Below are 42,588 nucleotides of genomic sequence, written 5' to 3'. Positions count from 1 at the left end.
AAAACTAGACCAATCCGATCACTTAGCGTAAAAAGAGGGTTATGAAAAAGAACGGCTAACAGGTGATCGGATAACTCCGGAATCGCTGTTCGGAATCACCGAAATACGCAAGTACGCTAAAATCAAAAAGTGTTGTTATTAAACCACCAGTTAATACTGCAGATAACACTATTTGCCAAAACTTAATTTTTTTGAGCTTGTCGACCAATATATCTGCACATTTCTCGTGAGTTTTGTGGGAGTAAACAACTCGGCCGTAACACTCCCTTAGCTGACCTTCTAAAACTCTGTTTGATTCATTCATAATCACTTCCATCCGCTACTATGGGTACATGAATTCGATCCTTAGCGACAACAACATTGTTTTGAACTAAATAACATTCCACAATGTGTTTTCCCAGAAAATCGCTTTTTTCTTCTTTCACTCTCCGCCCGCCGTCAGGCACTATTTGTCCTCTTATACAATTTCGTTTTTTGGCTACATCGCCCCTGTTGAGTACTTTCCAGTAGACTTGACTAGCCCCTTGGATAAATGGAAACTCTTTTACCCAAAATCTAAGTTTCTTATCAGCCTTCAAAGGTATTTTTCGGCCAAGCATTTCTCTAAGTTGAAACTTTCGAAAGCCTCTTTGCATGACCTCGCAGTCGATTCGAAGTTGGTAGCGGATATCAACCGAAAACTTATCCTCGATAAACTCTTCGGTATTGGTCCAAGACTTTTCCTGATTAGCCTCAAGCGCTTCCGTAGACAGCTTCTCAGCAGCGGGAAAAGGACGACCATAGAGCTTTTTCCATTTATTATTTTCAGATTGTGTACCTGAAGACTCGATCGCGTCTTTAGCTAGCTTATAAGCTTTCTGAGCTTTCTTTTGAAACTTCTTCTTCACCTTTACGCGTTGTCGGCTACCGGGGGCTGCGTATTCATTTTGTTCGGGTAGCTCAGACAGATATTTGAAGAAATCACGACTCATCCAGTCATAGAAGCTATAACTTCTGGTATCGTATTCATTGGTTGAGTTTAGAAAGTTATAAGCTAGCGTGTCTATTAATAACCCACCCATAGCCATTCCGTGCTGGTTTCTCCACGCCCTTACCATTTTGCAAAGTCTTTTGAGGTTGGAGTTCTTTTGAGTATCCATGTCATTCACAGCATCCATTTCGTCTCTAGGCTTCGTTATTTTCCAGGACCCGCTGTTTTTTGTGTCTGGATATTTGTAGCTGCAATCATCTTGTTCGAATACGGGCTGAACCTCGACCTGGAAGTTGGTGTAAGTTACCGTCACAACTAGACGGTCAACTCGAACATTTGTGGATGGGTACCGCTTTAAAATGGCATTTTTTGTATCTTTTAGCAGCTTCGACTGGCCGCCAGATGTGTTATAGGTTTCCCATTTTGATTTGGGCATTATATAAAGCATGTCCAAATCAGAAATTCCGTTTATACCGGTTTTTCTTCCAAATGAACCCACCTGAAGGGTATTGTTTGTTTTTGACTCAGAGTCACGAAACTTTTTATTAAGTGCTGAAGTTATTTCCCCGTACCTCAGACTTATCGTTGAAGTATTACTGATTGCAAGGTTGCCGACAAAATCTGAAAACATCTCTGAAGTGCTCATTTTAATCAGTTTCCACTTCGTTGTTGTGGGCTTGCAAACTTCCCGACAACAGCTTGGGGAGCAAAGAGTCTCGAATGAGTCCTAGTGAGTGAGACTCCCTGATATTAATTTCGATTTTTGAATATAAAGGTCGAACTTGCTTGGAAAAGGCATCAATAATTTCCTTTTTTGGCACAATCACGGGAATCACCTTAAAATTCTTTTTACTGATTTCAGCGAACGTCGTGCCACTAGCTCGATTTTTTATTTCGTCCATATGCTCGCTGCACCATTGAAGAGTGAATTCAGGAGATAATACTTTTTCACACTTCATGGCAATGTAACCCTGATTAACTGCTACAGGTAATTTCGTTAAAGCTAAATAGCCGACTGGTGCCCTAGATGACATCAAAACAGTATTAATTGGGAGAAGTCCTGAGCTTATTTTTGCTAATCCAGCTTCCGTAACCTTACGTTGGGTATCAACCAGAACCTTGTCAGTCAGGTTTGACAGGTCTCTAGGTGATGTCCAAGCTATATCTCCACCATCCCAAAATTCAGGGTTCTTAGTCGAGGGTGTTGCCCCACCCACAACGGTCACTTCCTTTCCAATGTCGCTTGAGCTCCACCCCTCCGGAATCTCGCCCAATTCGGTGTCTTGCATGGCGGAGGGGAAGAGTTCGGCGGTGGTGCGGAGTTGGTTGTAGTGCTCCGGGTCTTCGGTTTGGAGCTGGGTTAGTTGCGCTTTGTTTTTGCCGGATATGGCTTGCATGGCGGCGAGCAGGGCGTCTTCTTCGCTGCCGCCGGCTTCTAGTGCGTTTATTTTGGCTTTTACCGGCTCGAAATCGACAAACCAGCTTTTGAAGATGGCTTGGGCGATTTGTTCTAGGGTTTGGTTGAGTTGTTGATTAATAGAAATTTTTTCGTCTAGCGACTTAAGAACCAGTGCTATTTTTCTTTGTGTTTCAAGAGTAGGTAAGGGGATTGATAACCCCTTAATGGTAGGAATGTTCGTATAACCTTGCACTGAACCGCTATTGTGCGATGAGTGCTGAAGTTTAAAAGATTGACTAGATACAACGTAATACAAAAACTCCGGTAGAAGTTTCTCCTGATTTGGTCTTAAAATCGCAACCGAACTAGAAAAGCCAAAATTATCGGACTCTTTGTATAAATATGCATTGCCAAAAGTACCAATGATGCCCATCAGTATATCTCCGGCTTGTGGCCGTCTGGTTGATCGGCTATTGGCAGGAAATAGACGTTCAAAATCATCTTTTGAAATATAGTCAACTTTATCTAGCTGAATAAGCTTACCGTTACCAATATTTTTGGAAGTGAGGTAAAGGACACCTCTCTTTAAACGTTTTACTTTGCTATGAGCGCCATCACCAACGTTGCATACATCACCAATCGCTACTTTTTGAAGATCAGAGCTCATACCCAAGCCCCCCAAGGTTACGCTTAATCTCAGCTTCTAGTCGCTCGCTCTCAGCAAACTGCTCGCTTAATTGTGCGGTTAGACGTGCCATTTTCTCATTGAAGGGCTCGCCGTCGTCTTCTTGTTCTTTTGCGCCTACGTAGCGGCCTGGGGTAAGCACAAAATCGTGCTTTTTAATGTCGTCTAAGTTAACGGATTTACAGAAGCCGGCGATGTCTTCGTAGCCTTCACCTTGCTGCCACGCATGAAAAGTGTCGGCAACTTTGGCGATGTCGTCATTGGTAAAGTCGCGTAATACGCGGTCTTTCATGTAGCCGAGTTCGCGTGCGTCAATAAACAAAAATTCGCCGCGGCGGTCGCGTTTTTTCTCGTTTCGAACCATGCCGTTGGCTTTGTCCTTGGTTAAAAACCAGATACACGCCGGTATTTGGGTATTGGTAAATAGTTGGCCGGGCAGGGCAACCATGCATTCCACTAAGTCTTCTTCAATGAGCCGCTTACGAATTTCGCCTTCGTTGTTGGTGTTCGAGCTCATTGAGCCATTGGCCAGCAAAATACCCATGCTGCCGGTTGGTGCCAGGTGATGTAGCATATGTTGTACCCAGGCAAAGTTGGCGTTACCTTTTGGTGGAGTGCCATATTTCCAGCGCACATCATCGGCCAACGATTCGTTCCACCAGTCTTTTACGTTGAACGGTGGGTTCGCCATGACAAAGTCGGCGCGAAGATCAGCGTGTTGATCGTTTAAAAAGCTGTCGGCGTTTTTCTTACCAAAATTAAAGTCGATACCTCGTATGGCCATGTTCATAGCCGCTAAGCGCCAAGTGGTCGGGTTGGACTCCTGGCCGTACACTGAAATGTGCTTTCGCTGCTCGGAGGCGTCGTAGTGCTGCTCTTTAGCGTGCTCTTCAATGAACTTATCGCTGGATACAAAAAAACCGCCAGAGCCCATAGCAGGGTCATACACACGACCGGAATAGGGCTGCAACATTTCGACAATCAGCGTAACGATGCTTTTCGGCGTATAGTACTGGCCGCCTTGCTTGCCTTCAGCGAGTGCGAACTGACCCAGGAAATATTCGTAAACGTGACCGAGAATATCCTTGCTTTGTAAGTTAAGGCGCTCACCACCGAGCTCTGGTTTGGTGAATGAGGTGTCCGAGAAGGTGTTAATAAGACCAATGAGCTTCTCGTTTTCTAACTGATATTGGCTGATGCGGTTAAGAATGCCTTTGAGCTTACTGTTACTTTTCTCGATTTCTTCCAAGGCGTTGTCGATAAGCCATGACACAGAGCGCAATTTCACGTCGTTACCGGCATCGTCCTGCCACAAAACACTACCAATAGGCAGTACGGCTTTTTCTTTTAATGTGCTCCAGCGGGCCGCTTTGGGCACCCAAAACACGTTGGCTTCACGGTAATAATCGAGCACTTCCAGCTCTTCGGTTAAGGCCTCCTGGTACTCTTCGTCACTGTCGAAGTCATCGCGCGGCAGGTAGTAAAGGTTGTCTTCGTCGTCGGTTTTGAAAAGCTCAAGTAATTGCTCCTGACGCTCTTCAAAGGCGTCTGATACGTACTTTAAGAAGATAAGCCCCAGCACGACGTGTTTATAGTTGGCGGCATCTAAATTAGCACGCAGTTTATCGGCGGCTTTCCAGAGTTTGTCATCGAGTTGCTTTAAAAATTTTTGCTCGGTGTTGTCCATGTTTTATGACGTCCTTTTAAATAAATTTTAGCGGGCGGGCGAATTGTTTTCGTAGCCCGGCGCTATCGCTAAATTACTGGTGTTCATTAAACTTGCACGGTTACGCAACCACAACTGATATTCGGGACCTTTTAATGTGGCCTCTTCGGTGCAATCGACATTCCAACGACGTAATAAATAGCCGGCCATGGCAGCACGAACATCAATGGTTAGTAAACCATTTTTCATGGCGTAGTCCATCTCAATAGCTTTGGGAAATTTAACGTTGTTGGGGTGCGGTGTTAATTGCAGGGAAATCATCCGTTGCCATTCGGTATCGGAATTGCTGTCTTCACCAAATTCGAAATTGCCAATGAGTTTCACATTACTAATTCGGGTTAATACGAAATCGCGAAAACTTTCGGTTTTTCGATCAAACGCGCGAACATGCCAGCGCATGCCGTTATCAACAATTGAGTGCGGTACGATTTCTCGTTTGCCGGAGCCACTGCTAAGCGATGTGTAATTAATTTCGAGTGCGCGTTCATTAAGTATGGCTTGCACTGTTTTAGCAACAACAAAAATGTCCGGAACGTTCAAACTAGAAGGTGCTTCAACCGGAAAATGTAAATCGCCAATGGCGTCAAAACCATCGGAAATATCATTCGCCAATTTAATTAAACTGCGTTTGGCGTCATGGTCGAAAAGCGGTTTAAATTCACTGGTCTGGAAGTAACGTTTTTGCTTAACGTCGTATTCAAGATTTTGCGGTGCTAATTCTTTGTAGAGGTTAAAGTCGCGAGAGCCTGCCGATAACCCAACTTCGAATCGTTTAATTAAGTCCTGGCGGTAAATCGAGCCTTTAAATAGCAAACAAAAATCAATATACGCTAAGCGCTGTTTTTGCGAAAAGGCGAGTTTCTCCAGCATCATCCATGGCCACTTTTTATCGTTATTTTCGTCTTAGTGTGGTTCATTTTGGTGTGCATGTAAAGTGGTTGGGTGGTGGAGCGTAAAAATGTATCAGGGCGGGGATTTGTACAACAGAGTGGTGACAGAAGCTGGATTTCGAGCACTTCCTCTGGCATCAATGTGTCCAAAAACAGGATCAGTCACCACTTTGTTGTACAGAAGGTCGCTTTGGCAATTTGCGGTAACCAGGTGTTTTGCCACCACATACTAGGTTCCGTACAACAGATAGTATTTATTACTAAACATAGTCACTGAAACCGACTAGCGGAGGAATGCTAGGTAGGACTATCAACTGCAACTAGCCTTTCTGCCTTTGTTAAATTAAGGTCGCGAAGCTATTCCTCTTTGATTATTTTCCCCCAAACAACGATTTCCCCTTTACCTCCACTATTAATCTCGCTTATGCTTAATAGCCGTTTAGACGTCTAAACGGCTTATTTGTTTATTTTGTGAGGTATTTAATGAAATCAAAGTTCTTTACGTTATCAGCTGTTGCCGCTGGGCTTATCGCTGCATCGGCATCCCCAGCTCTGTTAGCCAATGATGCTAGCTCCGAGTTGGAACGCATTAGTGTTACGGGCTCCTACATTAAACGGACCCAAAATGAAGACGCCACGCCGTTGCAGATTATTGATGCCAGTGACATATCGGCCAGTGGTGAAATTACGCTTACGGACTTGCTGCGCGACTTAACGGTGAATACCGGCAACAGTTACGACGAGCAATACACCAGCAGTTTTTCGGCGGGCTCGGCTTCGGTTGGTTTACGCGGCTTAAGCCCCAAAAACACGCTTATTTTGGTGAATGGTCAGCGGGTCTCAAACTACGGTTTTTCGCTGGGCACTCAGGACACCTTCGTTGACTTAAACGCGCTACCGTTAGGCGCGGTGGAGCGCATAGAGGTATTGAAAGACGGCGCTTCTGCAGTGTATGGCTCAGACGCTATTGCCGGAGTTATCAACATTATTTTGCGTAACAACGTACAAAGCTCCCAGTTCCGCGCGGGTGTCGGCGGTGCCAGCGAAGGTTCATTAACACAATACAGTGCAGGCGTTATCAGTGGGTTAGGCGACATAGCAGACGACGGCTATAACCTGACATTCAGCTACGATTATCTGACCCGCGAGCGTTTAAACGCCGATGACCGCGACTTTACCCGTTCCGGAGACTTTCGCGACAAGTCCGGCGGGCGTTTGTCTGACTGGTCATCGCAGGGCGGTAACTATTTAAGTGATCCGCAGAACCCTCAGGCTTTTGAGAACTGCCCTGGCCATTCTGAGAAAAGAGACCGAAGCGATTTTACCCCCGGCGCAGACGGTCAGGTGTGTGCCTTTAACGCTCAGCCATACAACACGCTTCAGCCAGAAGTTGAGCGACATCAGTTCTCACTGCAGGGCACTTTGCAACTCACCGACGACATACAGGCGTATAGTGACTTTCTGTACAGCAATAACCGTTCAAGCCACGTGTTTGGCGCGCCGTTAAGTGTCGGTGCCGGACTGCGGGCTTATAATCAGGAAACCGGCAGTTTAGTGGATATTCCGGTGGAGTTACCGATCGGGCATCCGAACAACCCGGGTTCAGAGGCTTTACCTTTTGAATACACGTTTTTTGATGTAGGCGAGCGCGTAAAAGCCAATAAACAAGACTTTCACCGCTTTCTGGCCGGTGTTAATTACCGAGGCTTAGACTGGGACTGGTCGGTCAATGTGCTGAACTCACAAAGCCGCCAGCGCGAGTACGTTGATAACTTTATTAACCGCTACACTTTTGAAGATGTGCTGGCCAGCGCCGAGTATGACTTCTTTAACGGCAATAACGACGCAGAAACCATTGAGGCACTGCGCATTGATACGCGTCGCCCGGGGTTTTACGAGCTAAACAGTATTAACGCCAATGCCAGCACCATTTTAAAAGAGCTGGATAACGGACCACTCAGCATTGCCTTTGGGGTCGACTGGCGTGAAGAGGAAATGGATGCAGGAACCTCGCCGGAAGTGTTATCAGGCACCGAGCTGCGCCCAGCTATCAACCTAATTAAAGGGAAACGACAAGTTGCCGCTGGCTTTGTCGAGCTGGACGTTCCTGTTGTCGAAAACCTGAACGTAAACCTGGCCGGCCGTTATGACCATTATGATGATTTTGGTTCGGCCTGGTCACCTAAAGTGGCGTTTCACTATGTATTAGGCGACGACTGGTTGCTGCGCGGTTCCTGGTCACGTGGCTTCCGTGCGCCATCGCTTCCGGAAATTGCAGAAAGTAACACCATCAGCTATGGCTCGGTTATTGACCCAAGTGACCCCATTGATCCGGGTGTACGCCGTGGTTTTACGCAAGTGCGCACGGGTAACTCTGAGCTTGATGCCGAACGCTCAACCAACCTCAATGCCGGTATTATCTGGTCTCCGCAAAAAGGTGCCAGCATAGCTGTGGATGTATTCGAAATTGAGCAGGACGACATTATTGCGCCCGACAACGCGCAGTTCATTATCAATAATGAAGACCAGTACGCAGACCGCATTCAGCGCGACGACGCCGGGCGACTGCAAATTATCAGCAACCAGTACCGCAACCAGGGCACCCGCTCTACCCGCGGCTTTGATATTGATGCGAACTACCAATTGCAGCTAAGCAATTCTACACTTCAGTTTCAGAGCACCTGGTCACGGCTTTTAGAGTACGAGCAGGCATTAGTTGCCGGTCAGGAACCTACTGATGGCGCTGGCAGTAATATATTAGGCGCACTGCCCAAATGGAAAGGCAATAACCAACTGCGTTGGCTGGTTAGTGACTGGCAATGGGGTGTTAGCCTTAACTACACCAGCAGCTACAAGCAGCAGATAGCCACGCAAAGCAGTAATCCGGGGTTACACAAAAAGGTTGATAGCTACTGGCAAGTGGATTCACAGCTGGTTTATCAGGGTTTTGGTAATACTCAGCTGACCTTGAATATCAGTAATCTGTTCGACGAGCAGCCGCCGTTTGATCCGGCAGGCGGAGCCTACGGATACGATATGACCCAATACAATCTGCGCGGTCGTACAGCTAATATATCTGTTGTTCATAACTTTTAACTTACCCTAACAGCAGGGCCTGGAAATTTTCTTCGGGCTCTGTTTTGTAAACCAATCCTGAATTCAGATAATAACTGTAGTGGCAAACTAAATTTGGCCACCTAATTAGAGGTCTATCATGCACCAAGAGACAACTAGGCTGACATAGTGGGGGGTTAAGGCTTGGTATGTCGATGATATCGACCTAAAAATAATTCATGTCGAAAAAATAAGAAAAAATCGACACATTAAATTGATATGTCGATCGGAACGACATAAACTGAACTCATCGTTTATTTATGTCGATTTAAGCTGGAAATTTAAACATGACTTGGCAAGCAGATCAGCCGTACAATCAATTACCGACATTACCACCCAACCTAGATGTCATAGAAACTAGGGCTGTGCTGAAGGCCTGTATTTCTGCACGTGCTGCTGTAGCGGAGTTAAAAAAGGCTGGAGAGCTCATTCCCAACCAAAGCATGTTAATTAACCTGCTGCCTTTGCTTGAAGCAAAAGATAGTTCAGAAATTGAAAATATTGTTACCACGACCGATAAGCTTTTTCAGTATGCGCAAGGGGGTAAAGGTGCTGATCATGCAACCAAGGAAGCATTACGTTACCGAACCGCGTTATACCAAGGCTTTATACAACTTGAGAAAAAGCCGCTATGCACAGCGACGGCTATTGAGGTATGCAGTACCTTAAAGCACTCCGAGATGGATATTCGTAAAGTACCGGGGACTTTTATAGGGAACCGAACGACAGGCGAAATTATCTATACGCCGCCAACCGGAGAAGATGTGATTCGGGACTTGTTAACCAACTGGGAGCGATTTCTTCATAATGACGACGATCTGGATCCGCTGATAAAGATGGCGATTAGCCATTATCAATTTGAAGCTATACACCCCTTCTATGACGGGAATGGCAGAACAGGTCGTATTTTAAACGTTTTATACCTTATTGAATCGGGTCTTCTAACACTGCCTATTTTGTATTTGAGTCGCTTCATCGTTCATAATAAGCAAGACTATTATCGCCTCTTGAACCAAGTCACTAAAGATCAGAGCTGGGAAGAGTGGTTGTTATTTATGCTAAAAGGTGTCGAGCAAACCGCAATATGGACCGGTGAAAAAATTACAGCGATTAGAACGCTCATGGAAAGTACAACCGATTATGTAAAGGCGCAGCTACCGAAAATATACAGCTACGAGCTTGTTCAGCTTATTTTTGAACAGCCTTATTGCCGTATTAGCAATCTGGTTGAGCGTGATATTGCAAAACGTCAGACCGCTTCAACCTATTTAAAGCAGTTAGCCGATATTGGCGTGCTGCAAGAGGTCGATTCAGGAAAGGAAAAATTATTTGTGCATCCGCGATTGATGACGCTAATGACAAAAGACAGTAATCGTATTAAACCTTTTTGAAGCAAACTAATCTCAAGCGGTAGTTACAGCGGAAGTTAAGATCAAAATCGTCAAAACCGGCGTCGGATCAAAAACATCCAGTTAATACATAACCATCTGAAAAACCGAATATTTTTAACCGAAGCTAAGTGTTAGAAAACCCACCAATGCAGGACTCATAATCGGTAGGTCCCCAGTTCAAGTCTGGGAGGGGCCACCATTTTTAAGTAAAAAAAGCACCCCGAAGGGTGCTCAAAAATGTCATGTCATTTTTGACACCAGGGAGTCTGTCCTCATACCATTGCAAACCAGCAGCCGAAAGCGGGCAAAGTCAGGATTGAACCTTGCAAGGATGCGTTATGGTGGCTGATCTCATCAGCAAATTGATGAGTGGGTTGCAGCGTTAAATCCAGTGTTGCTGGTGCGTCAGCCAGATTAAAGCAGCACAAAATCGATTCTCCATCGTGTTCGCGATAGAAGGCCAGCACCGGCTCATCGGTTTCGATAAAACGAATACTTCCCTCAACTAACGCCGGCTGAGTGCGACGCCAGGCCATGAATTCGCTGAACGCATTCAGTGTCGACTCAGGATCTTGTTTCTGTTTAGCGACGTTCTGGGCACGGTGCTCGGCATAAACCGGAAGCCATGGTTTACCTTCGCTGAAACCGGCATTCTCCTCGTCACGCCACGGCATCGGCGTACGGCAACCGTCACGGCCTTTAAAGTTAGGCCAAAACGTGACCCCGTAAGGATCCTGAAGATCATTGAATGCCACCTCGGCTTCGCCCAACGCCAATTCCTCGCCTTGATACATACAAACACTGCCACGCAAAGAGCCTAGCAACGCTGTCAGCATTTTTACTTGATTGGCGTTTACCTGGCCATTACGAGCCCAGCGGCTGGCTACACGTTCGACGTCATGATTACTGAAAGCCCAGCAAGGCCAGCCCTCACGCATGTTTGCTTCAAGTGTTTCTACTGTTTTGCGAATATAGCGGCTGCTGTAGTCATCCGTGAGCAACTCAAAACTATACCCCATATGTAGCTTGTCGCCGCCACTGGTATATTCCGCCATGGTCGCCAGTGAATCTTCAGAGGATATTTCACCTAACGCTACTGTGCCGGGGTACTTGTTAAGCAATGCGCGGATGTCGCGAATAAAATCAAGGTTCTCGGGCTGGGTATTATTGTAATAGTGGTATTGGAATGCGTAAGGGTTATCAGTACTAAACCCACGCCCTTGTCGTTTTTCCTTAGGCTTGGCCGGGTTATCCCGCAACTGTGCATCGTGATAGCAAAAGTTGATGGCATCCAAACGGAAGCCGTCGACACCTTTTTTAAGCCAGAACTCAACGTTGTCGAGTACCGCCTGACGGACTTTCGGGTTATAAAAGTTCAGATCCGGCTGTTCGGTTAAAAAGTTGTGCAAATAATATTGTTCGCGGCGCGGCTCCCACTGCCAGGCCGGGCCACCAAATAATGACAACCAGTTATTGGGCTGAGTGCCATCCTCTCTCGCATCTGCCCATACATACCAATCTGCATAATCATTATTCTTTGATTCGCGACTTTCTAAAAACCACGGATGCTGATCAGACGTGTGGCTTAAAACCTGGTCGATGATAACTTTGATGTCGCGCTTATGTGCCTCTTCGATTAGCTCATCGAAATCATCGAGGTTACCAAATATCGGGTCGATGTCGCGATAATCACTGATATCGTAGCCGAAGTCCTTCATTGGTGATTTAAAAAACGGCGATATCCATACCGCGTCAACACCCAGGCTTTTGATATAATCAAGTCGACTAACAATACCAGGTATGTCGCCGATCCCATCACCATTTGTATCTTGAAAGCTGCGTGGGTATATCTGATAAATTACCGCACCTTTCCACCAAAGAGGGTTAGCCATTTGTTGCTCCAGAACATCGGTTATTTTTATTGTCGGGCAAAGAATAAGTAAGCCACGAAGCCTTGTAAAAAATCTGCATACGTATGCACTTTGCGTGGATTTGCGGGATAACGGCTACATCGCGGTTGCGTTATGGGCTACAGCGCTCGAGAGTCGTCGCAAATTATTTTTCATTGCAAGTTTACGTTTACGTAAACTGATGAGCTGTAAATTTCTTATTGTCCAGCTATTGCTCGCGTGGTGCGGGGCTGATGCACAATAGTGGGGCAAACGCGCAACTGAATACGTATGCATAAATTTGTTAATAATTTATTACGAGCGCTAGTATTTCGCCGACAACAACAAGAACCACAGTGGATAGCGGCTAAAAATAAGAGTCTGCACCAACTTGGTGATAAGCATGAACAACCAGGATTAATTATTATGTCTACGTTCAAACCCAGTATGCTAACGCTTGCCCTTATTAGCGCCGGCCTCATCGGTCAGACCGCTTATGCACAAGAGGCAGATGCTCAAAATAACGCCACACAAAAAGGCGAACAGCAGCAACAGCAGCAACAAAAAGATGTTGAACGAATTGAAGTAACCAGCACGTTCCGTCGCAGCGTGGTTGAATCGATCAACACCAAGCGTTTTTCAACGTCGGTTGTTGAATCTATTTCTGCAGAAGACATTGGTAAGCTCCCTGACTCATCGATTGCTGAGTCAATCGCACGACTGCCGGGCATCACTGCACAACGGCTGGATGGGCGAGCTTCGCGAGTCAGTGTTCGTGGTTTTAGTGAAAACGAAAGCACCACAACCTTTAATGGTCGTCAGCAGGTATCCATAAGCGATAACCGGGGTGTGGAATTTGATCTGTATCCATCTGAAATCATGAGTGGTGTGACGGTTTATAAAACACCGAGCGCGTCACTGAGCGGCGAAGGTATTGCCGGCGTTATTGACATGCAAACGGTTCGCCCACTGACTAAAGGCGAACAGGTATTTCAGGTCAATGGCCAGTTTGAACAATCCAGTTTTGATAAATTAAACCCGGACGGTGATGACCAAGGTTATCGCGGCACCGTCTCTTACATTGATCAATTTGCGGATGACACCTTCGGTGTGGCATTTGCGTACACTACCATGAGCTCTCCGAATCAAGAAAAGCGCTGGAACTCATGGGGATACCCGGAGTTTACGACAGAATCGGGCGACACTGAGTCTATTCTGGGCGGTGCTAAACCGTATGTGCGTTCGTCAACTTTGGAGCGTGATTCGGCTATGTTGGTGCTGGAATTCACTCCAACCGATAAGGTCAATATGACCTTTGATGCTCTTTATGTTGACTTCGTTGATGAAAAAATCTTGCGTGGTACTGAAGTGCCGTTTGCCTGGGGGCAGGGCTCGATTGATCCGGAGAGTGCGACGGTAGACCCGGAAACCGGCTTTGTCACCAGTGCGGTTACTCAAGGTCAGCGTGTAGTGTTGCGCAACGACTATGAAGAACGAGCAGCTGAGCTGACGCAATTCGGTTATAACGTCGAATACTTCCTGGACCATAACTGGACATTAGAATTTGATGCCAGTCGTTCTGAAGTTGAACGCCAGGTATGGAGTGTCGAAAGCTACGCCGGGACCGGTCGAGGCGATAATAATGGTATTGCCGATGACATTGGTTATGTGTTTGATTCCGGTAACACAGGTGCACAGTTCAGTCATCAGCTAGATTACAGCGACTTTAACCTGATGCAGCTAGGTGGCCCGTTATCTTGGGGGGCCAGTGCAGCGTTAAACGATAACTACGGACTGGTCGGCACACCATATGAGAACACCGCTCAGGATGGCTTTATTAATGCTCCGGCGGTTGAGGACGAGCTAACCACCTTAAAGCTAGCTGCCAGCCGAGTTTTAAACAATGAGTTCTTTAAAGGTATTGAATTCGGTGTGACCTATCGGGATCGTGAGAAAAGTAAGGATTCCGAGGGGTACTATATGACACTGGCCGACTTCTCCTACCCTGATAACGTCGGCATGATGTCAGTACCTGAACAATACCGTTTGGGTACCGCAGATTTAAGCTTTATCGGTATGGGTCCGATGATTGCTTATGACACACAGGGTCTCATCGATGACGGCTATTATGAGCTGTTGCGCGAAAGTCTAACCGATCCGAAGCACTTAACACGCTCATGGACGGTACAAGAAGACGTCACCGCAGCATTCGTACAGGGTAATATTGATACTCAGTTTGCTGGTATTCCTGTTACCGGTAATGTTGGTTTACGCTATGTTCACACCAAACAATCATCACAAGGTAACGCATTTAACGTTGTTGATGGTCTGGTGGTAGCTCAGCCAACCGACGTGAGCCACGATTACGGTCATGTTTTACCTAGCTTAAACCTGATCTTTGCCATCGACGAGCAACAAATGCTGCGTTTTGGTGCTGCAAAAACGATTTCGCGCGCTCGCCTGGACGAGATGAATGCGTCAATTAGCGCAACTTACAGCGCACAGCAGCCTGATGAGAATGGCAACTACTGGTCAGTATCAGGTGGTAACCCAAACCTGGAGCCTAAAGAGGCTACTGGCTTAGATTTAAGTTATGAAAATTACTTTACTGCCGAGGGTTACTTCTCTGCGGCGTTGTTCTACAAAGATTTGAATGACTGGATCTTTAACGGTAATTACGAGCTTGATTTAAGTGGTGTTCCTGACCCTGCTACCGGCGAAATTCCGGAGACCAGCTCGGCGACAGGTTCAGGCAAAGTCAATGGTGGTGGCGGCCAACTTTGGGGTTATGAGTTAGCTATCGCGCTGCCGCTGAGCGAATTCTCTGAGGCACTAGAAGGCTTCGGTATTTTGGCTAGCCATACCGGTGTCGAACAGGATATTCAGGACCAGAACGGTAACGATTATGAGCTACCCGGCTTGTCTGACAGCATTCAGAGCGTAACCTTCTACTACGAGCGTTATGGCTTTAGTGCCCGCACCAGCATGCGTAAACGCAGTGACTTCAAAGGCGATGTGTACGGCTTGGGCTTTGAGACGCAGCAAGTTGATATTCAGGGTGAAACCATCTGGGATGCGCAATTTGGCTATGACTTCGCAGACTCTGGCATCAGCGGACTTGAGAACTTGGAAGTCACTTTCCAGGTGCAGAACATCACCGAAGAACCGTTTATCTCGTTACAAGGTGACAATGCGTTGCAGGTTCGCGATTACCAGGATTACGGTCGCAACTACTTGCTGGGCTTTAGCTACGAGTTCTAACGTTTTTGTTAGGTAATTGGTTTAACAAAGCCCCTAACCAGAGGGGCTTTTCGCGCATGGCGTCAGCATGATGCCGTCGCATAATCAATTTATACAAAGGAGCCTTACATAATGCGTTTAGCTCTGTTGTTGAGTGCTTTGGTAGTATTGCCGGGCATTAACGTGCAAGCGGCTGAGCAAGATACCGCTCAAAAGCCGGTCGTTTATCAGGTATTCACGCGTTTATTTGGCAACACGCAAACGACAAATAAGCCCTGGGGTACATTAGAGGAAAACGGCGTCGGCAAGTTTGCGGATTTTGATAGCAAAGCCCTTGAGGGTATAAAAGAGCTGGGTGTTACCCACATTTGGTATACCGGCGTTTTACATCATGCCACCGTGACTGATTACAGCGAGTTTGGCTTGCCCGCCGATGATCCTGATGTCGTTAAAGGCCGCGCGGGATCGCCGTATGCGGTCAAAGACTACTATAACGTCAACCCTGACTTAGCGGTTGACCCCGGCGAACGGCTACAAGAATTTGAGGCGTTAATAGAGCGTACTCACCAGCACGATATGAAGGTCGTCATCGATATTGTGCCTAATCACGTTGCCCGCGATTACCATTCGGTTTCTAAACCTGACGGTGTCGAAGACTTTGGTGCCAATGACGACACCACGGTGACCTACCAGCGCGACAACAATTTTTATTACGTGGTAGGCGAGGACTTCCGGGTACCACAAAGTGACGACTATGAGCCATTAGGCGGCATGGAGCACCCTAAAGCGGATGGTCAGTTTACTGAAAGCCCGGCGAAGTGGACGGGTAATGGCGCCCGTACCGCCCAACCCGACATTAACGATTGGTACGAAACCGTAAAAATTAATTATGGCGTTAAACCTGATGGCAGTTACGACTTTCCACGCTTGCCTCAGCAGTATGCCAACAAAGATTACCGAGCTCACTACGCGTTTTGGCAGGACAAGGACTTGCCGGACAGTTGGTATAAGTTCCGTGATATCACGCAATACTGGCTGGACAAGGGCGTTGATGGTTTTCGCTACGATATGGCGGAAATGGTGCCGGTGGAGTTCTGGAGTTTTTTAAATGCGTCCATAAAAATGCAAAACCCGGATGCATTTTTACTGGCCGAAGTCTATAACCCGGAGCTTTACCGGCCTTATCTTGAGCAAGGTAAAATGGACTACCTTTACGATAAAGTCGGGTTTTACGACACATTAAAAGCCATTATTCAGGGGCGCGAAGACGCGGCTGCACTGCTTGCGAAGCACAATGAAGTTGCTGATATCGAACAGCACATGCTGCACTTTTTAGAGAACCATGACGAACAGCGCATTGCCAGCCCTGACTTTGCCGGTGACATGAACTGGGGTAAACCGGCGATGACTGTATCAACGCTGGTAAGCCGCGCACCGACGATGATTTACTTCGGCCAGACGGTTGGCGAAGATGGTTCCGAAGAGCCGGGGTTTGGTGACCCGACCCGCACCAGTATTTTTGACTACATCGGTGTGCCTGCGCATCAGCAGTGGATGAATGATGGCGAGTTTGATGGTGCTGATCTTAGCGCAGAACAACGCCAGCTGCGGCGGTTTTATGTCGAGCTGATGGCGCTTAATCAGCTACCAGCGATAGCTCAAGGCAACTTGCTGGAAGTCAGTAACTCGCAGCCGCAGCACGTTGTCAGTTTTATCCGACAAGCGGGTCATCAGCGCGTTTTGGTGGTGGCAAACTTTGCTAAACAGAAGCAGCAGGTGAGTGTTGACGTGAAAGAGTCACAAGCTCAGGCATTACTCGGTGCGCCGCCACAATTTACCGATGGCACTTTGTCCCTAACGCTGCCCTATCAGGGCGTTAGCGTGATCCAATTAGGAAGTAATCGTTAATGCAAGATCAAGCCCAACATAATAACGAAAGGCCGACACTGAGCTTTTGGCAGATCTGGAACATGTGCCTTGGTTTTATGGGCATTCAGTTTGGCTTTGCGCTACAAAATGCCAACGTCAGCCGTATTTTCCAAACCCTCGGAGCCGAAATTGATGATATCCCGATTCTATGGGTTGCAGCACCTCTGACCGGGCTAATTGTACAGCCAATTATTGGTTACCTCAGCGATAAAACCTGGGGACGTCTCGGTCGTCGGCGACCCTACTTCTTTTATGGTGCGATTGTCACGACTGCCGCCTTGTTGGTTATGCCAAACTCTCCGACGCTGTGGGTTGCCGCCGGCATGTTGTGGATTATGGATGCATCAATCAACGTGACGATGGAGCCCTTCCGGGCGCTGGTTGGCGATAACCTCCCTAACAAACAACGGGCTTTAGGCTATTCATTACAAAGCTTTTTTATTGGCGTGGGTGCGGTCGTTGCGTCGAGTTTACCGTGGGTTTTGACCAATTGGTTTGACGTCAGTAATACCGCGGCTGCGGGTGTTATTCCGCCATCGGTGCAGTACGCGTTTTACATTGGCGGTGCGTTTTTATTGGTTTGCGTTATGTGGACCGTGTTTACGACCAAAGAATACAGTCCTGAGCAGCTTGCGTCTTTTAGCGAAGATGGGGATAGCAGCCAGGCAGGACAGGAAAAAGCACGCATCAACTTCGCCCGCACGCTGTCGGTTAGTGGTGCTGTCGGTGTCATTATTATTGCTGCCGTTGGCCTGATGGATCTGGAAAAGGAGTTGTATTTATTAGGTGGGTTATTAGTCGCTTTTGCTTTATTACAGGCGCTGGCTGCCTGGCAACAGCAACAGGGCCATACCCAAAACGGCTTCTTTACCGTGGTCCATGATGTTTTCAACATGCCCCGGGCAATGCGTCAATTAGCCTGGGTGCAATTCTTTAGCTGGTTCTCGCTGTTTGCCATGTGGATATACACCACGGGGGCTGTCACCAGTTACCACTTTGGCACGGCGGATGTCACTTCTAAGGCCTATAACGACGGTGCTGATTGGGTCGGCGTATTATTTGCGGCCTACAATGGTTTTGCCGCCTTAGCTGCCCTGGTTATTCCGGTTATGGTCAAACAGTGGGGTATTCGGCTTGCACATGCGGTTAATTTGCTGGTTGGCGCGTTGTCGTTAGTCAGCTTTTTATTGATCAAAGACCCGAACTGGCTGATGCTGCCGATGGTCGGTATTGGTTTTGCCTGGGCGTCTATTCTATCGCTACCTTACGCCATGCTCGCCAGCGCATTACCCAGCGCCAAAATGGGCGTTTACATGGGTATCTTTAATTTCTTTATCGTTATTCCGCAGTTACTCGCGGCCAGTATTCTGGGTCTCATATTAAAGCACGGCTTTGCAAACGAGCCTATTTACGCACTGGTTATTGGTGGGGCTTCGTTTGTCTTGGCTGCCTTGTCGCTGACTCGGGTAAAACTCAATAACAAAAATATAGGGTGATACAGTGAAAGTTGTGAACACAATTGCCAGCGCCATGTTGCTGGCGGGATTAGCCGGCTGCAACACTAGCGCCACAACATCGGGCGTTAACGAAGTGGCGCCGGGAGCGCCCGGCGAAACGCCGTATTGGGCGTACTCGGGGAAAACCGGCATTGGCACCTCTTATGAGGCGTATCAAAACGGCCAATATGACGAGTCGAGCATGACAGGTACGGTCTCGAAGGTTTGGTTTTCACTCGCCAAAGGCATGATTACCGAAACCATGTTTGGGCTGATTCATCAGGCACAAATTCGCGACATGCAATTTATGGTCAGCGGCGACGACTTTGTGATTAGCGAAGCCGACGGCCTGAAAAATACCGTCGAATATCTGCACGTTGATGAGCAGGGACGTCCGTTATCGTTAGCATACCGTGTGACCAGTGAAGACAACCAAGGTCGCTTTCGTATTATTAAAGATGTGTTCACTGACCCTGATGCGCAGTCATTGATGGTGCGTGTGCGCTTTGAGGCGGAAGAGCCAGGTTTGACGGCTCACGTTCAGGTTAACCCTTATGTGAACAACGATGGTGTTGATGACAGCGCCAAGGTGGCTGACGATGCGTTGGTAGCCTACTCGGGTGAACACTATCTGACGTTGCAAAGCACGAGTGGTTTAAACCAAGGCTCGGTGGGTTTTGTCGGCACCTCAGACCGGCATTCACAATTAAAAACAACGGGTTACTTTAAGCGCTACCAAACGACCGGTGAGCAGTCAGGCAATGTATCGATGAGTGCCACGCTGGGCGAAATCACCGACAGCGCAGAATTTGATTTAGTGCTGAGCTATGGTAACAGCGAACAGAGCGCACTTGAGCAGGGCCGGAAGACCTTAACCAGCGGCTACGACAAGGTACTGGCGAATTACAATGGCGAAGGCGATGCTATTGGCTGGCAGGACTACCTGCAGAGCTTAAAGCTTGAAGAAATGTATGACGCTACGACCGATGGTGGCAAGCTACTGCATACCAGCGCGTTGGTGTTGAAGGCGCAAGAAGACAAAACCTACGCTGGCGCGTTGATCGCTTCATTGTCTAACCCCTGGGGCGACACTGTCTCCGCCGAAGAGGGCAAGACGGGCTATAAAGCCGTTTGGGTACGCGACTTCTATCAAGTTGCTATGGCGTTTTTGGCTATGGGTGACACGCAAACCGCAAAAGCCGCCTTTAGCTATTTACCCAAGGTGCAAGTGACCGAAAATACACCGGGCAATAAAGGCGACACGGGTTGGTTCCTGCAAAAAACACACGTCAATGGCGATTTAGAATGGGTTGCGGTGCAGCTGGATCAAACCTCTATGCCCATTATGCTGGCCTGGAAGCTCTATAAACAGGATGTACTGACACAAAGTGAATTGAGTGATTGGTACCAATCGATGCTCAAGCCGGCAGCGGACTTTCTGGTAGACGGCGGGCGAGCTAAAGTGTTGTGGAACGATACGCAAATTGATCCACCGTACACCCAACAAGAGCGTTGGGAAGAGCAGGCGGGCTATTCACCGTCGAGTATTGCAGCCACTGTAGCCGGGCTTATCAGTGCCAGTGAGATTGCAAAACTCAGTGGCGATGAGGCTAATGCTAAACGCTACCTGGATACGGCCAAGCAATACGAGCAGGATATCGAAGCCTTGATGTTTACCACCGAAGGCACGCTGGAAGGCGATGCAGCCGATGGTAACTATTTTGTGCGCATTGCTCAGGACAAAAACGTTAATGCAGATACCAAACTGGGTGACAACAATGGTCGTCCGGGAATGGATAAAAAGCTGATTCTGGATGGTGGCTTTTTAGAGTTAGTGCGCTATGGCGTGCGCCCTGCAGATAGCCCGTCGGTAACTGCGTCGTTACCGGAATATGACGATGAAAGCCTGGAACATAAGCTTCGGGTAAAATACACCTTTACCAACGAGCAAGGGCAGGAGTATCCGGGCTGGCGTCGTTATGGTAACGATGGCTATGGGGAAGACAAAAAGCTTGGCAAAAATTACGCCGAAGGTGGCGAGCAAACGCCGGGTCAACGTGGTCGTGTCTGGCCTTTCTTTACCGGTGAACGGGGCCACTACGAGATTGCGGCGGCAACCGAGGCCGATGGTGAGCTGAGCGAGGACGAGTATCAGCGTATTAAAAACACCTATGTGCTGGGCATGGAAGAATTTGCCAACAAAGGCATGATGCTGCCAGAGCAGGCTTGGGATGGCGTTGGTGTTAACCCGTTTGACTACGAGCTGGGTGAAGGCACCAATTCAGCAACGCCGCTGGCCTGGACCCATGCTGAGTACGTTAAACTGTTACGTTCACTGAGTAATGAATCCGTCTGGGATCATTATCCGCTTGTGGAACAACAGTTGGCGCAGTAGCAACGTTAGGGTTAATGTGCGCCAGTAATTCACTGACTGGACTGGCGCACAATAAGTTTTGGCGGCAGGATGCTGTTGGGTAAATCGACAGCTTGCTCAGCGATTAAGTTAAGCAGGTTGGCGACTAACATTTGTCCGGCGAGTGTTGTGTTTTGTTGGACCGTCGACAACGGCGGGCTGCAAAAGCGGGCGATGGCAATATCATCAAAGCCGACCACTGACACGTCTTGCGGCACGCGTAAGCCAACTTCCTGCAGCGCCCGGATAGCGCCAATAGCGATCAAATCGCTGGCGCCAAACAGCGCGTTAAACGGAATATCGTTAGCGAGTAACGATTTAGTGGCTTGATAACCCGATTCTTCGGTAGAAATTGCGGTAGCTACCTTGCGCTCGCTGACGTGTTTACCACTTTCCTGCAGGCGCTCCTCAAAGCCGTTAAAGCGGGCGCTAAACTCCGGGCTGTGATGCGATGCATCGCCAATAAAAGCACAGTTAGTACGACCCTGCTCAATAAAGTGCTCAGCAACGAGCCGGCCGCCGAGGTGGTTATCACAGCTGACGGTAAGCTCCGGACGGCCATCAACACTGGCTCCCCAGCAAACAAATTTGGTGTCCGTATCCAGCAAACGGGCAAATTTACTCTGGTAGTCAATATAATCGCCGTAACCCAGTAAAATAATCCCGTCAGCGCGGTGCGTCTCGGCGTAATCGGCATGCCAGTCATTACTGCTGGACTGGAAAGAAACTAATAAGTCATAACCCTCTTTAGCGCAGGCCCGCGTTATCGAACCTAACATCGACAGAAAGAACGGGTTAATTTGTGAATCGTCAGAGGTCGGGTCTTCAAACAGCAGTACCGCTAAAGTTGAGCTCTGTTGAGCACGCAGGTTACTGGCGTTTTTATCCACTTTATAATTAAGCTCGCGGGCAATTTCGATAACCCGGCGCCGTGTCTCTTCATTAACCAGAGGACTACCCCGCAATGCGCGGGAAACCGTCGATTGAGAAACCCCGGCATGATGAGCTATATCGAAAGAAGTGGCTTTACCTTTCATTTGTTTCCTTGCAGTGCGCTCGCGATAATGCAAAACCATACAGCCAAGCAGTCCTAAAGAGAACCCCTAACAAAGTTATGCTAACCTGAGTTAATAATTAATAAAGGAAAATCGCTTGTGAAAAAACTAACATGTTATATCAAACTTATAGCACTGACCTTGTGTATACCCACGTCTGTTGGCGCCTTAGCTCAAACAGAGGAGGCCGGACAAAGTACTGAAGCGGTTGCAGAGCCAACCCGGTTTGTTTCCGGGCATAGTGGAAGCTTTAACGGCGAGCGCATTGACTACCAGGTAAGTGCGGGTGAAACCTATCTTAAAAATGCGGCGGGTGAGCCGACGGCAAGCATTTTCTCGTTTGATTATATTGCCGAGGATGATGATAATCGTCCGGTGACGTTCATCTGGAATGGTGGTCCGGGCTCTTCATCAAACTGGCTCCACATGGGCGGCTATGGTCCCAAGCGTATTGTCGTACCCAGTGATGCAGAACATCCCGGCGCTGCGCCGTACACCCTTAAAGATGCCCCCGAAACCATTCTGGATGTAACCGATATGGTGTTTGTCGATCCGGTGGGTACCGGCTTTTCAAGGGCTATCGGCGAGGGCAAGAAAACAGACTTCTGGGGCCTGACCGAAGATGCCGAATCAATGGCTGCCTTCATTGCCCGGTGGATGACCGAAAACAATCGCTGGAATTCGCCGATATTTTTGTTAGGCGAGAGTTTTGGCACGACCCGGGCCGCCGCGGTTGCAAAAGTATTGCTGGATGATTACGTCATTAACGTAAATGGTATTGTGTTTGTCTCGCAGGCGCTGGATTATCAGGGCTCAACGCCTTATGTGGATGACAATATCATCTCTTATATTACCTACATTCCAAGTATGGCGGCGACCGCCTGGTATCATGGCAAAGTAGATAATAGCGGCGACTTTGAGGCGTTTATTCAGGCTAGCCGCGAGTTTGCCACCAACGAACTGCTGCCCGCATTATTTAGCGGTAATTTACTTGCTGCAGATAAACGCCAACAACTTATCGAAAAACTGCATAGCTTCACGGGTTTGAGTAAAGAATACATTGACCAGGTTGATTTGCGTATTAATGCGTTTCGGTTTGCCAAGGAGTTGCGGCGCGACCAGGGTATAGCCGTGGGATTGCTCGACAGTCGCTATACTAACGATGAACGTGATGACGTGCTGGCGCGTCCGGAAAATGATGCGGCACGTGCAATTTCTCCGGCCTATAAAGCATCATTGATGCATTACATGCGTAATGATCTTGGCATTGACTGGGATCGCACCTATTTAAATCCGTCTGACCCGGAACTGTCGGGCAAGTGGCGCTGGAGCCCGTTACCTGAGGGACGCTCGTGGGAGCCGCATTACGTTAATACTACGCCTGATCTGGCAGCCGTTTTACGGGCTAATCCTGCGCTTAAGGTCATGGTAGGCTCAGGTTACTACGATTTAATCACGCCGTTTTTTGACGCCGAGTACACCCTTAACCGTCATGGCATAAAATCTGACGATATTATCTATCGTTATTACCACGGCGGCCACATGATGTATGTGCACGAGCCGGCGCGTAAAGCCTTGCTAAAAGACACGCGTGAGTTTATTAATGCGCAACTACAGGGTGCAGGTAAGGAGTAGATGATGAAACTTATAATGTCCATGCTTACCCTGACGGGACTTGCTCGCAGCTCGCAATATCATCCGTACATTGCGCCATTGTTAAGAAAACCATGAATTAGTCGATAATATTAACGAATATAAAATCATAAAAACGGTAGGACCATGCACATAAAAGGCTCGTTGCAACGTAAACTTATTGTCTCAATCTCTGGTGTATTGATTGTGTTATTGGCTGCGTTTGGCGTATTTGTTACCCAGACAATAGCCGATCTTACGCGGGAAAAAACAGAAGCTCAGGTTGCCGAGCTTATTGAATTAAGAGCTGCTGAAATTAATAGCTTTTTCAGTGAACGCGCTCGCATTCCAACCACGGTTTTAACCGACCCTCGAGTGACACAATGGTTAACTCAGTACACTGAAAGAGGGAAGGATCTTTCAACCGATTCAGACTTTCAATCAATAAAGCAAACTTTTGAAAACATTGTCCAGAATGACCCCACGGTTAAGTCTGTTTTTATGGGGTCGGCAAATACTTATGAATATCTTTATGAAGAAGGGCGTGTAGGTGTTGATACTTCGGGACCTGATGCCGGAGACCCAACCAAAGGCTACTTTACGAATAAGCGCCCATGGTGGCATAACGCGATAGAAGAGGGCCGTTTATATTTGACCTCTCCTCAGGTTGATGCCACGGATAAAACGATTTCTTCGGTATTGCAGATGCCCATTAAAAATCAACAGGGCGAATTGGTTGGTATTGGCGGCGTGGATATATTAATCACAACCATTGCTGAACTTATTGATAGCATCAGTTATCAAGGGCAGGGTCAGGCTTTTTTGATTAATGATAACAACGAATTAGTTTATTTTCCGACGCAGGAAATTGAGTTAGCGCTGAATACTCCCATTGGGCAGTTAGATAAGGTCTACACGTCAGCGATGAACGCAGAAACTAAAGGCTTTGAAAAGTTATCCACAACAATGTCGGGTAGCGCCCGCGGAAGTGGCTTTCCAGTGACTTGGAAAGGCGCTGGTTATCAAGTGTTTTATGTGCCGGTAAAGTCCGAAGTTCCTTACATAGATTGGCAGCTGGGGTTACTCGTTCCAAGCGAAATGATAGCTGCGCCCATAGCCAATGCTCGGTGGACGTCCTTTAGTATTCTGTTAGCGATCATTATTGTGTTGACATTAGTGACGTACTACGTGTCGATGAAGGTGTTTAAGCCGGTAAAAACGATTGCTGCAGCCATGAAAGACGTTGCTCAAGGTGATGGGGATTTAACTCAGCGTTTAGCGATAAACTCTGATGACGAAGTAGGGACGATGGCTCGTGAGTTTAATCGCTTTTCAGACAGAATACAGCAGCTAATCGCACACGCGAATAACTCTTCAGAGGAGGTGAGTGAGTCCGCTGACAGAGTTTCAGGAACCATGAATGAATTGAATGCTGAAGTACATAATGAGCAGCAACAAATCGCTCGGATTGTCGAAGCGGTTCAGCGAATGAACTCAACGAGTGAAACCATCGCTAATTATGCTCAGGATGCGTCACAATCTGTAGAAGATGCAGCAGAATCGGTCAAAGTCGTCTCGAATAATAGCCACAAGACCCAGCAAGTGATAAGCGAAGTTTCCCGTTCTATATCCAGTGCAACAGAAGCCGTGCAAAGCCTAAACGATGATGTTGCAGATATTACCTCAGTGCTGGATGTTATCACGGGTATCGCTGAGCAAACTAATTTATTGGCGCTTAACGCTGCTATCGAAGCGGCGCGAGCGGGAGAGCAAGGGCGAGGTTTTGCGGTGGTGGCAGACGAAGTTAGAACGCTGGCAACACGAACCCAGGATTCTATCGACCACATTCAGCAAACGGTTGAAAAGCTACAAACGGGGGCAGCTACAGTAAAAGGAGCGATGGAGCAAACTGACGCTATGAGTAATGACGGCGAAGAGCAGGTAGAACTTGTTCTTAAAGCTATTGTTCAAATTGAACAAGCAATGCAAAAAGTGACTCAACTGAACCATGATATCTCGAGTTCAACCGAGGGCCAAAGAGCATTGGCAGCCGAGGTTAATGGCGAGTTAGAGAGTGTTCATAGTTTAACTGAGCAAATGGTGGCACACTCTAACTCGATGCAAACTGACTTCAGTCGCTTAAGGGATATTTCAGCCGAGCTGAAAGCGACCGTCGGCCGCTTTAAAATTAACTAACGGAGTTTGCGCGGGCTCGATGTAGCTTTTTATAGCTGTCCAGTAGCTTCAAATGACGGTCGATCCCTTCTAATTGCATATTAGTCGGGGTCAGACCGTAAAAGCGAGTATTACCTTGCACTGAACCGATAACGGCATCGATAACCGTTTCACCATACATTCGGCCGAGATTATAGCGATAATCCTCCAGCGCTAACTCATCGTCCAGCGTGATTTCCAGTACCGCTTCGACAGCACGATAAAACAGCACACGCTCCGGTGTATTGTCATTATATTGCAGGAACATCTCGACATATTCCTGAGCATCTTCATGGCGCTCAAGAGCCAGATAAATGAGCAATTTCAGCTCGAGAATGGTGAGTTGGCCCCACACCGTATTTTCGTCAAACTCGATACCAATGAGCGTAATAATGTCCATATAGTTATCGAGCTGGCTGTCTTCCAGGCGTTCGACTAAATCTTCCAGTTGCTGCTCTGACAAGCGATGCAGATTGAGAATATCCTCGCGGTACTGCAGGGCGATGTTGGTATTGTCCCACACCAGATCTTCAACCGGATAGACTTCAGAATAATCCGGCACCAAAATGCGACACACCGGCGCGCCGAGATCTTCGTGTACCATGATGTAGGCTTCTTTGTCGAGCTCACTCAGAATACCAAATAGCGTGCTCGCTTCTTCGTCATTGGATGGCGATGCAAAATCCCACTCGACAAAATCGATGTCGGCGTTGCTACTGAAAAAACGCCAGGACACCACGCCGGATGAATCAATAAAGTGTTCGACGTAATTATTGGGTTCAGACACCGCCATAGAGTTGAAGGTTGGCGGTGGCAAGTCGTTCAAGCCTTCAAAACTGCGACCTTGCAGTAGCTCTGTCAGGCTGCGCTCTAAGGCAACCTCAAAGCTTGGATGTGCGCCAAAAGAGGCAAATACGCCACCGGTACGGGGATTCATCAGGGTCACACACATCACCGGGAAGCGGCCGCCAAGTGACGCATCCTTAACTAGTACCGGATAGCCTTGTTGTTCCAGCGCATCAATACCTGCAACAATGTCCGGGTATTTATTCAACACCGCTTGTGGCACGTCCGGCAAGGTTATCTCATCTTCAATAATTTGCTTTTTAACAGCGCGCTCAAAAATCTCTGACAAACACTGAACCTTAGCTTCCGCCAGTGTATTACCTGCGCTCATACCGTTGCTCAAATACAGGTTTTCGATAAGGTTAGACGGAAAGTAAACCGTTTCGCCATCGGAGTGACGCACGAAGGGGAGAGAAACAATGCCGCGGTCGGTGCGGCCGGAATTAGTATCGATTAAGTGCGAGCCACGAAGCTCACCCTCGGGGTCGTAAAATGCGCGCGTTCGCTCATCCAGGATCTCTGCCGGGAGTTCGTCATTTGGCCCGGGTTTGAACCATTTTTCCTGTGGATAATGAACAAAGTCAGCGTTAGCAATCTGTTCGCCAAAGTATTGGTCATTGTAGAAGAAGTTGCAGCTTAAGCGTTCAATAAACTCACCCAAAGCTGAACACAGTGCGCTCTCTTTGCTTGCGCCTTTGCCATTGGTAAAGCACATGTGCGAGGCGGCATCGCGAATGTGAAGTGACCATACATTAGGCACGATATTGCGCCAGGAAGCCACCTCGATTTTCATGCCCAGGTCAGCCAGCAACCGAGTCATGTTGTTGATGGTATCTTCTAAGGGCAGATCTTTGCCCTCGATATAGGTTTTTTCATCCCCGTTTGGGTCGATGGTAAGCAACGCCTGAGCATCTTGGGTAATATTTTCAACGGCTTCTACGTCAAATGCCAAATCGTTTTCGATCACGCGTTTAACGGCACAGCGTTCAGCCGCGCGAATAATGCCTTTGCGGTCTTTCTCGTCAATGTCTGCGGGTAACTCAACCTGAATTTTAAATAGCTGCTGGTAGCGGTTTTCTGGGTCGACAACATTATTCTGAGAAATTCGAATGTTCTCGGTCGGTATCTCACGCGCATCACAATAAAGACGAATAAAGTGTGCGGCACACATAACCGAGGATGCTAAAAAATAGTCGAACGGGCCCGGTGCCGAACCATCACCTTTATAGCGAATCGGTTGGTCTGAGATTACGGTAAAGTCGTCAAACTTGGCCTCAAGGCGCATGTTTTCTAAAAAGCGTACGTTGATTTCCATAAGGGAGTAAAACCGCAGATAGTCATTGATCAGAATTTGCGCGTATTATGCCTTTTTTACGAGCAAACGTCAGTCAACAATTTATTTATTGTCGGCGTAGCCACTGCCTATAGCGCTGAAGGGTAACTTTAGGCCGAGCTCGGGAATCTGCAGTGCGACCCAGGCGGGGTAGGTATTACTGTTGGGTCCGGGTACCGCCTCGTATTCGTCCATCCACGGGTAATTTTGTGATACCTCCTGAATGCGCGGGATCAATTGCGCGGCTTTTTCACCGGTTATGGATAACAGCTTTTCTGGTTTGGCGCCGTACCAATAACGGTCGGGTGTCGGGGTTTGATATACACGCAGCGCATCGCGGCCGTTTTCGACGCCCCAGCCCACCACTTCATAGACGGTATATTGATCGGCGTTGGCGGGTTTAACCGCTAACCAGGTATGCACAGCAAACCAACCACGCCAGCCAAACGCATCAGCAGCGTAGGCTTCAATCACCGCTTGTTGTTGCATGGCAGGCTCAGGCGCAATTCCCGCAGACTTACGAGATGCCGTACGCCAATCACCTGACGAGCAGGCCGTTAGCATTACAGCCCCCAGCAAGAATCCAACTAAACTAAAAGCTTTACGCATAAAATGTCCTTGGTTTAATTCGCGCCGAAGGCGCAAACAGCCTGCGGCAAGCGCAGCGAGCCGCAAAATAGCCGTTGGCTACGCCAACAAAAAGCCGCTGCGTAGCAGCAAAGTTTAAACAACCCCCTGCTGCAACATCGCATCAGCCACCTTGCGGAAGCCGGCAATATTTGCACCGAGTGCTAAATTCGAAGGATGATCGAATTCCTCTGCAGCGCGCTTACAGTCGCGATAAATATTACGCATGATGCGCTGTAACTTGTCGTCTACCTCGTCGAAGCTCCATTTCAGCATACTGGCATTCTGGGCCATTTCCAACTGGCTGGTCGCAACACCACCTGCATTAGCGGCTTTGCCGGGTGCATAATGCGCATTATTTTCGATAAATAAATCCACCGCGCTTTGAGTACACGGCATATTGGCGCCTTCGATAATATAGCGGCAGCCGTTCTCGAGCAGAGCCTGAGCGTCTTTTTCGGTTAATTCATTTTGAGTAGCGCAGGGGAAGGCCAAATCAGCCTCGTAGCGCCATACACAATGGCCATCCTCAGGGTAGTCCTGTCGTTTTGTATACTCCGCACCAGAATGGGTCTCTAAATATTCCTCTAAGCGGCCATGGTTCTGTTCTTTGATCCGTTTAACTAAGTCCAGGTCGATACCATTTTTATGGTAAATGGTGCCATTGGAGTCAGAACATGAGACAGGCGTCGCACCTAATTCGTAGAGCTTTTCCATAGCATAAATAGCAACGTTTCCGGAGCCGGATACTAAGCAACGCTTGTCCTTCATCGACTCATCATTGTCGCCCAACAGACATTGCGCAAAATAGACGGCGCCGTAGCCGGTTGCTTCGGTACGAACATGCGAGCCTCCCCACAGTGATGCTTTGCCGGTTAGCACGCCATCAAATTGGTTAACAATACGTTTATACTGGCCGAACAGGTAGCCAATTTCACGAGTTCCCACGCCAATATCACCCGCGGGTACGTCGGTGTTCGGCCCTATATGGCGGTGCAATTCGGTCATAAAAGACTGGCAAAAACGCATGATTTCGCCGTCTGATTTACCTTTAGGATCAAAGTTGGCACCACCTTTACCACCGCCTATGGGTAGCCCCGTTAGCGCGTTTTTAAAAATCTGTTCAAAGCCCAGAAACTTAATAATGCCGGCGTTTACACTGGGGTGAAACCGCAGACCACCTTTATACGGCCCCAGCGCTGAATTAAACTCAATACGATAGCCTTTATTGACTTGGACTTGACCGTTATCATCAACCCAGGGTACGCGGAACATTATCTGGCGTTCCGGCTCGACTAGCCGCTCGATAATAGCTTGTTCGCGGTATTTTGGACGCTCTTCAATAATAGGTTCAATGGATTCAAGGACTTCTTCTACCGCTTGATAAAATTCGGTTTGTGCGGGGCTGGTCTGCTTTAATTTTTCGATTGTGTCTTTTATAAAGGCCATCGATCCTTCCCTGTTGTTAAAAGTAATTGATACCCATAGTAGTACTCCGACTGGGATTAGGTGGATTATTTTTGTGATTATCGATAAGCTAGGTGTTCCAGTTAACAAATATATTACAAATTATTATAATGAAAAAGGTTCTTCTCTCAGTTATTGGCGTCGCTGTTGCCGGCGCACTTATCGCCCCCACATTTATTGGTCAAAATGCAGAACGCGAGGTCAAGGCAATTGCTGACGCGATTGATGCTAACCCCGCTTACACGGTTGAGATTGCCTCTTATGAGCGCAGCTGGTTTAGTTCACGCGGTGTGTTAACAGTCAGTATGGAGCTGCCTATGCCGCAGCCGGACGGCAGCACCGAGGTCATGACGCTGGATAGCGGGGAGATGTTGTTAGAATTGCAACACGGGCCTGTGTTAACACAGTTTGACGGTGGCTTGGGCTTATTGTCATGGCAGCTAACAGCTAATGATGACAACAAACGCACCTCACTGAATTGGAGTGAGGACCAGGCGCTTTACCAATTGACCGGCTCCATGGGACTAACCGGTAATGCTACTTATGACGACCAAATCGCTGATGTTAACTACCGCAGTGCTGATGGTGATTTTATCGTCGAAATGAGCGGTTACCGGGGTAATGGTACATTCGGTAACGACGCATTTAGTTACAGCGGTAGTCATAAAACCCTGGTGATGGGCGAGGCCTCTGATCCTGCTACGATCACTGGTATTGATCTGCAAACCAGCGCTAATGGCAGTTTAATTGATGCCTTAAACGGTGAGTTACTCGAGAGCGATATTGTGTTGTCGGTTGCTAACGCAACGCAATCAGGTGAAGAGGTGTTGTCGGGCTTTACGATGACGGCAGGCAGCGAGCTTGCAGAGACCGGCGATACTCTGAGTGTTAATGTTAATACCGCTGTAGAAGCGGCACAGCTGCCGTCCGGTACAGCCAGCAATCTGGTTATGAACGTATCCTTTAGCCGTATCGACAAGGAATTTACGCAAGCGTATCAACAGCTGGTAAATTCAACTTATGGTCAGCCGCAGGAAGTTATGCAACAACAGTTAACGGCCTTGTTTGAACAATACCAGCAGCAGGTATTGGCAGCCAAACCGGAGTTCAGCATCACTGAGCTTTCGGGAGACCTACCCAAAGGCTCGTTTAGCGGTCAGGCTAACGTGACGTTTGCTGATATTGCGACTATTCCAGCGAACCCGACAACGGATTTTTGGTTGCAGCATATTTTAGCTGAGGGCGCTATCGAAGCTGCTAAACCGTTAGTAAAAGACGCGCTCAGGCTGCAACTGCAAACGGTGCTTGCGCAGCAAATGCCTAACCAGGACGTAAATTCAGAGCAGTTTCAGGCAATGATTGAGCAGCAAGTCGAGCAGGTCATCGCGGTTTATCTGCAGCAAGGGTTTATCGTGGAAAACGAACAGCAATATCAAAGCGCCGTGGAATTAAAACAGGGCTCGTTAATGTTAAATGGTAAACAGCTGCCGTTGATGTAGTGCGCATAAGGGGCTGGGCACTAGCTGCCTAGCCCTAACGAACTTTGTACCTCACTGACTTTACGCAATAATTTTGGTAGTTCATAACAGATTTTGTTTAGCGCGATTAGCTCGGTATCAATCGTTTCGTTAAGCACGTCTTCCGCGATTTGTTGTTTAATTTCCGCTGGCGGCAGGTGACTATTTTTACTATCAGCAGCTAAAAAGAAGCTCAGCTCGTCGGCGACCATGATGGCTGCAAGCAACTGTCTATTTTCGTGGGACAGCGAGCGGCTCTCAAATACTTCAGGCGAGTGATGATATTGCACTGCGATGCTGATCAAACGTGGTAAGTGGAGCTTTTTGCAGGCACTTAAACCGACTTCGGCATGAGTATGACCGGTAACTTGTTTCTCTACGTCGACTAGTTCGACAGCGGTATGCCAGCCTTGCGCGTCTGTTTTATCCAAGGCATGAGGAGCTAACTGCAACATGACGAAGCGACCGACATCATGCAACAAACCCGCCATGTACACTTGTTGCGGATCAACATGCTGATGCTCGGCATGCTCTACCAGATAGGTAGCAAAATGAGCGACCTGAAGCGAGTGCTGCCACAACTGCCGGTGTTCGGTCTTGTGCGGCAGAAAGACACGCGTCACAGAGCTTGCAAACAGTAATTCAAACAGACGCTTCGCGCCGACTCGGGATAGTGCTGCTTTAACACTGGATATACGGGTGGCCTGATGCTGGGCAAAGGCCGCAGAGTTTGCGTAACCTAGCAAAGCAGTAGCGAGCGGTGGATCGGACTGAGCCAGCTTAAGCACAATGTCATAAAAATCTTTACTGTTGGGGTCGTATTTCATTAATTCGTATACGACCACCGGCAGCATCGGCAACTTCTGAATATTCTTGCGAATATCGTCAATATCAACGCCTTCAACACTGGGCAAATTTTCGTCGGGATGCTGCTCTGTCATAACCTTGTCATCTATTACTCTATAAAATTGTAAAGTATCAACTACACTTGTTATTGCGCTGCGACAAAACGACACAGCTGAACATGTAGAACCAAAACGAATAAGCATATAACATAGGTAAAAATTCCCAAGCAGGAGTTAACCATGTCAGTTAAGTTACGAATTCTGTCAGTTATTGCATGTTTAAGCATAGTAACACCATCAAGTTTTGTTTTCGCTAGTGAACCGAGCTATTCGGAGGCTGCAAAGCAACTACAACAGCGTTTGGGAAAAGTGCTTATGTCCACGATACAAAGCGAAGGACATATTGCCGCTATTGCCGTTTGTAATGAACAGGCTCCTGCTATTGCGCAGGCGGTTAGTGACGATCTAAATGTACAGGTTGGGCGTACTGCTTTAAAAGTACGAAACCCAGGCAATACGGCATCTGAAGCGCAACAAGATGTATTGCGAGCCTTTCAGCAACAATGGCAAAAAAGTAAAGACAAGGTGCCAAGTCAGACCTACACGGATGATTCCGGCAAAACGGTATGGATGAAGGCGATTGTTATGCAACCGCAGTGCGCGGCCTGTCATGGTAGCAACGTTAAACCGGAGTTGAAGCAGGCGATCAATGCACGTTACCCGGATGATCAGGCAACGGGTTTTGAGGTTGGCGATATCCGCGGTGCCTTTGTCGTGCGCGAAAACTGATTGTTCAGCATACGTTGAATTTGAGTCATAAAATGAGGAGTTCTTATCATGGAACTTGACCCGCTGTTACTCTCGCGAATTCAGTTCGCGTTTGTTGTGTCCTTCCATGCCATCTTTCCGGTTTTCACCATCGGTTTGGCATCCTATATTGCACTGATTTACGGACTCGCGTTTAAAACCAATAACCCTAAGTGGGAGCGTCTCGGCGCTTTTTGGACGCAGGTCTTTGCGGTGGTTTTTGGCATGGGCGTTGTATCCGGTATTGTCATGTCATTTCAGTTCGGCACCAACTGGAGTAATTTCTCGCTGGCCACGGCCAACTTCCTGGGGCCGGTATTAAGCTATGAAGTGGTGACGGCGTTCTTTCTGGAAGCCGCTTTCCTTGGTGTGCTGTTGTTTGGACGCGGTAAAGTGCCTAATGGCGTTCACTTTTTTGCTGCATTGATGGTATCGATCGGAACCTTTATTTCCTCGTTCTGGATTTTGTCCGCCAACAGTTGGATGCAGACGCCGGCCGGCGTCGAAATTCGTGATGGTATTTATCACGTGGTCGACTGGTCGACAGCTATTTTCAATGAATCATTTTGGTATCGCTTTGCGCATATGGGAATGGCTTCGTTCCTTACTGGCGGGTTCGTTGTTGCCGGTGTCAGTGCCTGGTTCCTGATTCAAAAGCGCGATACTGAACTGCATCGCAAAGCTTTATCGATGACGTTGTGGTTGCTGTTGTTCTTAACGCCGCTGCAAGTATTTATTGGCGACTTGCATGGTTTGAATACGCTGGAACACCAGCCGACTAAAGTAGCAGCGATGGAGGGTAACTGGGATACCCGCAAAGGAGCGCCGCTGTTGTTGTTCGCGATTCCGGACCAGGAACAGCAAACCAACCACTTCGAGGTAGGCATTCCTAAGCTGGCAAGCTTTATTTTAACTCATGACTGGGACGGGGAACTGCCCGGCGTAAAAGAAAAACCACCGGAACTACAGCCTAATGTCCCCATTGTGTTTTGGTCGTTCAGGGTGATGGTCGCGATGGGGCTACTGATGGTGCTGGTGTCGGTTATCGGCTTGTTCCTGCGTCGTAATCGCGCCTATATGCACAAGCGTTGGTACTTACAGACACTCAGGTTAATGACCCTAAGCCCGTTTATTGCGGTGCTGTCAGGTTGGTTCGTTACTGAAGTGGGGAGAGCCCCCTATTTGGTATACGGACAAATGACACACGCTGAAGGCGTGACGCCTTCTCTAACTGGCGGGATGGCGTTATTTACACTGATTGGTTACTTCCTGGTTTATGCCTGTGTTTTCGCTGCTGGTGCATATTACCTTACGCGAGTCATTCGCACGGGAACCGAGGGAACCGAGCAGCACGAGGATGATAAACATCGTGCTAAACGTCCACTGTCTGCTGCTGAAGCAAGTTTTGATTAAGGATGGCCGTTATGAGTGAACCTGTTTTTGACTTAACCTACATTTGGGCCGGAATCATTGCTTTTGGCGTTATTATGTATGTATTGATGGATGGCTTTGATTTGGGTCAGGGTATCTTGTTTATGTTTGCGCCGAGCGACCATGATCGAGATATTATGATGAATTCAGTGGCACCGGTTTGGGACGGTAACGAGACCTGGCTGGTGCTGGGTGGCGCGGGATTGTTAGCCGCCTTTCCGTTGGTCTATTCCATCTTTTTACCGGCACTCTACATTGGCGTGTTTTTACTGCTCGCCGGGCTGATATTTCGTGGCGTTGCCTTTGAGTTTCGCTTTAAGGCGCATTCATCCCGCTATTTATGGAACTGGTCATTCGCGATTGGCTCAACCGTGGCAGCCTTTGCACAGGGCGCGGTAGTGGGTGCTTACATTCAAGGCTTCGAAACCGAAAACATGCGTTATGTGGGTGGTGCGCTGGACTGGCTGACACCGTTTACCGTACTGACGGGCATTGGTTTAGTGGCAGGTTATGCGCTGCTTGGTGCTACCTGGTTGATCATGAAGTCAGAGGGCTCGACTCAGGAGTGGGCTTATAAGCTGGTCAAGCCATTACTGGCTGCCGTTTTGGTCATTTTCTTTGCCATCAGTATTGGGACGCCGTTTGTCGATGCATTTGTTGCAGACCGCTGGTTTGATGGTATATCAGCGATATGGTTACTGCCTATTTTGGGGCTGGCTAGTGCGTTTTGGATTTATCGTTCGGTTAGCCAACGCCGCGAGGGTACGCCATTTATCGCAACCATGGCATTGTTTGTCTTCACTTATCTGGGCTTGTTAGCGAGTAAATGGCCGTACGTGGTACCGCCAAACTATACTCTGGCAGACGCCGCCTCTGCACACGAATCGCAGCTGTTTTTATTAATTGGTTTACTGTTTGTGATCCCTATTGTGCTGGTTTATACCGCTTGGACCTATTGGGTGTTCCGCGGTAAGGTTAAAGCCGACCAGGGTTATCACTAGGCTCTTACTAGGTTATCACCAGGAAGAATCCATGAACGCAGCATTTGCGTCCGCTTCAAGCTATCTTCGGCAACTTGCCGCTGCAGTAAAACGCCCCATTCAGTGGGCGTTTTTATTAGGGCTGTTAAAAACGGTCGTTGTCATTGGCCAGTTAGCCCTATTGGCTTTGTTAGCCGAACGGCTATTTGTGAACGGAAACGCTGTTGAATCCCAACTGTTATTAATCGCCGGGTTAGCCGCCACAAGCCTGGTGCGGACTATAGTGCCCCTATGGCAGCAGCGGTATTTACGCCGTGCGACACTTATTGCCAGCCAGCGTGCGCGTCACCAATTGACTCAAGACTGGCAACACAAGGCTCAGTCAGGACAAGTTCTTGCTGCGGCTGATGGCGCATTACAGTTAGATCCTATTGAATCGCTAAAAGGCTACTTCAGTCGCTATCTTGTGCAGCAGTATCTGGTGGTGGCATCGCCTTCAATTATTCTGTTGGTATGTTTTTATCTCAATACCGTAGTCGGTGTACTGTTACTGTTTTCAGGGCCGATTATTCCGGTCTTTATGGCGCTGGTTGGGCTCGGGGCTGAAAAGCTCAGCCAAAAACATGCGCAGCAAAGTTTTGCATTAAGCCGGGTTTTTACCGACAAGTTACGCAATATTACTACGTTGAAGCTATTTAACGCGGGCGCCGTGGCCGTGAACGATGTTGCTGCAGCGGGCGAGGGCTATCGCAAAGCAACGATGTCGACGCTACGTATCGCTTTCTTATCGTCGGCTGTGCTGGAGTTCTTTTCCAGTGTTGCGATTGCAGGAGTTGCCCTTTACGTCGGCTTCGGGTTGTTGGGGTACATTGACTGGCTGGGCGCAGACCAGTTGACACTTTTTAGCGGTTTGCTGGTGTTGTTACTGGCGCCGGAATATTTCGCACCGCTACGGCAATTTGCACAAAGTTATCACGATCGCGCGGCTGCCATAGGCGCGGCAACTTTGCTATGTGAAGTGAACAAGGCGGATGTATCTTATTCTCAGCCCCCAACTCAGTCACGAATACAAAAAACGTCGAGCCCCAATACGCTTTACCAGTGGCGTGGTTTAAAAGTAAACCTAAGTCAAGCAGATGACGCTGGCGGTAAACCAATAGATTTTTCAGATAACGAGATTGCCTGCGGCGATTTATGTGTGATTAACGGCAATTCGGGCAGTGGCAAAACAACCTTGCTAAAGGTGCTGATTGGACTCATGCCGTTTAATGGCAAACTGACTCGGTCTGAGCAAGCGACCACTGACATCGCCTACTTTGCTCAGCAACCGTTTTTAAGCGCAGGCAGCCTGCGAGCCAACATGAATTTATTTGAACAGCATAGTGATGCGCAAATTACGGCGGCGTTGGAGCAGGTTAAACTGGATCAATTAGTCGCCAATCTGCCGCTCGGTTTAGATACTAAACTGGCAGAGGGTGGGTTAGGTTTATCGGGTGGTGAGCAGCGCCGCCTGGCTCTAGCGCGTTGCCTTTTGTCCAGGCGCGCGGTGTTGATTGCCGATGAACCGACGGAAAATCTTGATGAAATATCCGCACAAGCGATTCGGCATTGTTTGAAGGAATACTGTGCCAGCGGGCATACGGTTATCGTGGCAACCCATGATCCTGCACTAATCGCTAGCGCAACGCGACAGATTAGGGTGGTGGCATGATAAAGCGAGACTGGCAGCTGCTAAAACCCTGGCTGAAACAACTGAAGAGTGCGCGGTTGCAGTTAGTTGTTGGATTAGCTCTGGCTGTGGCGACGGCATTGTTTGGTATCGGTTTGTTGTCGTTGTCGGGGTGGTTTATTACCGCTGCGGCTTTATACACGGCCTTTGATATTTACACGCCGGGGGCCGGTATTCGTTTTTTTGCTATCGCCCGAACGCTGAGTCGATACATTGAGCGGCTGGTAAACCACGACATGGTGTTAAAGCTGCAGGCACGCTGGCGCATTGCATTATTTAAACGGTTAAAGCAGCAGGCGATGGCGCAGTTAGCGTCGTTGCGTGTTGCCGATGGCGTACAAAACCTTACCCGCAATCTGGATGCCATGGATAACCTGCTGTTACGGCTGGTTGCGCCGGTCATTGTATTTGTGGCTGCAACGTTTTCACTAACGGTATTTTGGTATTTGTATATTCCCGCCGCGGCGCTGGCGCTAGTGTTAGTCATGGCGCTAGTGCTGTTAGTCAGCGGCCGCATGGCGGCAATAACCCGGCGACTGGCGCTGCAGCAGTTGCAGTCCACCCAACGGCTGCGTCGGCAGGCTATGGCACTCACCGAATCGATTACTGAACTGGTGGCATGGGATGCCTATGCGGCGCAACAGCAAAGCCTTTTAAAGCAAGCCCAGCGGCAAGAACAGCTCGATGACCAACAGTTAGCGCTGCAACACCGTGCGTTATGGCTGGTTGAGCTACTTTCACAGGTTATTTTTATGGTTGTGGTGATACTGTCTTCACTTACATTTCAGGCGGGGAATTTAAGCGCAGCCGAGATGATCATGCTGGTACTGTCAGCATTAGCATGGCAAGAGTTAGCTGCTGATTTGCCATCGCAATGGGGTGGTTACGGTAAGACGCTCGCAGCAGCGCGGCGCTTGCTTACTGATGGGCAGTCTTCGCAAGTAAGCCCGCAAGGTAAGGCGGTTCACAAAGCGAGTCACACTGCAACGTTAACCCTGAACCAGGTGAGCGTGATGCGCAATCAACGTCTGTTAATAAAACCTGTTTCAGCTTGTTTTGAAACCGGCGCAGTCCATTGGTTACAGGGGCCGTCAGGACTAGGAAAAAGCTCGTTAGCGGAGGCCATCATGGGTTGGCTGCCTACAGCAGGCGGCAAAATAACCTTATCCAATGGCACTGAAATTTCTTCTCAGGTTAGTTTTTTGACACAAAAAACCGAAGTTCTTGATGGTACGGTCAGGGAAAATCTTAATCCGGCTCAGCGGCCGTTGTCCGAAGAGGATATCTGGTCTGTATTGAAAACTGTCGAACTGGACGTGGTTATCAATACATTGCCCAAGGCGTTAGACTCGCTGTTGGGGGCTCGGGGTATCACCTTATCCGGAGGTCAATTAAGACGTCTGGCATTGGCGCGGGTGCTGTTGCAGGGGCGGCCAATTATGCTGTTAGATGAACCCTTTGCCGGTTTAGAGCGCGACCTAGCCAAGCGTATGCTGGAAAACATGGTATCCGCTAATAAAGACAAACTCTGGCTGATTATCAGTCATATAGGACCGCAACAACTGGAATATCCGAATGTGCCCGGAGGCAAGCGCATTGAATTACAACCTTATTAAAAAAGTGGCCGCTACCGGAGAGAGTGAGTAGCCGCCACAAGGTTGGGAAAGGGTTATTTTTTGTCTTCGAAATTACAAGCGTCGGGGGCGCTGTGCGGTTCGGGTCGGTGGCTAAGGTGTTTGGGTTTTGCCAGCCATTCCTTACCTTTAAGCATGACATCCCAGTACAGCCAGGGCAGCATCTTTTCTTTCAAAAACCACGACATGCGCGAGGGCTTAGTGCCATCGACCAGCCAGGCAGGGAAGGTCGGTTGCAACTTACCACCATAACCAAACTCTGCTAACACGATTTTGCCGCGCTCAACGGTTAATGGACATGAGCCGTAGCCTTCGTAAACAGCCATCGCATTTTTGCCGGCTAGCGTTGATAACACGTTCTCTGCTACAACAGGTGCTTGCTTGCGCACTGCAGCGGCGGTTTTGGCGTTAGGCGCGTTAGCTACATCACCAACCGCATAAACGTTGCCAAAATGCTTGTGTTGCAAGGTTTCGGCACTAACGTCAACCCATCCGTTGCTATCGGCTAACGGACTGCTGGCAATAACATCAGGTGCGACTTGCGGCGGGCACACGTGTAGCATGTCGAAGGATTTTTCAACCTGCGTGGTTTCACCGTTGCTATCCGTGACTGCAAAAGTTGCTTTTTGCTGGGGTCCGTCTACAGCAATCAAATTGTGTTGAAACTGCAACTCAATGCCATAACGATCAACGTATTTTTGTAACGCCGGGACATACTCTTTGACCCCAAAAAGGGCGGCGCCAGCGGTACAAAACTCAACGTTAATGTCTTTTAGAAGTTCATTGCGTTGCCATTCATCACAAGACAAATACATGGCCTTTTGTGGCGCACCAGCGCACTTAATCGGCATGGGTGGTTGCGTAAAAATAGCCTTGCCCTTGCGGGTTGCCTGCACTAATTTCCAGGTATAAGGCGCCAGGTCAAAGCGATAATTTGAAGTGACGCCGTGCTGGCCCAGACTCTCTTTTAACCCCGGAATGGCCTCCCAGTCTAATTTGAGTCCCGTGGCGACGACCAGGCATTGGTATGCAAGTTGGTCGCCGTTTTCAAGCACAATGCGCTGTTGCTCGGGCAAAAACTGACTAACCGCCGTTTGATACCATGTTGCCGCTTTGGGCATGATATCGCGCATTCGTTTTTTCGTTTGTTCACGTTCAAAGACGCCCCCACCGACTAATGTCCACCCCGGTTGGTAATAGTGCGCTTCGGCTGGCTCGACAATGGCAATATCGGTTTGCGGCTGGCGTTTTAAAATACTGGCTGCGGTAGCCTGGCCACCCGCACCACCGCCAACAATAACAACAGTGTGTTTACTGACTGATTGTGGGGCGGCGGAAGCGTTTGCTGCTGCGCTTTGATCAAAACGTTGTTGCAGTCGTGACTGCTGACCGGATAGGTCATAGCCGGCTTGTTGTGCAGTATCCAACAAGGTTTGTGGCGCCAAATGGGCGGCTTCTGCTAACGCCCACAATGTGCATGAACGGGTGCCAGTGCGGCAATAAGCCAGTACCGGGCCTTTAACGGTTGCCATGAGCTTAGTAAAGGCGCTGACATCGTCATCGGTGATATTGCCGGAAACCACCGGTAAGTGTTCAAATGCTAACCCATTTTTTTCTGCAGCTTGTTGAATTTTATCGGCGTTGACCTGGTCTTCACCCTCGTTGTCAGGACGGTTACAGACAATAGTTTTGAACCCGAGTGAGGCTGCGACACCAACATCTTCGACAGAGATCTGTGGCGAAACACTGATAAACGGGCTGAGTTTACGACGTTCCATAGCAAGACCCCGGTTAGAATAAATTAAGTGGAATTTTAAGGTAGCGCTGGCCATTACCCTCGGGCGCAGGCATTTCTCCTGCGCGCATATTGACCTGTACCGAGGGTAGGATTAGCCGCGGCATTGCCAGTGTCGCGTCGCGTTCGGTACGCATTTTTACAAACTCATCTTCGGTTTTGCCACCGCCAACGTGAATGTTATTTTGCTTTTCTTCTGCCACGGTTGTTTCGAACGCATAGTCCTCGCGATCAGGTGCTTTATAGTCGTGACACATAAACAAGCGGGTATCATCAGGCAATGCGAATACCTTTTGAATAGAGCGGTACAGTGTGCGGGCATCGCCGCCGGGGAAGTCGCAACGGGCTGTGCCAAAGTCCGGCATAAACAAGGTGTCGCCAACAAAGGCTGCATTACCCATCACATAGGTTAAACACGCCGGCGTGTGCCCTGGGGTGTGTAATACCCGGGCTTCGATGTTGCCAATATTAAATGTATCGCCATCGGCAAACAGTTGATCAAACTGGCTACCGTCACGGGCAAATTCGGTACCGGCATTAAATGCTTTGCCAAAGGTGTCTTGTACCGTTTTGATATGCTCGCCGATGCCTAGTTTAGCTCCGGTCTGTTGTTGCAAATAAGGCGCTGCTGATAAATGGTCGGCGTGTACGTGGGTTTCTAAAATCCAATCTACGGTTAAATCATGCTCTTTAATAAAGGCTAAAATAGCCTCGGCCGACTCGGTGTTAGTGCGGCCGGCAGCATAATCAAAATCGAGTACTGAGTCGATAATGGCACAATGCTTTGATTGCGGATCCTGCACTACGTAGCTATAGGTATTAGTGGGTTCGTCGAAAAAATGCGTGACGACCGGTTCAATACTACTCGTGTTTGTTACGGCTACTGACATGGTGAATACCTCATAAAATACATTTTCTTTATATATCTAAAAGCAATAAGCATATAACTTGAGGTAACCTTACTCCTAAAATAGATCCGGATCAAATAGCAATACGCTATAACTAAACAGTCTATTAGAACGAATTATTTCATCGCAAAAATCGATTATGGTAATCGACCAACGAAAGGGTTCTATCACTTGCGTAAGAAACATTTTGTTATATGCTTATAACCAATTAAGCGATTGCAAACGGCAGTCAACTGCCAGGAGGCTTACATTATGACAAGCATTATTCGCAAAAGCCCTTCAATAGGCCCTCAGTCTCCGGACGTCTGGGGAATTTACGAGGCAGATACCGGGTCAGTGCAATATATTGTCGCTGATCCCAAAACTAAAAAAGCGGCTTTAATTGATGTGGTGCAGAATTTCGATCCACGCAGTGCCAAATGTTCGTACGAGAGCGCTGACGAGGTTTTACAACTTGCTAAGGATAACGACCTAAGCATCCAATGGGTTTTAGACACTCACCCGCATGCTGACCACTTAATGGCGTCAGCGTATTTGAAAGAAAAAACCGGCGCTCCTAACGCTATTGGCGAGAAGGCTTGCGAAATTGCCAAGCTTTGGAGTGACTACTACAACGTACCGGGCTT

At 48.3% G+C, this 42,588-nt stretch carries 28 protein-coding genes (1 of these 28 running past the window's edge); 15 read left to right on the top strand and 13 right to left on the bottom strand.

The window, feature by feature from the left end; translation table 11 throughout:
• Positions 1-55 precede the first annotated feature (55 nt).
• The 5 genes from DEU29_RS14265 to DEU29_RS04195 are packed head-to-tail and all read right to left on the bottom strand — an operon-like array spanning position 56 to position 5,650.
• The gene (locus tag DEU29_RS14265; RefSeq protein ID WP_166635874.1) at positions 56-304 is read right to left on the bottom strand and encodes a hypothetical protein; all 249 of its coding nucleotides are present in this window, start codon (positions 302-304) and stop codon (positions 56-58) included.
• A complete protein-coding gene (locus tag DEU29_RS04210; protein ID WP_133538999.1) occupies positions 297-1,616 on the bottom strand; it encodes an SMODS domain-containing nucleotidyltransferase in 1,320 nt (439 codons plus the stop codon). Before DEU29_RS04210 ends, DEU29_RS14265 begins: the two co-directional genes overlap by 8 nt.
• A gap of 1 nt (position 1,617) precedes the next feature.
• On the bottom strand, positions 1,618-3,036 hold the full coding sequence (locus DEU29_RS04205) for a restriction endonuclease subunit S (RefSeq protein WP_133538998.1): 1,419 nt from the start codon (positions 3,034-3,036) through the stop codon (positions 1,618-1,620).
• Positions 3,026-4,741: a type I restriction-modification system subunit M gene (locus DEU29_RS04200; RefSeq protein WP_133538997.1), complete on the bottom strand. Its 1,716-nt coding sequence runs from the start codon at positions 4,739-4,741 to the stop codon at positions 3,026-3,028. Before DEU29_RS04200 ends, DEU29_RS04205 begins: the two co-directional genes overlap by 11 nt.
• 27 nt (positions 4,742-4,768) lie before the next feature.
• Positions 4,769-5,650 (bottom strand): WYL domain-containing protein, encoded by an 882-nt coding sequence (locus DEU29_RS04195; protein ID WP_133539010.1) that lies wholly within the window; start codon positions 5,648-5,650, stop codon positions 4,769-4,771.
• Positions 5,651-6,153: 503 nt separating this feature from the next.
• Here DEU29_RS04195 and DEU29_RS04190 point away from each other — a divergent pair.
• Entirely contained in the window at positions 6,154-8,766 is a 2,613-nt protein-coding gene (locus tag DEU29_RS04190) for a TonB-dependent receptor plug domain-containing protein (protein WP_133538996.1), read from the top strand.
• Between the two features lie 305 nt (positions 8,767-9,071).
• Positions 9,072-10,175, top strand: a complete 1,104-nt coding sequence (gene fic / locus DEU29_RS04185) for a protein adenylyltransferase Fic (RefSeq protein ID WP_133538995.1) — start codon at positions 9,072-9,074, stop codon at positions 10,173-10,175.
• Positions 10,176-10,447: 272 nt separating this feature from the next.
• Here the strand turns inward: fic and DEU29_RS04180 are convergent, their stop codons facing one another.
• A complete protein-coding gene (locus DEU29_RS04180) occupies positions 10,448-12,067 on the bottom strand; it encodes an alpha-glucosidase family protein (RefSeq protein ID WP_133538994.1) in 1,620 nt (539 codons plus the stop codon).
• Between the two features lie 423 nt (positions 12,068-12,490).
• On the opposite strand from DEU29_RS04180, the gene DEU29_RS04175 reads away from it, so the two are divergent.
• The 4 genes from DEU29_RS04175 (at position 12,491) to DEU29_RS04160 (ending at position 21,124) form a co-directional block, all read left to right on the top strand.
• Positions 12,491-15,325 (top strand): TonB-dependent receptor, encoded by a 2,835-nt coding sequence (locus tag DEU29_RS04175; RefSeq protein ID WP_133538993.1) that lies wholly within the window; start codon positions 12,491-12,493, stop codon positions 15,323-15,325.
• Between the two features lie 111 nt (positions 15,326-15,436).
• Positions 15,437-17,212, top strand: coding sequence for an alpha-amylase family glycosyl hydrolase (locus tag DEU29_RS04170; protein WP_133538992.1), 1,776 nt, complete (start codon positions 15,437-15,439; stop codon positions 17,210-17,212).
• A complete protein-coding gene (locus tag DEU29_RS04165) occupies positions 17,212-18,729 on the top strand; it encodes an MFS transporter (protein WP_133538991.1) in 1,518 nt (505 codons plus the stop codon). The genes DEU29_RS04170 and DEU29_RS04165 overlap by 1 nt, the downstream gene beginning before the upstream one ends.
• A gap of 4 nt (positions 18,730-18,733) precedes the next feature.
• On the top strand, positions 18,734-21,124 hold the full coding sequence (locus DEU29_RS04160) for a glycoside hydrolase family 15 protein (protein ID WP_133538990.1): 2,391 nt from the start codon (positions 18,734-18,736) through the stop codon (positions 21,122-21,124).
• Between the two features lie 29 nt (positions 21,125-21,153).
• Here the strand turns inward: DEU29_RS04160 and DEU29_RS04155 are convergent, their stop codons facing one another.
• Entirely contained in the window at positions 21,154-22,179 is a 1,026-nt protein-coding gene (locus tag DEU29_RS04155; protein ID WP_133538989.1) for a LacI family DNA-binding transcriptional regulator, read from the bottom strand.
• Positions 22,180-22,296: 117 nt separating this feature from the next.
• Here DEU29_RS04155 and DEU29_RS04150 point away from each other — a divergent pair, with 117 nt between their 5' ends.
• Positions 22,297-23,832, top strand: coding sequence for a S10 family peptidase (locus DEU29_RS04150; RefSeq protein ID WP_243734469.1), 1,536 nt, complete (start codon positions 22,297-22,299; stop codon positions 23,830-23,832).
• Positions 23,833-23,976: 144 nt separating this feature from the next.
• Positions 23,977-26,025 carry a methyl-accepting chemotaxis protein gene (locus tag DEU29_RS04145; RefSeq protein ID WP_133538988.1) on the top strand — a complete coding sequence of 683 codons (2,049 nt, stop codon included), beginning with the start codon at positions 23,977-23,979 and terminating at the stop codon, positions 26,023-26,025.
• On the opposite strand, the gene DEU29_RS04140 is transcribed toward DEU29_RS04145, so the two are convergent.
• From DEU29_RS04140 to gdhA, 3 genes are all read right to left on the bottom strand, one after another.
• Complete coding sequence (locus DEU29_RS04140) at positions 26,018-28,204, bottom strand: OsmC domain/YcaO domain-containing protein (RefSeq protein WP_133538987.1); 2,187 nt, start codon at positions 28,202-28,204, stop codon at positions 26,018-26,020. The genes DEU29_RS04145 and DEU29_RS04140 overlap by 8 nt on opposite strands.
• 81 nt (positions 28,205-28,285) lie before the next feature.
• Positions 28,286-28,831 (bottom strand): DUF3750 domain-containing protein, encoded by a 546-nt coding sequence (locus DEU29_RS04135; RefSeq protein ID WP_133538986.1) that lies wholly within the window; start codon positions 28,829-28,831, stop codon positions 28,286-28,288.
• 114 nt (positions 28,832-28,945) lie between these two features.
• On the bottom strand, positions 28,946-30,298 hold the full coding sequence (gdhA, locus tag DEU29_RS04130; RefSeq protein WP_133538985.1) for an NADP-specific glutamate dehydrogenase: 1,353 nt from the start codon (positions 30,296-30,298) through the stop codon (positions 28,946-28,948).
• A 128-nt stretch (positions 30,299-30,426) separates the two neighbouring features.
• Here gdhA and DEU29_RS04125 point away from each other — a divergent pair, with 128 nt between their 5' ends.
• Positions 30,427-31,815, top strand: a complete 1,389-nt coding sequence (locus DEU29_RS04125) for a YdgA family protein (protein WP_133538984.1) — start codon at positions 30,427-30,429, stop codon at positions 31,813-31,815.
• Positions 31,816-31,835: 20 nt separating this feature from the next.
• Here DEU29_RS04125 and DEU29_RS04120 read toward each other — a convergent pair whose 3' ends face one another.
• Positions 31,836-32,774 (bottom strand): HDOD domain-containing protein, encoded by a 939-nt coding sequence (locus DEU29_RS04120; protein WP_166635873.1) that lies wholly within the window; start codon positions 32,772-32,774, stop codon positions 31,836-31,838.
• 144 nt (positions 32,775-32,918) lie between these two features.
• On the opposite strand from DEU29_RS04120, the gene DEU29_RS04115 reads away from it, so the two are divergent.
• The 5 genes from DEU29_RS04115 to DEU29_RS04095 are packed head-to-tail and all read left to right on the top strand — an operon-like array spanning position 32,919 to position 39,241.
• On the top strand, positions 32,919-33,467 hold the full coding sequence (locus DEU29_RS04115; RefSeq protein ID WP_133538982.1) for a Tll0287-like domain-containing protein: 549 nt from the start codon (positions 32,919-32,921) through the stop codon (positions 33,465-33,467).
• A gap of 48 nt (positions 33,468-33,515) precedes the next feature.
• Positions 33,516-34,898, top strand: coding sequence for a cytochrome ubiquinol oxidase subunit I (locus DEU29_RS04110; RefSeq protein ID WP_133538981.1), 1,383 nt, complete (start codon positions 33,516-33,518; stop codon positions 34,896-34,898).
• A gap of 11 nt (positions 34,899-34,909) precedes the next feature.
• Entirely contained in the window at positions 34,910-35,917 is a 1,008-nt protein-coding gene (cydB, locus tag DEU29_RS04105; protein ID WP_133538980.1) for a cytochrome d ubiquinol oxidase subunit II, read from the top strand.
• A gap of 31 nt (positions 35,918-35,948) precedes the next feature.
• Entirely contained in the window at positions 35,949-37,607 is a 1,659-nt protein-coding gene (locus tag DEU29_RS04100) for an ABC transporter ATP-binding protein/permease (protein WP_133538979.1), read from the top strand.
• Positions 37,604-39,241 carry an amino acid ABC transporter ATP-binding/permease protein gene (locus DEU29_RS04095; protein WP_133538978.1) on the top strand — a complete coding sequence of 546 codons (1,638 nt, stop codon included), beginning with the start codon at positions 37,604-37,606 and terminating at the stop codon, positions 39,239-39,241. The genes DEU29_RS04100 and DEU29_RS04095 overlap by 4 nt, the downstream gene beginning before the upstream one ends.
• A 53-nt stretch (positions 39,242-39,294) precedes the next feature.
• On the opposite strand, the gene DEU29_RS04090 is transcribed toward DEU29_RS04095, so the two are convergent.
• Positions 39,295-41,037 carry a bifunctional protein tyrosine phosphatase family protein/NAD(P)/FAD-dependent oxidoreductase gene (locus DEU29_RS04090; protein ID WP_133538977.1) on the bottom strand — a complete coding sequence of 581 codons (1,743 nt, stop codon included), beginning with the start codon at positions 41,035-41,037 and terminating at the stop codon, positions 39,295-39,297.
• A 13-nt stretch (positions 41,038-41,050) separates the two neighbouring features.
• Entirely contained in the window at positions 41,051-41,944 is an 894-nt protein-coding gene (locus DEU29_RS04085; protein WP_133538976.1) for an MBL fold metallo-hydrolase, read from the bottom strand.
• A gap of 270 nt (positions 41,945-42,214) precedes the next feature.
• On the opposite strand from DEU29_RS04085, the gene DEU29_RS04080 reads away from it, so the two are divergent.
• On the top strand, positions 42,215-42,588 hold the beginning of the coding sequence (locus tag DEU29_RS04080; protein ID WP_133538975.1) for an MBL fold metallo-hydrolase. It continues 523 nt past the right edge of the window; 374 of the gene's 897 nt are visible here — the first part of the coding sequence; it begins with the start codon at positions 42,215-42,217; its stop codon lies off the right edge, out of view.

The sequence above is a fragment of the Idiomarina aquatica genome, from assembly GCF_004362895.1.
In the GTDB taxonomy this organism is placed as follows: domain Bacteria; phylum Pseudomonadota; class Gammaproteobacteria; order Enterobacterales; family Alteromonadaceae; genus Idiomarina.
This window is presented reverse-complemented; position numbering and strand designations above follow the sequence as displayed.

What these genes read in the sequence shown, in the direction of transcription:
- DEU29_RS14265 (WP_166635874.1), bottom strand. Translation starts at nt 304, where the DNA reads ATGAATGAATCAAACAGAGTTTTAGAAGGTCAGCTAAGGGAGTGTTAC.
- DEU29_RS04210 (WP_133538999.1), bottom strand. Translation starts at nt 1,616, where the DNA reads ATGAGCACTTCAGAGATGTTTTCAGATTTTGTCGGCAACCTTGCAATC.
- DEU29_RS04205 (WP_133538998.1), bottom strand. Translation starts at nt 3,036, where the DNA reads ATGAGCTCTGATCTTCAAAAAGTAGCGATTGGTGATGTATGCAACGTT.
- DEU29_RS04200 (WP_133538997.1), bottom strand. Translation starts at nt 4,741, where the DNA reads ATGGACAACACCGAGCAAAAATTTTTAAAGCAACTCGATGACAAACTC.
- DEU29_RS04195 (WP_133539010.1), bottom strand. Translation starts at nt 5,650, where the DNA reads ATGCTGGAGAAACTCGCCTTTTCGCAAAAACAGCGCTTAGCGTATATT.
- DEU29_RS04190 (WP_133538996.1), top strand. Translation starts at nt 6,154, where the DNA reads ATGAAATCAAAGTTCTTTACGTTATCAGCTGTTGCCGCTGGGCTTATC.
- fic (WP_133538995.1), top strand. Translation starts at nt 9,072, where the DNA reads ATGACTTGGCAAGCAGATCAGCCGTACAATCAATTACCGACATTACCA.
- DEU29_RS04180 (WP_133538994.1), bottom strand. Translation starts at nt 12,067, where the DNA reads ATGGCTAACCCTCTTTGGTGGAAAGGTGCGGTAATTTATCAGATATAC.
- DEU29_RS04175 (WP_133538993.1), top strand. Translation starts at nt 12,491, where the DNA reads ATGTCTACGTTCAAACCCAGTATGCTAACGCTTGCCCTTATTAGCGCC.
- DEU29_RS04170 (WP_133538992.1), top strand. Translation starts at nt 15,437, where the DNA reads ATGCGTTTAGCTCTGTTGTTGAGTGCTTTGGTAGTATTGCCGGGCATT.
- DEU29_RS04165 (WP_133538991.1), top strand. Translation starts at nt 17,212, where the DNA reads ATGCAAGATCAAGCCCAACATAATAACGAAAGGCCGACACTGAGCTTT.
- DEU29_RS04155 (WP_133538989.1), bottom strand. Translation starts at nt 22,179, where the DNA reads ATGAAAGGTAAAGCCACTTCTTTCGATATAGCTCATCATGCCGGGGTT.
- DEU29_RS04145 (WP_133538988.1), top strand. Translation starts at nt 23,977, where the DNA reads ATGCACATAAAAGGCTCGTTGCAACGTAAACTTATTGTCTCAATCTCT.
- DEU29_RS04140 (WP_133538987.1), bottom strand. Translation starts at nt 28,204, where the DNA reads ATGGAAATCAACGTACGCTTTTTAGAAAACATGCGCCTTGAGGCCAAG.
- DEU29_RS04135 (WP_133538986.1), bottom strand. Translation starts at nt 28,831, where the DNA reads ATGCGTAAAGCTTTTAGTTTAGTTGGATTCTTGCTGGGGGCTGTAATG.
- gdhA (WP_133538985.1), bottom strand. Translation starts at nt 30,298, where the DNA reads ATGGCCTTTATAAAAGACACAATCGAAAAATTAAAGCAGACCAGCCCC.
- DEU29_RS04125 (WP_133538984.1), top strand. Translation starts at nt 30,427, where the DNA reads ATGAAAAAGGTTCTTCTCTCAGTTATTGGCGTCGCTGTTGCCGGCGCA.
- DEU29_RS04120 (WP_166635873.1), bottom strand. Translation starts at nt 32,774, where the DNA reads ATGACAGAGCAGCATCCCGACGAAAATTTGCCCAGTGTTGAAGGCGTT.
- DEU29_RS04115 (WP_133538982.1), top strand. Translation starts at nt 32,919, where the DNA reads ATGTCAGTTAAGTTACGAATTCTGTCAGTTATTGCATGTTTAAGCATA.
- DEU29_RS04110 (WP_133538981.1), top strand. Translation starts at nt 33,516, where the DNA reads ATGGAACTTGACCCGCTGTTACTCTCGCGAATTCAGTTCGCGTTTGTT.
- cydB (WP_133538980.1), top strand. Translation starts at nt 34,910, where the DNA reads ATGAGTGAACCTGTTTTTGACTTAACCTACATTTGGGCCGGAATCATT.
- DEU29_RS04100 (WP_133538979.1), top strand. Translation starts at nt 35,949, where the DNA reads ATGAACGCAGCATTTGCGTCCGCTTCAAGCTATCTTCGGCAACTTGCC.
- DEU29_RS04095 (WP_133538978.1), top strand. Translation starts at nt 37,604, where the DNA reads ATGATAAAGCGAGACTGGCAGCTGCTAAAACCCTGGCTGAAACAACTG.
- DEU29_RS04090 (WP_133538977.1), bottom strand. Translation starts at nt 41,037, where the DNA reads ATGGAACGTCGTAAACTCAGCCCGTTTATCAGTGTTTCGCCACAGATC.
- DEU29_RS04085 (WP_133538976.1), bottom strand. Translation starts at nt 41,944, where the DNA reads ATGTCAGTAGCCGTAACAAACACGAGTAGTATTGAACCGGTCGTCACG.